The sequence below is a fragment of the Nocardia panacis genome, from assembly GCF_003598715.1.
Classification (GTDB): domain Bacteria; phylum Actinomycetota; class Actinomycetes; order Mycobacteriales; family Mycobacteriaceae; genus Nocardia; species Nocardia panacis.
Genome location: NZ_QZFU01000023.1, coordinates 1 through 55,719 on the forward strand (window position 1 = coordinate 1; position 55,719 = coordinate 55,719).

Below are 55,719 nucleotides of genomic sequence, written 5' to 3' on the forward strand. Positions count from 1 at the left end.
GGTGGCACGGTTTTCTTGGTCGTTAACCTCTCTACCAGGAGTTCCGCTGTTCCGCGTCACGACATACCAACCACCACAGCAAGATCCACTTGCACTGCGCTCATCCGCGCTAACTGCGCGGCATTGGCTCTATAGGTCGTCGCGTTTGCGGGCGAGGAATGCGCGCTCAATGTCGTTGCCCGCAAGCAGAATCGCTTCGTCATAGGCGGCTCGAGCCTGATCCGCGTGGCCGAGTTGGGCGAGGAAGTGGGCGCGGGCGGCAGGCAGATACTCGTATGCCAGGAGCTGTGGGTGCTCGGTGAGACTGTCGAGAGCGGCCAGGGCGGGTGCGGGGCCTTCGGCATAGCCGAGGGCGACGGCGCGGTTGAGCGAGACCACGGGAGAGGGCCAGACCTTGGCCAATTCGTCGTAGAGGCCGACGATCTGGCGCCAGTCGGTGACATCGTGGTCGGCGGCCTCGGCATGCACGGCGGCGATCGCGGCCTGCAGCGCGTACTTTCCGGGGTCGCGCAGCGAGTCCCGTACGAGCGCCAGGCCCTCGACGATCAGTTCGCGGTCCCAGTTGGCACGGTCCTGGTCCGCCAGCGCGACCATCGCGCCGTCGGCGTCGAGTCTGGCGTCCCGGCGAGACTCGGTGAGCAGCAGCAACGCGAGCAGGCCGGAGACCTCGGCGAAGTCGGGGACCAGCCCGCGAAGCATACGGGCCAGATCGATGGCGCGGTCGGTGAGTTCGCGGCGTGCCAGCTCCGCGCCGCAGGGCGCGGTATGCCCGGTGGTGAACAGCAGATGCACGACGGCCAGCACCGCGCTGATCCGTTCGGGCAGCTCGGCGGGCGCGGGCACCCGGTAGGAGATGCGGGCGGTAGCGATCTTCTTCTTGGCCCGAGTGATTCGCGCCGCCATGGTGGCTTCGGAAACCAGGAACGCGCGGGCGACCTCGGCGGTGGACAACCCGCACACCAGGCGCAAAGTGAGCGCGACCTGTGCCTGCGGCGCGAGCGCCGGATGACAGCAGGTGCAGATCAGCCGCAACCGGTCATCGGCGATGCGCGGATCGCCCGCGGCCACGGCTCGCTCGGCGATATCGTCGGCGCGGTCCTCGACAATCAGCAACGGCAACGCCCTGCGTCGCGTGGCGTCGCGCCGCAAGAGATCCAGCGCGCGGTTGCGCGCCACGGTGGTGAGCCAACCACCCGGCCGCGCGGGAACCCCCTCGCGCGCCCAAACCGTCAGCGCCCTGGCGTAGGCATCCTGCACGCACTCTTCGGCCACGTCGATGTCGCGGGTGACGCGCACCGTCGCGGCGAGCACAAAGGCCCACTCGCGCCGATGCGCCTCGGACACCGCGGCGGAGATATCAGCCGACAGCACCGGAAACCGCCCGGATCGGGCGGACCTCCACGCCCCCGGCGGCCATGGGCACCTGCTTGGCCAGCGCGAGCGCCGCGTCCAGGTCCGCCGCCTCGATCAGGTAGTAGCCGCCGAGTTGCTCCTTGGTCTCGGCGAACGGTCCGTCGGTGACCATGAATCCGCCCGCGCCGTCAGGGCGGACGCTGGTCGCCGTGGTGGTGGGTTCGAGCGCGTTACCCCCCTGCAACGCCGAACCATTGGCGGCGATGAAGGCTCGATGTGCCCGACTCACCTCGGCGGCTGGTGGTTCACCGGCCTGTTGTTCGTCCTGGTAGAACAGCAGCAGGTACTGCGTCATGATCCCGTTCCCTTTCTACGGATCGGCCCATCGGACCTCCCGATCAATCCGACGCGCCGGACCGGCGCGAATCGACCGCGGTCGGAATATTCGATTCGCACGCGGTTCATCGTCCCCGACGACACCGCACCTCGCAGGGCGGCGAGGTAGCGGCGCCGGGTTCGCTACCTCGCCGCGACGGGGCTGTTGTGGTAGGCGGCGACCAACCACCTGTCGTCACGCTTCACCAAAACCCAGGTCGCATGGACGAATCGACCGGCAGGCACCTCGGTTTCGCCGGCGAACAAGATGCCTGCCTTGCTGATGGCGATCGCGCAATCCGCACCGAGGAGCCGGATGTCCTGGATCTCGTCGGTCACCGACGAGTTTTCGAGGTAGGTGGCGAAACTCTCCGTCATGCCCAGCCGGATCTCTTCCCTGTTCCGCCGATAGGTCCCCGGCATGATCACGGTGGCTTCTTCGGCGTAGTCCGCGACAAAAGCATCCGCGTCACCGGCTGCCCATGCTTTGTACTGGTCGGCCAAGATCTGCTCGATGGCCGCCGCGTCCTCGGTTCGGGTGATGGTCATGGCATTCCTTTGCATTGTCGGGCCGGCCCAATCATTTCGACCGGCTATCCCACCGACGTGCGACCATCCCCCGAATCGACAATGCTCGTTATCGCCCGCACGCTCGTCCACCCGCATCCGCGCAAGCACCAAACCGGAGATCAGGTAGCTCACCGCATCCGCCAGCACGGCGGCCGCCGAACCCGCCACTTTGATCAGCAGTCCGGCCATCGCCTGTCCGGCGACCTGCGCCACCGACGAGGACTGTTCGAGTCGGGCATTCGCCCGCGTCAACAACTCCGGTGGCACCAGACTAGGCAGAAACGATTGGTGCGCCGCGTCATACAGCACCGAGGCGGCCCCGAAGACGAAGACGACCGCGATGAGCAACCACATCCTCAGCGCATGCGCGTACGCCGCCAACGGAATCAACGCGAGCAGCCCGGCCCGCGAGATATCCGCCGCCACCAGCAGCACCGGTTTGCGCCGATACCGATCGACCAGCACTCCCGCGAACAATCCGAACAGCAAGTACGGCAACCACTGCGCCGCCCGCAGCATCCCCAACTCGAACGCCGAGGCGCCCAGTACAAGCACCGCCAACACCTGTAGCGCCTGCGCCGTGATGTAGGTGCCGAACATCGAGACACTATCGGCGAACCAGAATCGCGCGAACCGCGGCAGCCGCAGCAGCGGAAACCTCTCCCGCACTTCGGCGTCCACCTCGCCTCCCTCGTATCACCCTGCCCATCAGAGTAATTCGATCCGCACGGATTCTTGGGAAGCTTGGTCATAGAACCACTCGGTCGCGTCCCGATGGACGCGACCGAGCCAGGGACTACTGGGCCGACCCGCTGGGCGGCGGCGCGGCCGCCTCCTCCTGCGAGCAGACGTAGAGGTTGTTGTCCACCGTCGCCCAGGTCTCACTGCGACCGATGAACTTGCAGCGGTCGATATCGGACTTGAAGTAGCGGTTCGGATTGCGCGGATCGCACTTGTCGACGGCGGTGATCTTTCCCTGATCCGAGCTGTATTGAACGCAATCCGGCGCCAATTCGCGATCCTGTGCGGCGGCGACGCCCGCGCAGGCCAACAACACCGGCCCCGCGACGAGCAGACCGACGATGGTCCTGTTCAACATGAGAACTCCTCTCGCAGCGACTTTCCCGGCCGCGGCCGGGTCGACCAATAACCCGAGGAGTGTGGCAGCCGCGTGGGCGGCGACGCAAAATTGCCCCCACCCTTGGCTGGCTGCTTGTTGGTGCGTCCGGATCGGGTTGCGCGGCAAGCGCGTCACCGCGGCGACGTGAGCACCTCGCGCAACCTGCGGTGGAAGGCGATCGGATCCTCGGCGAATCCGCCGTGCCCGCCCGGAAAGCGAGTCGGGGTCAGGCCGAGGCCCCCGGTGAGCGCGCGCGAGGTGCGGTCGCACAGTTGCCCTGTCGATGCGTCGCCGATACCCACGAGCAGGCGGGTCGGCGCGGTCCGCAGTCGGTCGAAATCGGGTCGCCAGTCCACGGTGCACGGCATTTCGTGGTGGTAGAAGTACTTCTCGCTCGCCAGTTCGGCCGGGGTGCGGTCCGGTGCGTACATCTGCCGCATCATCTCCTCCGGAATGGCCATTCCGGTCAGCGCCATGAACTTTCGGCCGCCCGCCAACGGACCTTCGGCGTCGTAGGTGGCGATGATCTCCTTGGTCGTCGCCAACTGCTCGGTCCGGTCGTCGAGCAGTTGCAGCAGCGGCGGCTCGTGCGCGATCACGGTGGTGGCGAGGTTCGCGTCGGCCTCGACCAGCGCGAGCGCGGTGACGGCGCCGCCGCTGGAGCCGAGGACGACGGCCGGGCCGAGACGCAGGTGGGTGATGAGGCGGGCCAGGTCGTCGGCGCGGCGCTGCGGGGTGGAGTCCTGCGTGGGATCGGCGACGACGCTGCGCCCGTGCCCGCGCGGATCGAGGGTGAGCACGGTGTGGTCGACCGCCAGCAGGTCCGCCAGGGCGGCGAACGGTTCGGCCGTCATCGGCGCGCCCACCAGCGCGATCAACGGGCCGGATCCGCGCAGTTCGTAGTACAGGCGAGCCCCTGGCACCTCGAGAACGTCGCTCTCGATGGGAGCGGCGGAGGTTTCGGTCATCGGATCTCCTCGTGGAGTGGATTTGACGATGCGTTGTGATGACCGGACGGGCGTCCGGAATTCATCGGTGTGTGCCGCGCACTTGTGAACCTATGATTATTAGGATAGAAACTATCTTGCTTAATCAGGCGTGGAATCGCCTGTCCCCTACCCGGAGTCATCACCATGAGCACGCCAACCCCCGCGCACCTGCGCGTTCCCGGCGCGACCCTCTATCACGAGGTGCGCGGCAGCGGCCCGATCCTGCTGCTCCTCCCCGGCAGCGGCGGCGACGCGGCCGGATTCGACCCGATCGCCGATCGACTGGCCGAGCACTACACCGTCATCGCCACCGAGGCGCGCGGCTACTCGCGCAGCACCCTCGACGGTCCCCCGACCGATCAGCGGATCGACGTCCTCGCCGACGACGCCCTGCGCCTGCTCGAGAACTACACTCCCGCAGGCGAATCCGCCTCGGTCGTGGGCATCAGCGGCGGCGCGGTCGTCGGCCTGGAACTGCTCACCCGCCATCCGGACCGCCTCCGCCGCCTGGTCGCCTTCGAACCGCCCATGTTCGCCGCACTGCCCGACGCCGCGCGGCAGCGCGCCATGATCGAGGAGGTGTACCAACTGTTCCGCACCGAAGGAGTGGCCGCGGCGGGAGCGCGCTTCCTCGAAGCCATCGGCGGCACCATGACCGCACCGCCCGATCCGGCGACGCTGCCGCCCCGCGGCCGCGAGATGCTCGGCCGCTTCCTCGTCAACGCGCCGCTGATGTACGAGCACGAACTGCGCCGGATCACCGGCTACCGACCCGACCGCGCGGCCCTGTCCTCGGCCGCCGACCGTCTCGTGCTCGCCATCGGGCGCGACTCGCGCCCGCACCTGCCCGCGCGACCGGCGCTGACCCTGGCCGCCGACCTCGGTCTGCCGGTCACCGAATTTCCGGGCGGGCACAGCGGAATGCGCGACGCGCCCGCGGACTTCGCCACGACACTGCTCGCAGCGCTCACGACTCCATGAGGTGCGGCTGCCCGGCTCGATAGCGCTCGCGGTCCAGATCCTTGAGCGCGTCGAAGGCGGGCAACTCCCACAGCGGGAATATCGCCGCGCGCGAACCGGAATCGCCCGCGGCGTCCAGGATGGCGTTGGCGGCGCGGCGGCCCGCCTCGTTCGCGCCCTCCATGGTCGCGAGATCGATATTGGTGCGCAGATGATCCCCGCACAGGAACAGGTTGGGGATCTCGGTCGCGGCGTCCGGACGATGCCGGTAGGTGCCCGCGACATTCACCAGAAGCGGTGTGGCATTGGCGATTCCCGCCGCGCCCCAGGTAATGCCGGGATCGAGATGCCAGCCGAGCAGATCCTCGTCCCGGATGATCGGCGCGCCGGAACGATTCAACCCGTCGCGCAACTGCGCCCACACCTCGCGGGCGATCTCCTCGCGCGTGCACTGTTTGGCCGTTTTGCCGAAAAGCGCGCCGGGCGCGTCCCATTCGGAGATGTCCACCGAAAGACATTCGCGCACACGGCCGTCGCCGTATTCGGCGGCGATATCGGCCTCCCACGACCTGGATTGGAAGATTCCGGTGACGGCCCACGGCGAACCCGCGACGGCGATGTGCGCTGCGGGCAACTCCGATGGGCGGGCCAGGTAGTACTGGATGCCGACCATCCAGTCCTCGCGCAGATGCCGCAGTCCTTCGAGCGTGGGCGCGGCGCGCAACAGCGGCGCGTCCAGCAAGGGCATCAGCCGATCCACCGGCAGTGCCGCCACGTACCAGTCGGCCACTGCCGCGTCCCCACCGGTGAGCCGCGCGGACTCTATTCTCCCGGAACGGATTTCGAATCCGCCCAAACCCCGCCCCAGGACGAACTCGACGCCGCGCGCCGACAGGTAGGCCACCCACGGATCGATCCACGCCTCATTGGTGGGCCGATTCAGCACCCGATCCACTCCCCCGGTGATCAGGTTCGAGCGATACTGCGGGATCGCGCCGGTCTGCGCGGTCAGCAGGGCCACCGCGGTCTGCCCGATCGTACGCGCCGAGGCCAGTTCGCTCTTGGCCGCCACGGTCACCCGCACCAGCGCCTGCGCGAGATATCGCCGATAGGCGGGCGACTTCCCTTCGGCGCGAATGAATTCCAGCCAGGACTGATTCTCCCACTGCCCGATCCGCCGCTCCTGACAACTGGTCGCCATGACCGCGAGCCTGCTCAGGAAGAACGTCATCTCCTCGGCCGGGATATCGACGCCGAGTTTCAGCCCGGTGGCGACCGCGTTCTGAAAGTTCCGCACGGTGACCAGCGGATCGTCGGCGACGGCGAAACTCGACAGCGCGCCGGGCACGATCACCGGCGCGTAGCCGGGATCGTCGAAGGCGAGCACCAGGTCGCGCACCACCACCAGGTGGTCGTCGAGCACATTTCCCCCGCGTGCGGTCGGTATGCGACTCATCGTCTCGGGCACATGCTGGTACGTGCCGGGGAAGAAGCGAAACCCGTGCTCTCCCGGCAGGTCTCGCCGACCGCCCGCACCCGTCCCCGGCACCGGGATGCTGCGCGCCTTCCCGCCGAGGAACTCCGGTTCGTAGACCGTGACCCGGAAGCCGCGCTCGATCAACTCGTGCGCGGCCGCCAATCCGGCCATGCCACCACCGAAGATCGCCACGGCACGCTCGGAATCCGTTGCGCGCGCACCGGATCCGAGGGCGGCCGTGGCCGTCAACGCCGCCGCCGTCCCGAGAACGGCCCGCCGGGAGACTACCGAGCTGTCGATGCGCCGAATCTACCTCGCGAACCGAATTTCCCGGCGCGAAACCTCGCTATCCACCGGATAACTGTGCGCTCCAAGGTTTTCCGCCGCTGCCGCCACGGATGGGGATGGACCAGGATACCGGCATATGCACGTTTTCGTTGACATGGTCCTGGACGCGTATCTGGAGTCGGTCGATGCGCAGGCGCCCGGACTGGTCGAAGGTCTCTACCTGGGTGGATCGGTGGCCTTCGACGACTTCCGACCGCGCGCGAGCGATATCGACTTCCTCGCGGTGACCGCGCGACCCCTCGACGGTGCCGAACTGACCGCACTCGCGGACGTGCACGAACGACTACAACGCCGCTTCCGCCGACCCTGCCTCGACGGGGTCTACCTCACCTGGTCCGACCTCGCCGCCGGTCCGACGGCCGCTGCCGAGCGCCCGGTCTGCTACGGCGGCCGCCTCGAATACGAGCGCCCGTCCTCGGTCACTCCGATGCTCTGGCACACCGTCGCCCGCCACGGCATCGCCCGACGCGGACCCGAACCCGGCCGGATCGATATCTGGACCGACTCCGACGCGCTCGTGCGCTGGTGCGCGCGCAATCTCGACGAGTTCTGGGCGCGCGGACTCGACGCCGCGCTCGCCCATCCGCTCGGCCGCCCCGGACTGTGTCTGCTGACCGATATGGGGATCGGCTGGCTGGTCACCGGCATGGCACGACACCATCGGATCATCAGCACCGGTGAGGTCATCTCCAAACAGGACGCCACCAGGCAGGCGCTGCACGCATTTCCGGGTCGATGGCGGCGAATCATCAAGGAGGCGTTGCGCATTCACGCGGGCAGCGCTGGGCGGTCACTGTACAGCGGTCGACTCGCCCGCCGGCGCGACGCTTTGGCCTTCGGCCGCATGATCCTCGAGCGCGCCCACCACACCGGAGAAAGTCGAACTCCGCGCACGCTGATGACCGGCCGACGGGACGGGTGAATTCGGTGGCCATCACGGATATTCGCGCCTTCTCCCACCTCAACGAATTCGAGATCGAGGCATTCGGCCGCGAACTCGACCAGATCCGCACCGATATCGAACGGTCGCTCGGCGCGCGCGACGCCGACTACATCCGCCGCGTCATCCGGACCCAGCGCGGAGTCGAGATCGCCGCACGACTCGTCCTCGGGGTAGCGCGCCGCCGAGCACCACGCCTGGCCGGCACCCTCCTGCTCGCGACGGCCAAGATCCTCGAGATGATGGAACTGGGCCACAACATCACCCACGGCCAATGGGATTGGATGAACGACCCCGAAATCCACTCCACCACTTGGGAATGGGATTTCGCAGGCCCCTCCGCGCACTGGAAGCACGCCCACAACTACGTCCACCACACCTACACCAATGTGTACGGCATGGACGACGACCTCGGCTTCGTCATCCTGCGCACCACCCGCGACGAACCGTGGCGGCCGATACATTTGGCGCAACCCGTGGTGGGCCTGATCCTGGCCGCGAGTTTCGAATGGGCCATCGCCGTGCACGACTGGTCCGCCGAACGCCGCCACCTGGGCATCCCCCGCACCCAATTGCGCTCGAAACCGACCGGGGAATTGGTCGGCAAATTCACCCGCCAGATCGGCAAGGACCTCCTGCTCTACCCGGCGCTGAGCGGCCGGCGATTCCGAAAGACGCTGGCGGCCAACGCCTCCGCCCTGCTGCTGCGCAACCTGTGGTCCTACCTGGTGATCATGTGTGGTCACTTCCCCGACGGCGCGGAGAAGTTCACCACCGAACACCTGCGGGCGGAGACCCGCGCCGAATGGTATCTGCGGCAGCTGCTCGGCTCCGCGAATTTCACCGCAGGTCCGACGATGGCACTGATGAGCGGCAACCTCTGCTACCAGATCGAACACCACCTGTTCCCGGATCTCCCCAGCAACCGCCTCCCCGAGATCGCCACCCGCGTCCGCGCCCTCTGCGACAAATACGACCTCCCCTACACCACCGCCCCGCTGCTCACCCAGTTCGCCCTCACCTACCGCACCATCTGCAAACTCGCCCTCCCCGACCACCTCCTCCAGCGCACCTCCGACGACGCCCCCGAAACCCGCTCCGAACGAAAGTTCCTGGGAGCCGACCCAACCCCCGGTGGTCTGCGCACCGCCCTCGCGGCCGGTCGAAAGCGGCGCACGCTCTTTCGTGTGCTCGGCTCGCAGAACCGCCGGACAGATCCGTCCGGCGCGGGCGACAATTCGCGGCCCTGACGCGCGAGCGCGCTCCTCGCCCGGAGTTCCGCGAGCGGATGTCCGGCGCCAGGTCTTCGACCAGAGGTATCCGTGAGGCGGATCACCGATCTCCATGCCATACTGTTTGGTATGGTGGCTCCATACCAAACAGTATGGCATGGAGGAATCGTGGCGAGTAGACGCGATTGGCTGGACGCGGGGCTGGAGATCCTGTGCGACCTGGGCGCACCGGGACTGACGATCGACCAGTTGACCGGAAGGCTCGGGCTGAGCAAAGGGTCGTTCTATCACCACTTTCAGGGGATCGGCGAGTTCAAGACGGCGCTGCTGGCACACTTCGAGGCGGAGCGGACGACCCGATATATCGACCTGGTCGCCGCAGAACCCGACCTGCCCGCGGCGGCCAAACTGCGGCGCACGCTCGAGGTGATCCTCACCGACGGCAACTCCCCCGATGTGGAGGTCGCCGTGCGCGCCTGGGCACTGCAGGATCCGCAGGCACGCGCCGTTCAGGAACGGGTGGACCGCACCAGAATCGACTACGTCGGCGCCCTCTGCCGCGAAATGACCGGCAGCGCGGCGGAATCCGAGGAGATCGCCCGAATGCTCTACGTGGTGATCGTCGGATCGCGCCAGATCGTCCCACCCGTCGACATTCCCGAGCTGCGCCGCATGTGCGAGCTGACCCTCGGGCTCGCTACCACCGGGAGTATCCGATGACCGAAACGTTGAATGTGCCGGAGTTGCGGGACCTGCTCACCGGCGCCGACCACGTCGATATCAAGACCGCCGAGGCCGACCTGACGCTCGACGAATTCCTCGCGGGGATGGTCGGCGGCGACCAAGGTCCCCTGCTGCGCCTGCTCTTCCGGGCCAGAGGTGTCCTGGCCCGCGCGCTGCGCCTGCAGCATCAGAACATTCCGTTCGAATCGAAGGTGCGCCCCGACGAGATCTCCTACACCCCCGGCACGAAGATCTGGATTTTCACCGTCGTCGACGGTGAACCCGACCGCTTCCTCCTGATGGAGGCCGCCGACACCCACCTCAGCGGCTGCCTGGCCGTGACCGTCGAACCGGGCCGCACCGCCCGCCACCGCTTCCAGGTCGCGACCATCGTGGCATACCGCCATTGGACCGGTCCGCTGTACTTCAACCTGATCCGCCCCTTCCATCACCTGGTAGTGGCGGCGATGGTCCGGCGGGCCGCGCGCTACACGCCGTAGGCCGTCAAACCCGTTGCGCGAGCGCCCCTTCCATTCGACGCCCGCCGGGCCGGATACGGCAGGCGGCGCGCGGACCGTGGCCGTGGATCCCTGGCTCTCAGATCGAATCGATGGCCGCCAGTCGGATCTGCCGATCCACCGCCAACTCGACCAGGAATCCGTCCGACGGGAAGGCCGCCACCGCGATCTCCCCGGCCCGCAACCGATTCCCGGCGAAGGAGCGCTGCCCGACAATGATCGACTCCGCCCGCGCGAACTCGAGCGCGGGCGGATCGGTCAGCGGCTCACCCGTGAGATCGGTGGCGGTGCCCGGCACCGGCCGGGCCGTGACGATCTGATCGAAACTGGGCCTGCGCGCGATCCGATGCGCCAGATACAGCCTGCCCGCCTGTCCGAAGCACAGGTGGGTCGCGACCGGATCCGGCGGCGCGTCCAGCGCGGCGAAATACACGACCGTCCGCACTCGCGCCTCGACCTCGCAGGCGATCGGCAGCCCGCCGCGCATCAGCGTGCCCCGGAATCGAGTGCGCGGCCGCGCCGCGCGCGGATCGAGTTCGGACAGCGTGAACAATTCCGGCAGGAAGGTGTGCGCGTCGCGACCGAAGGCACGATCATCGGCCAAGGCGCGGGTTCCGCGCTCGTCGAGGGCGACCTCGAGCAGGATCTGGAAATCGTGCGGGGCGCGGAACGCGGGCCGATGCGCCAGATAGCAGACCGTGCCGGAACCGAAGACCGTCATGGCACGCTCGCCGAATCTCTCGCGTCGTTCCCCTGCCCCCCGAACGCAACCCCGGTGTCGGATATGCAGGCCGTTCATCGGAGACTCCTTTCCTCCGTAGCTGCCTGTCACACCAGGATGCGCCCGAAACGGGCGGGTGCCGCGAGTGCCGCACTACTCGATTCGGGCAGATCGGGCTACTCGCCGAAAAACGGTCGCGACGGGCTCTTTCATTGCGCGGGACGCCGCCACGGCAGCATGGCGCCCGGCATGCCGACCCCGTCGCGGGCGGCGGTCATCGCCAACACCTCGAGCGCGCCGAGCACGATCATGCATACCCCCGCCACCAGCCCCAATTGCGTCAATGAATCGACCTCGAGCAGGATCACCGCGATACCCAGGGCCATGGTGAACAATCCGAACAGCTCGTGTTTGCCCGCCCGCGGAATATTCTCCGACCAGGCGGCCACGGTGGCATGACCGATACCACGGGTGAGCCAGCCCAACCCCAACCAGATATCCAGCAGCAGCACCGAATTCACCTCGCGCAGGCACAGCACCGACATGGCCGCCGACAGCACGCCGCTGGCGAACACCTCGATCCGCAGCGGCCAGGCGATGCGCGCCACCGCGCCGACGATCATCTGCACGGTGCCGCTGAGCAGCAGATACAGGCCGGTGAGCAGTTCGGCGATGGCGACGGACTTATTCGGCCACGCCGCGAAGATCACCCCGAGGGCGATGGAGCAGACACCCGTCACCAGGATGGCCTGTCGTGCGCCCGCACCCAGCGCGGGCACGGTTGTGTCCTCCTCGTCAGCGGGCATAGCTACATCGTATGGCCGGATCACGCCAATAGCCTGTGATTTGCTGCTCATCGCGCCTCACGCGGCGGGACCGCCCAGACCCTGCCAATCGGGACGGCCGGCGTTGGCGCGGTCGAGTGCGGTGCGAAAATTGGCCGGAATGTCGGCTTCGAGCGCGGCCAGTCGCTCCGCCACCGAGGGCAGGCGCGCCGCCGGGCACAGCCGCAGCAGATCCGAATACAGTGCGCGCAATCGCCGCACCACCTGAAGCGAAGACGCGCCGTAGTAACGGATTTCATCCACCGCGAGCGCCAGATAGTCGACCCAATCGGAGTTGCGCAGCACCAACCGCACCACCTCGTTCTCATCGCGCACCACGGTGACCCCGAGATCGCGGCCCGCCAGATCCAGCAGCAGCGCGCCGATATGGTCGAGCGCCTGGGTGGCAGTCGTCGGATCATTGATCGCCGGGGACAGCGCCTTGATCGCCATATCGACCATCACCCGCAGCGCGAACGCCGGATCGGCGTCCACCACCCGCTCGATACCGAACACCACGTGCCGCCGCAGTCGGCGCGCATCGATATCGGAACCGCCGTGCACCGCGAACAGCGGCGCATCCGGCAGCACGTAGTCGCCGATGGCGGGCAGCAGCGTGATCCGCACCCCGGCGGCCGCCGCCAACGCGGCGACCGGCTCGGTATCGATACCCAACAGCACCCCGCCGCGACCGACGCAGCGGATCACCCGATCCGGATTATCGGCATCGGGTGCCGGATCGCGCTGCGTGCCGAACGGATCCGGATGCACATGCGCGGCCGTGCGCATCCCGACCCGACCCACGTAGTCGAGCGATTTCACCAATCGCAGGAAGTTCACCACCCTGGTCAGCAGCGCGAAGAACAGCACGACACTGGCCAGCGCCAACCCCACCGCCACGATCGACGACAGCACCGGCTGGTAGTCCTCGACCCGCGCGCCGAGCCGCACCGAGATCAGCAGCGAATAGGTGAAGGTCGCCATGAAGGTGCCCAGCGCGGCCCCCAGCACCCAGTCCTGGGTGAGCCGCGGAGCCCACCGCGCCGACATCGACGCCGTGCCGAACTGGATCACCAGCAACACCACGCTGAAGACGAAACCGGAGAACGTGATCGTGCCCGAAGCCACCGAGGACAGCACCGTCGCCATCACCCCGGCGTCGAAAGTGCCCAGGACCGGCACCCGCGCGAACTCCTCCGCCAGCGCCCGATCCAACGCGGGCACCGCCCAGGCCAGCAACAAGGCCCCCGCCACGATCGCGGCCGGAATCCGCCACACCCGCCGATGTCGGTACTGCCATCGCACCCTGTTGATCACACCGCACCCTTGTCGCTCGACCGTTGCTGAAACATTGCCCACGTTAGCCGGTCAGGGCGCGCAGCGGCGAAACACCGCACACCGCAGCGCAAGTCGCAGGTGGCCAGAAGTTCGATGGCGACGTTCGGGTGCGGTGGCGCGGGGAGTTGCGCCCGCGCGACTCCCGCCGGTCGGGTTTGCCTCGAAATACCCTGTGCGGCAGGGAGTTTTTCATTCCTGGATGGACCATCCCGCTCCGAACGGGCAGAATCGCCGAACGGCCCGTGACTACGCGTTCCACCACCGTCCGCACACCTCGATAAAGGAGCTCCCTTGACCATGTCCGTGCGATTCGTACCCCACACAGCGCTCGCGCGAGAAGAGGTCGAAAAGCTTGCGGAACAGTTCGATTGGGAGCTCTACTCGACGAAGGCGATCGCCGGGAACTCCCCTTCTCAGCAGATCTGGCTGACACCCGACCGCGGTGCGGCCGTGTACTGGATCGAGGACGATCTACTCCAAGTCGACTACATCATGATCGCGGGTCCGGACCGGGGATCGACCGTCGAACTCGTTCGCGAGCGAATCGGCGTGCACGACAACGCAACCATGGCGGAGTTGTTCGACAGCACCCGCGACGGCGTCGCCGTCATGAATGCGCTGCGCATGCTCTGCGTGCACTGCTCCGGCCCCTTCGATCCGGAGATGTTCGCGCTGTTCCGTTGGGCGATGAACGATCCGGAGCCGCTCGTCCGTCGGATCGCCGTCTTCTGCGCGGGCCGGGTCGACTGGGAGGAGTTGGATCCCCTGTTCGCCTTCCTCCAGGAGCACGACCCGGAAGAGGAGGTCCGCGACGAGGCGCGCAGGACCATCGCCGAGCGCAACCGCGTGGAGAGTGCGAAAGCCTGAAACTGTCTACGGCCCCGGATGCCCGGTGATCAGGTCGGGTAGGGGCCGGTCCCCGACCGCGACCAGGCCGCCGAACTCGAACGCCTGCCGGTAGGGTCGACCCCTCAACGAATATTGGCTTCTGCCAACAACAATGGAGGTTTGCGGATGCGGCTCGGTACCCTGCGCGACGTAGAGCACGGCCTGCCACCAGAGCTACGCCTCGATGAGGAAGCAGGCGAGGGTTTCGCCTATTTCTTCAATGGCGCCACCGCAGTGGCCTGCCCGCCGGATCTGCACTGGCTGGTAGTGTGCGCCGCTGCGGAGGCCCATCACAACGGCGGGGATATCGTGGTGTGGGGCACCAGCACCGAGGTCGGTTCCACGATGTTGCAGGACGGCGGCGACTTCTTCGACGACGCATTCGATGTGCAGCTGTCCCCCGACAGCGGCGTTGCGGCCGCCTGGAAGGAAGGTGTGCTGTATGCCTGGCGTGTGCCCGAGGGCAAACCGCTGTGGCAGGCGGAGATCGGCACCACCAGGGACCCTTTCGAGTATGACGATGACGATGACTCGGATGTCGAACCGGAGGACGAGCTCGCCCGGATCGGGTTCAGTGGAGACGGCCGCAGGATCGCGGCGAGTTCGGTGGTCGATGGCGTGCACGTCATCGACGCCGCCACCGGTGCGGTCGTATTCGCCTCCGGCGCCGGATCTTTCGGCCCCGTAGCGCTCGATCACCACGGCGAACGGCTGGCGCACGCGGCATCATCGGGCGAAATCATTGTGCGCGAAGTGAATTCCGGTGCGATCGTGCTCCGATACGACACGGGGCTGGCGGTGGTGAACGCGCTGACCTACGCGCCGGATGGAGCCGGTCTACTTGTGGCAGGCGGCCGCCGACCAGGTGAATCCGTTGGGGCGACAGCGACTGTCGAAGCAGCACCGACGGCCATCGTGCTCGATATCGGCGGCGATGCGGTGATCGGCGCGCGGCAGATACAGCCGGTCGGGCTGCCCGCTTCGATATCCGCGGCGTCGGTGGTCGCGGCAGGCTGCACTCGGGTGATCTGGGCCGACCACGGGCCGATGATCTTCGCGGCGAGCGATCACGGCGCCGCGCTGTTCGATGGCGACGGCCGTATCCTTTGGACAGGGCCATCACTGACGATCGGCAACTTCACCGCCGACGGACGGACCCTCGTCCTCATCAACCAGTCAGTCGACCTCGACGCGACCATCGACGCAATTCTCATCGACGACCTGCGCTGATCCACCTGCCTTGCGTGACCAGGTGCGGATTCGATGCCGAGGCGTTGAATCCGCACGCGTGACCGGCCGGCGCTCAGCGGTCGGTGTGCGCGGTTATGGTGGCCGGCGTGGATGAGTTGCGGGTGGATGTCGCGGGTGTGGTCGCGATGGTCGAGGCGGTGGTGGAGTTCGAGTGGACCTGGGCGGTGGCCGATGTCGACCGGCTCTGCGGGTACCTGGGGTGGGAGGAGCCTGGTCGGTTCGGGCGCACTGAGACACAGTGGTGGTCGCGCACCGATCTGGCGGTGGAGGATTCGGTCGCGACCTTCCGGATCGTGGGTGACCGGTTGGACGCGGTAACTGTCTCGGTCAGCGAGAGTGGCTATGGTAGTTCGGAATTCGGTGCGTCTGCGGTTGCCGAGCTGGCTATCGCGTTGGAGCAGATCTGGGATGAGCCGACCGACGAATGGATTTCGGCCCGCCACGGCCCCGGATGGCATTTCGGGAATGTGGCTGTCGGGATATGCCACGGTGCCACGATCGAGGTGATGGTGGTCAACCCGCTCCAACACGACTACTTCTCCGAACTGCGGCGTTGGCGTGGGGATCTCGCACAAAGGATCGATGCGCCGGATTCGCGGTTTCCCGAGGTGGTTTCCGAGCTGGTCCGCGCGGACTTCGGTGCCTGGTCGCGGGAGACGGTCCAGGCGGTGTGCGAGGGCTTCTCCTGCGCGGCACCGAAGGTCACCGAGACGACCGACGCCGCGCGCGAATCGTTCGGCTACGGCGAGGTCGGAGCACTGACCTTGACCACACAATTGTCCGAACCGGCGGCGGACACCGTATTCCGCGCGGCGCTGGCCCGCTGCCGGGCCGCGCTGGGCGACCCGGACCTGATCGGCGGCGGTCAGGGAGGGTTCGTCACATGGGTAGGACCGGAACACCTCGCGGTGATGACCCGCGAAAAGTACCGCCAGGGGCGTGGACTCGACCTACGCGCGGACGTCACGATCGAATTGTGTCTCAAACCGACGGTGCCGACCCTGCGCAGCCTGGCCGAAGGCAGTGAGTCGGAAGACATGTGGGAGGAGCAGGATGCAATCAGTCGCGAGTCGAACTACGACAGTAGTCACGGTGACGTTGTGCTCGTTGAGCGCTGGCATTACCGGCCCGACCCCGACCGTTCACTACCGCCCCGGCTGGCGAATGCGGCAACGCCCATATGGGCCGCGGACGACATGAACGAACTTGCGCACAACCTGCACCTGCTGTTCGAGTCGTTCGCCGACGACCTCCGGAACCTCCCCGACATCCCCGAAATCGGCTGGGCGATCGGCATCTACGACGAGCCGGGGCCGCTCGCGCACGGCTGGTTCACCGCGATCTCGTGCGATATGGACACATTCGACAGCAAGGGGAGCCATGCCCGGCCACTCCTGCCCGAAGGCGCCGACGGTCGGGCCATAGTCGCCGAGACCCTCGCTGCCCTGCACGCCAGAGGCAGCGTGTCGCCGAGGGAACTGTGGTGCGAGGCATGGGTTCCCGGACACCCGAACACCCTCACGGGCATCCGTTTCGGACTCCGCGGCGACCGCCCCCCACCCTGGGAACGAGGCCCGGCCGAAACGCACTGAGCCGTTCCCATCGTTGGGAGTCCGGTCTTGTGGGTGGCTAGGGTGGCCGCGACGCGTTTACGGCGAAGGGGGCTATGTGGCCGGGTTGATCGAACAGGCCGAGAAGCTGGCGCGAGAGTTCGCGGCGCGCGGCGCGACTGCGGGAACGTTGGAGATGCACCACAACACGGTGGGCGGCTGCGGCGCACGAGCGCACGGCTCGATCGGCGCGCTGATGCTGCTGCGAGGGTGGCCTGATACCGCAGCGATCTCGGCGGCGGTGCGTGCTGAACTGGGCGTGCACACCAACGCGGACGACATGGTGCAGATGCGGCTGCGAGTGCGGGGCGACAGCTACGAGTTCCAGTACCGCTGCCAGTCGCGGCATCACTGGAACGAATTCGGGTGGGAGTCCGCTCGACAGGTGATCCGTGACCCCGCTTACCGATATCCCGGCCATGCTATTCCGGCCCCGGTCACCGACGCCGCCCTCGACGACCAGCCCACCGATCCGGAGTTGGTCGCCACCGTGACCGACCTGGTTCGCGAGTACGTGGAACTGCGCACTCGGCAAGAGGGCCACGCGCCGCGGCTGGGCACCGGGAACACCGAAGGGGAGATCGCCGCAGCCGAGGCGCGGATCGGTTTCCGGCTGCCGGAGGATCTGCGTGCGCTCTATCGGGTAGTGGGCTATGAGGGCGACGACCGGGGTTTGCTGACGTTCACCGCGCTGCTGCCATTGGCTACCGTCGCCGCGGCCCACCTCAACGACGACGCCGAGACGGCGGATCTCGATTACGGTGCGGGCACCGTCGGAGCCTGGAGCGACTCGCTGTTCGCCACCAGCGGTCGCATTGTGCTCGAATCCTGGCCCCATGGCGTGGTGCGCCGAATCTCGCGCAGCCCGAAATGGGTGATCATCGGCACCAGCGATCGCGATGTGACCGCCGTCGATCTCGACCCTGGTCCAATCGGCTTGTCCGGGCAGGTGATCACGTTCGAACCCGATGGGTACGGCTCCGCCTCCCGACAGGACGACTCGGTTCTCGCAGTGCTGCGGCGGACAGTCCAGTCCCTGCGCATGGGCGAGCCGGCGTTCGAGTACTACGACGCCGACCATCCGTTGAGTCACGCGCTCCTGCGCGGTGTGGGTGAATCGGTCGCGGAGCTTCCCGGTGCGATCGCCGTGCAGGGGCTCACGGTCAACGGCCGTGACTCGTTCGATGCCGCGGAACTGGCGGCGCTGCCCCTGCTTCGGGAGCTGCGAGTGCGCGGTGTCGGATCGGTGCGGTTGTCCGTGCCGCACACGGTTCCGCTGGAACAACTGGACCTCACCGCGCCGCGCATCGACGTGGAGCCGCTGGTGGGTCACCCGACCCTGTGGGACCTGACCCTCGCCGGAGCGACCGAACCGGTGCGCATCGGCCCGTTGGCGACACTGCCGTCACTGCAACGCCTGGACATCTCGGAGATCGAGGTCTCGGACCTCGAGGCGGTCGCCGCGCTGCCAACCTTACGGGTGTTGGTGGCCACCAATCGGCAGTGGCAGCTACTGCGCGACCGGGACGCGATGCCCGCCGGACTGGCCGCGGCGGAGCTGGTGGGCGACGCCGCTTTCGACGACGAAATCACCTGGGCCGCAGGTCTCGGCGTCGACCCCATCACCGCTTCACTGCCGGTCGTGCGCGGCACGCTCTGACGATGCTCTCGCAGTAGGCATTTCGGCGAGCGCGGAGGCGTGCAGCATCGTGTACCCCGCACGGGCAGCATGATCGGCGCGGTCGCTGCCGACGCCGAGGCGATGGCGCGATTCGGTGAGCTGGTCCGCCGCGTCTGGGCGCGATGGCCGCCGACCACGACCAGGTCGGGCCGATTTCGCCTGTACACCGCCATCATGTACTGGCAGGTGCTCGGCCATATTGCGGCCGGGCGGGTACCCGACCCGCACTACTACCAGAAGGCGGTCGCCGCGCTCACCCACGCCTGGACCGCACCGCAGGCCGCGCCCGGCCTGATCGACCGGCTGACCGAGATCATCACCGCCACCACGGGAGAACACCGATGACCCACGCACCCCTCGACCCCACCGCCGCCCGTCTGGCCGCAGACCTCGGCGTGGACGTGACAATCGACCGGATCCTGCGGGCGACCGACAAGTCATTGCTGGTCGAGGGCGACTATCGGGGCCGACGCGCGGTGATCAAAGCCTGCCGCACCGACGAACCGTTCTGGCGCGACAAGATCACCCACGAGATCGGCATCTACCGGGCCTTCACCGCGTGTCCACCGCCGGTACGGGTGCCCGAACTGATCCACGCCGAGACCGGAGTCATGGTGCTCGAGTACATCCCCGGCCAGGTAGTGGATACCGAGCGATACCCCACCCGCCCCCTCGACCCGACCGCGCTGAACACGATACTTACCACTGTCGTTAATTTCGGAACATGGAACCCGCCACCGAAAACTCTTGCGCCCGTATTCGATTACCCCGACCGGGTGCGGCGATACCACCGCGCCGGGTTCTTCGACGACCACGACCGCGCGGCGCTGCACCGGCTGATCGACGCGGCCGGGCCGTTCGACGCGGTCGCCCACGGTGACCCACTGCCGGGGAACCTGCTGCTGGCCGCCCCCGGCGACTGCGTCCCGCTCGATTTCGAGTTCACCGGACTGTTCGCCGCGGGATTCGACCTAGCGATGCTGCACACACTCCTGGGAGCCACCCCGGGCTTGCAGGCCGGTATCGAGGCGATCGTGGCCCGATCGGGCATCGAAGCCCCGTTCCTGCTCAACCAAGCAGTGGTGCTCTCGCGTGAGGTGCGCGTGCATACCGAACTCGCGGCAGGCGAGTTCCGTGAGCGCAGGCTGGCGCTGCTGCGCCCGCAATGGAACGCGATGCTCGACCAACTCCACGATCGGTAGAACCGCCATGCACATCGCCATTGTCCACCGCGACCTGCACTCGATCGGGCGCGGCGGCATCTGCACCCGCTGGCCCGGACACGGCCCGAGTGTGGCATGCGGTGGACGCTGGTGCGGCACAACGACACCGCCCACCTCGACACGATGTGATCGACACCCGAACCAGCCTCGAACCAACGGGCAGCGCCTGCAGCCCACCGTCGCCGAGACCTGTTGCGCAGGGGCCGAGGCAACAGTATGCATTCAAGCCTCGAGCACAGGTCCGTTGCCTTTCAGCGCCGAGCCGAGCGCGGTGATCTCCTGCTGCTTTATCTCGACCATCTGGTGTATGGCGACAATCGCCTGCCGGACTGCTTGTTTGGCTTCTTCGGGCGCTTCATCGCGGTGCGCGAGTACGAGGACGGAGGAGGGATCGACGTCGACCGCAGTGCTCAGGCTGAACTCGGCGGCGGTGGTGGCCACATTGTCGACGCCGTCCGCGATCTGTCGGCCTGCCGCTGCTGCTTCACGGATGTTGATCTGCCGCACGATATAGGTGGTCAGCAGCCTCCCGCTGTCGACGGCGAACTGATCACCGGCTTCGCCGCGCCATTTCTTGACCAACCTGCGCCTGGTGTTTTCGAATTCATCGCGGACGCCGTTCAGTAAATCCGCTTGGGTACGCACAAAGTCCACGAGATAGTGGATTTCTACGGGCACGCAGTCGAGTTGGTACAAATCCTCGATCGGATTCGACTGTGCGCCAACCGTCTCTCCTGCGGCCGCCAACCTGACCACCTGGTCCGACATAGCGGCATCTCTCAGGACTGTGTGTCTGAAGTCCACCTGGAATCCCTCGCCTAGTTGTGCGGCTCGCGCTCAGATAGTCCGCCAAAATCGGTCTGCCGACTGTCCCTCTTTGCTCCGATACATGTCTGCGGCCCGCTCCAGATTCTCGGCCATATTTTGAGTTTTGGCGCCCAGATCCTCGACGTCTCGAGAAAGGGTGGTGATAATCTGGTCCCACTTCGCCGAGATGTTATTCGCCGCAGGTGAGTTTCCGAATATGCGGTCGGCACCCGCTCGCTCGGTGAGCCCGCGTTTGAGATCATCGCCGATGTGAAAGTCGAGGACCGCCATCTTCCGCATCACTTTGGCGGCCCGGTCGAGTTCGTCCGGATCCACATCTATCGTTCGCCGTCTGCCTGGCATACCCCGTTGCCTCCCAGTTCGCAGTCCCAATCATGGCCCGGACAAGGTGGGCGATGGGTCGAAACGGCGGCGGACGACACTTCGAAGCCGCTGTCTCCCTGGGCCGTTGCCGATGTGGCGGTGTTCGTGGTGGACACTCGCGGCCATTCGACCCGGCGTGAAAACGGTGGCCGGGTGGCGTCGAGACCAGTAGGGTGCCGATCATGGCGTGCCGCATCTCAGAACTGATCATCCCCGCCCGCGATCCGGGCCGCCTGGCGGAATTCTGGTGTGCCGCACTGGACTTCATCGTGCTCGAGACCGACGACGAGGGTGCGGTGGAGATCGGGCCGCGGGAAGGTTTCGGCGGACCGCAACCGACCCTGGTCATCGTCCCCGCCACCGAGCCCAAAACGGCCCAGTTGCGCATTCACTTCGATGTCAATGCCACCGACCGCGACCAGGCCGCCGAACTCGAACGCCTGCTGAGCCTCGGAGCGCAGCCTGCGGATATCGGCCAAACCGGCACCGAGGGTTGGCACGTCCTGACCGATCCGGAAGGCAATGAATTCTGCCTGCTCAGACAGCGTCTGAGTTGAGCGTGGGCTCAGTGTTTGCTCCGATTGTCGAGCGGGCTATCGGCCGCGACCAATAGTGCGGCGAAAGCGAGCGGAGCCACTGTCTGATAGCCGATCCACAACTCGCCTGCCAAGTGGTTGTTCTGTCGCGCAAGTAGCAGGGCGACCAGTGTCGCCACCACCCAACCGCTGTCGTAGGCGATCATGAGCCGTATGTAGGTGCGTGCTGGGCGGTTTCGGATGTATCCGAGCTCGGTTCCTCCGCCGATCAGCAGGGTCGCCCCGCAGATGATCATCACCCAGGGCGCAACTCCGAGCCGGTCCCCCAGCGATCCGGAACCGAGGGTGTAGGCGCAGGCAAGCAGGACCTTGAACGCGCCGTCGGCGAGAATTCCCGCGGTGATCGGTGTGCGAGTCATGCGATGCTCGCTGGTGATTCGTGGGCGGTGCCATCGTGTCGGGGCATGATGGTCGCGCCCGCTTCGCGGTCATCGCGGGTGGTGGATCCGAGGACAACCGTGATGGCCAGGACGAAGGCGACCAGGGCGCACCCGGTTCGGGTGAAGTGGAAAAGTTCCCAGCGCCGCAGGATTTCGGCGTAGTCGGCGGGTGGGGTGCTCACCGCCCAGCGTTTGATCTGCTGGTTGATCGGCACATTCCCGAAGCGGGTCACCAGGAACGAGGTGAACGCCAGTATCGAGGCGCTCGCGGCGGCTCGCCGCCGCCATCGCGTCGACCGCACGGCGAGCAGCAGGGTGCTCAGCACCGTCAGGCCCATCAGCGACTGCATGACCGGCCCGTTTACCCGCATCAGCGCGGTGTGGAAGGTGAACCGAACATCAAGGGGCACTTCACGAAACGCGTACAGCACGTTCACCGCGCCGTATCCGAACGCGCCCGCCAGCAGGCCGGGGAACAACAGCGCGGCTCCCCGGATGAATCTCGACCGCATCGACACTCCAATCGGCATATCGCAACAGTGAGTTGCGATATCGTCAGCATGCCCGCCTGTCGCCAATATCGCAACAAGGAGTTGCAATGAGTCCGTCCGCGCCGCTCGGCCGTGGACCGAAGGTCCGCTCCGCCGTACTCGCCGCGACCGTCGACGAACTGAGTGAACGGGGCTATGCCGCGTTCACGATCGAGAACGTCGCCCAGCGCACCGGCGTGCACAAAACCACCGTCTACCGACGCTGGCCCGATCGCGACACCCTCATCGCCGAAGCGCTCGCCGACAGTGTCGCCGCGAAAATCCCCATCCCCGATACGGGTTCGATCGAAGAGGATCTGCGCGCGCTGGCACGCAGCCTGGTCGCCTGGGCCACCGGCGCCGCGGGCCGCGCCGTCCTGGCCGTACTGGTCTCCACCGCCGCGGGACTGCCCGCGCCGCCCAACTCGGCTCGACACGTCTTCCGGGACCGGATCCGCCAGACGCTTCCGGTTGTGACACGAGCGGTCGCCCGAGGCGAACTTCCCGAAGGCACCGATCCGGCCGAGACGATCAAAGCGCTTGTGGCGCCCATATATTTCCGCGTCCTGATCACCGGCGAGCCGGTGGACGACGGCACCGCCGACACGGCCGCGGCACTCGCGCTCGCCGGGGCGCGCGCCCGCCTGTTCACCCGAAACGTCTCGGGTCGACCGGAAAGCCACTAATCAGCGGCAGGCACGACCCATGCGACGTGATCGGCGCAGGTCGCGGGCGTCAGCCTTCCGGGTGTCCGTCGTAGACGCGGATTTTGTATTCGGTGGTCTCCAGAGCCAGACCGAGCTCACGGATCTGCCGGGTGATTCGGTCTCGCTGGTCGAGCATGATGCGGCGGCGTTCCGGGATGGTGCTCGGCCCCTGCTCGACGAGCAGGATGTAGCGCCTGAGGTCGGTCATGGTCATGCCGGACAGGCGCATCCGGGTGAGGAAGACGAGGCGGCGCAGATCGAACGCGGAGTACTCGCGGTACCCGGAGGCGTTGCGAGCGGGCCGCACGAGTCCCTCCTGCTCGTAATACCGGAGGGTGTGTGTAGACAGCCCGACAAGCCGGGCGGCCTCGGCGACACTCTTGGGCCGCGCCGAGGCCTCGATCGTGGCGTCGTCGAGCAGTTCGTGCAGTGCATCGATCGCCGACGAGGTTGGCCCGGCGCCTGCAGCGAGTATGCGTTCGATCAGCGCTTCGGTGGCCATGGCCCACAGCGTACGGCGATCAGAACGCGCGCACTGCGGGCGGCATGCCGGGGAAGTCGGCCGACTCGCTCACGGAGGCCCATTTCTCGACGTCGTCGAGTGCGTCACGGTAGACGCGGGTGAGATTGCGAACCGCCTCGGCGCCGAGCGGGAGCCGCAGCGGCGCGTCCGGGGTATCGAGCATGTCGCGGATCACCAGGGCGGCGCGTGTCGGGTCGCCCTCCTGGATTCCGTCGGCCTCGGCCATGTTCGCGCGCACGGCGCCGATGGCCTCGTCGTAGATCGAGCTGCGCCGCGCCGCGTTGAGCACGTCAGCGGCGTTGAACGCGGTGCGGAAGCGACTGGGTTCGACGATGAGGACGCGGATGCCGAACGGCGCGAGCTCGCCCGCGAGCGCCTCCGACCAGCCCTCGAGTGCGAACTTGCCTGCCGAGTAGCTGCCGACGGCGGGGAAGGACATCCGCCCACCCTGGCTGCTCATCTGCACGATCGCACCCGAGCGACGCTCCCGCAGGTGGGGCAACACAGCACGCACGAAGGCGGCCGGGCCGAACAGGTGCTGCTCGAGCATGGCCCGCAGCTCGGCATCCGTGATCTCTTCGGCGGCGCCCACCTGCCCGGCGCCCGCATTGTTGACGAGCACGTCGACGCCCCCGAACACCTCCAGCGCACGCTGCACGACCGCGGCCGCTCCCGCCGTGTCGCGCACATCGTGCTCGATGGCGAGGAACCGATCCCCGTATCGCGCCTCGAGCCCGTCGAACCGGTCGGCCCGTCGTGCGGTCCCGATCACCTGCTCGCCTGCCGCGAGTGCCGCCTCGGCGAGCGCCAGGCCGAGGCCCGAACTCGCGCCCGTGATGATCCATGTCTTGGTCTCATTCGTTGTGGTCATGGCCCCGACGCTAAAGCTTCGAGTGCGCTTGAAAGCAAGCCGCGCGGGCTCGGAAGGCAACGAGCTGCCCGCGATCCGGCTTGACTAATTTTTCAGTCAGGATCTAGTGTTGCAGATAGCCAGTCAGTCGCCCCACGATGATGGGATGCGGCCATAGTCGGAAGCGGGCCGCTGGCGTCCGAAGCGCCGCGAGAGTTCGTCGCGCATTCCCCTAGGGCAGAGGAGCACGAGATGAGGCGGCGCACGTTCGTACAGGCCTCGATGGCGACGATGGGCACCCTGTTGCTGGCCGGTTGCACGGACAAGGATCTACCGTTCGGCGGCAAAGGTTCCGCCGGTACGCATGATGACGGGAGAAAGTGGATGATGCCCGACGAGGGTCGGCCGCACGCGCGGACCTGGATGGCTTTCGGTGCCGGTGAACGCATCTGGGGTCCCGAACTCGTGCCGGAGGTGCAACGCAACCTGGCCGCCATCGCCACCGCGATCGCCCGCTTCGAACCGGTATCCATGCTGGTGCGCCCGGAGGAGATGGGGCTGGCGCGCAACCTGATGGGCGGCGCGAACGTCGAGTTGATCGCGGCGGAGATCGATGATCTGTGGATGCGCGACACCAGCGCGGTATTCGTCGGGGGCAATGGTGCACGCGCCGCGGTCGACTTCAACTTCAACGGATGGGGCGGCAAGCAGCAGCATCGTCGCGACGGTCAGGTCGCCCGGATCGTCGCCGAGCGAGCCGGGGTCGAACGACTGCGCACCGATCTGGTGCTCGAGGGCGGCGGTATCGAGGTCGACGGCGCGGGCACCGCGATAATCACCGAGAGTTGCGTGCTCAACAGGAATCGCAACCCTGGCTGGAAGAAACACGATGTCGAAGAGGAACTCGCCTATCTGCTCGGCCTCTCGAAAGTGATCTGGCTGCCCGGCATCGCGGGCAAAGACATCACCGACGGCCACACCGACTTCTATGCCCGTTTCGCCGCCCCCGGCATCGTGGTCGCGGGGCTGGACAACGACCCGGACTCCTTCGACTACGACGTCACCCGCCGCCACCTCGACATCCTGCACCAGGCCACCGACGCGGACGGCCGTCCGCTGCGGATCGAGGTGCTCGAAGGCCCGTCCACGGTGCGCGAGACTTTCGCCGAGGACGACTTCGCCGCAGGCTACATCAACTTCTACGTCTGCAATGGCGCGGTCATCGCGCCCGAATTCGGCGATGCCCGCACGGACGCGGCCGCCCGCGACACCCTGCGACGGTTGTTCCCGGACCGCGAGGTCGTTCAGCTCAATATCGACGGCATCGCCGCCGGTGGCGGCGGAATCCACTGCACCACGCAGCAGGAACCGGCCGCCTGATCCCGTTATGCACCCGACCCGTGCGGCAGGTCCGCGACATCGTGGGACGCACCCGCCTCTACTGTGAGGACCCGTGTCAGAGCGTCGAACCCAAATCCTCGCGGCCGCCGTCCGTGTCATCGCCATGGATGGTGTCCGCGGCCTGCGCGTCGAGAAACTAGCCGCCGCGGCGGGAGTATCGACCGCGCTGATCTACTACCACTTCAAAGACCGCGCAGGCGTCCTGCGCGCCGCCCTCGAGCACATCAATGATCGTGCCGTGTCCTACACCGACCACGCCTGCACCGAGGACGACCCGCGCACGCAGCTCGAGAAGATGCTGCTCCTCGAACTGCAGAACACCGACGAGGTCCGGGAAAACAGCATCGCCTGGGGCGAGTTGCGCGCCAGCGCGGTCTTCAACCCCGACCTGCGCACCCCACTGCGCACCGCCACGGATTCCTGGAACACCGATATCGAAACCTTGATCCGCGATGCGCAAGCCGACGGCGTCCTCGCCGCGAGCCTGGATGCCGGCGCCATCGCCGAACGCCTGACCGCCCTGGTCGAAGGACTCAGCGAACGCTGGCACAGTGAGACGATCACCCTCGACCGTGCCCGTGCCCTGCTCATCGACGCGATAGGACTCGAACTCGGCCGCGTATCCGGCGCACGCTGAAACTCCTACCGAACCAATCGCTTTCCGAGCCGGGTGGAGTACCCCTTGCCCGCCCTCGTCGACGCGGATCTGCACATGGTGATGTGGTGTGCGCATTGCGCGATCTATGGTGCCGTGTGCTGGGCTGCGGTGTATATCGAGGGAGTTGAACCCTCCTGCACTGCCCTCCGTGCAACCAGAGAAAGGGGCCGAATGACCGTCGGCCCCAGCGGTCCGTGCACGCCTCCGCGACGACTACCTGCTCCACCCGGACTCAGTCCAGCAGGTCCACCTCCCAGTTGGCGCGCTGAACGCTGACCTCCAGTTCGCGCAACTCCCGCGCCACGGCGTCGGCTCGGGCGCGCAACTCGGCGACGGGAAGCGCGGTGAGCATGCGCAATTCGGAACGAAGCTGGCGAGCGTAGCCCCGGTGACCCGCGGCGGCATCGGCGGCGGCGGTCAATACCGAATGCCGCAGGCGCAACGCGTCACGACGGGCGAGCGCGTCGGTCAGGACGACACCGGAGTCGACGCGGGCGGCCGCGTTGGTGCGATTGATCCGCGCCATCAGCGCTTCCAACTCGTCCAGAGTGGATTCCGCCTCGTGCAGCAGAGCGGCCGCGTCCTCGGCTGGTTCCTCGCCCTCCTGGTAGCGGGCGCTCGCCTGGATCCGTTCACTCACCTGCCCGATCCGACGCGTCGCGGCCGCGCGCAACGAAAGTGCCTCTGCCAGCTTCAAATCCGAACCTCCCCGTATATCGCAGGGACCCATCATCGGCCACGACCGCGACGGGTCGCAAACGATTTATCGACGCGGGCGCCATGATCGCGCGCCGCGCCGACGGAGCCTCGAGTGCTGTGTGATCGTCAGCGCCAGTGCAGATCTCCGATCAACGCGCTCTCCGCACCCCCATCGGCGAAGATGACCTGACCGGTCACGAAGCGGTTGTCCGCGCCGGCGAGCCAGCAGATCAGTTCGCCGACCCACTCCGGTCGCCCCGGAAATCCGCCGAACGGTTGCGGCGCCGCGGCTTCCACTGCGGCGCGTGTCTGCTCGTTCGCGAAAATCCATGCGGCCGCAGGGGTGTCGACCACGCCGGAGGCGACGGCGTTGAGCGCGATGCCCGCTCCCGCCCAGTCGGGTGTCGCGGCGACCTTGCGGACCCAGCGATTCAGCGCACGCTTGGCGATGCCGTAGCCGCCGGTAAGGCCACCGAGGGACGGGTCGGCGGCGAGGTAGGCGACGGCAGCGGCTTCGTCGCCGTCGAGACATGCTCGCACCACCCGCTCGTCCGCGGGCGCCAGCGACGAGGTCGAGGACACGACCACCGCCCTGGGTGCGCTGCTCTGCGCCAGCAGCGGCCGCAGTCCCTCCAATGTCGAGACGGCGCCGAAGTAGTTCGTCTCGAGGAGGCCGGTTCTCCCGCCGCCCGCGATGGCGAGCACCGCGTCGATGGGGCCACGCTCGGTGACCTGGTCGACCAGCGATTGCCGCCCTTCGGGTGTGGACAGATCCGCCTGGATCTCGGCCTCGTCGAGGTCGCAACCGATGACCTCGGCACCGCGCTCGCGCAGTATTTTCGCGGTCGCGGCGCCGATGCCGGATGCGGAGCCGGTGACGACGTACTTGCGTCCGGCAACTCCTGCGTATGTCATTTTCTCGTCCTTCAGGCTCGTGTCAGCGCACTCGTCGCGTGGTCGAACAGTTCGACCAGTTCATTTCCGCATTGGTCGGGGTCCAGGCCGGTCGAAAGCAACGGGACCATGCTGTCGATGGAGGCTCGCAACGCCGCGGCCATGACCTTCGCATCGAAAGGTCGGAACGCTCCGGTTCGCTGCCCCTGCTCGAACAGGCGGGCCAGCCCGTTCAGTGATTCGACGTGGTGCCGCTCCCAGACACCGTGATCTCCATTGAGGAGGATCTGCTGGAGCGCCCGTACCTGCGGCAGGTGGTCGGCGATGAACTCCACGTTCGCTCGGATGACGGTGGCGAGCAGTTCGCGGGCACCGGTAGCGGTCTCGAACGCGGACCGCACCGAAGTCTCGGCGTCGGTGGCGATCTGATCGGCGACCGCGGCGAACAGGTCATCTTTGCTGGAGAAGTGGTAGGTGATCAGCCGCTTGCTGCTGAGCCCCGCCTCCTTGCAGATGGCTTCGAGCGTGGTGGCCTGGTAGCCGATTTCTCCCAGCAACGTGATCGCGGCACCGGTGATCTGCTTTTTCCGAGCGACGGTCGCTGTCTGATGGGCGGTCGTCATCACCGCACCGATTCGCCCGCCACAGGGCCTACCGCCGGTGGACGGTGTCGATGATCGCGACCATTCCCGAAGATTTTATTATCCACGTGGATAATGTTATCCGCTCGGATAAGTTCGGCGCTACCCGGAGGGACAAGTTCGCGAAGACCGGGTGCGAGTGCGACTTCAGAGGAAAGTGGAGGTCGACCTCCCCTGGTCGCCCGTGTCGTAGGCGGTATGCGCGCGGGAGATTTCGTCGCTGTGTCGACTGGCCCAATCGGTCAGCGACAGCAGCGTTTGCGTCAGTTCCAGCGCCATTGGTGTACACGCGTATTCGACCCGAGGTGGAACGACCGGATACACGGTGCGCACCAACAGTCCCTCGCGTTCGAGTTTGCGGAGATTAAGGGTGAGCATGCGGCGACTGATACCCGCGATACCGCGTTCCAATTCACTGAATCGCACCGGCCCCCTGGCCGCGGCGATCAAGATGCCGATGGCCCATTTCCCCGCGACCCGGTCGAGTATCGCCATCACCGTACACGCTGGATTGGCTGTCTGGTCCGTCACAGGAATCGGGTCCGTCGCGGTCTCGAGCGGCAATGTCACCTCCGTGTAACTGCGGGACATGAATGTGCCTCCTTCCGTCTACCTCGATAGTTACAGACCATGAGCCCAGTAACAAGTCGTAACTATGAAAGGGAGGGGAGCTGATGTCAGTCCATCCACGGACCGCACCGACGACGCTCGGAACCCGCTCGCTCGCGCTGGCCGTCATCTGCGCCGGTCAGTTGATGATGATCCTCGACGGCACGATCGTGAATGTCGCACTGCCCGCGATCCAGGAAAGCCTGGGGTTGTCCTCGTCGAACCTCGGATGGGTGGTCAACGCGTATCTGATTCCCTTCGGGGGCTTGCTGCTGCTGTCCGGTCGACTCGGTGATCTGTTCGGCCGCAAAGGCGTATTCCTCACCGGCGTCACGATCTTCACCGCGGCATCACTGGCCTGCGGGCTCGCGTCGAATACGGCGACACTGCTCACCGCCCGGTTCGCCCAGGGTGCGGGTGCCGCCATCGCCTCGTCGGTGACGTTGGGCATGGTCGTCACGATGTACACCGACTCGCGGCAGCGGGCGAAGGCGATCGGTGTCTACAGCTTCGTCCAGTCCGCAGGCGGCACGCTGGGTCTGCTGTTCGGCGGGGTATTGGCCCAGACGATCGGCTGGCACTGGATCTTTCTGGTGAACCTCCCGATCGGGATCCTGACGGTGATCGCGGCAAGCCGTGTGCTGCGCACCGATACCGCCACCCGCGACGACCGGGCAGTCGACGGATTCGGCGCGGCCCTCATCACCCTGTCAATGATGGCGGGTGTGTACGCCATCGCCGAGACATCCCGATACGGTTTCGGATCGATCCGCACAACCGGAGTCGGTCTCATGGCTATCGGACTACTGGTCTGCTTCGTCATCCGGCAGGCGAAGGTTCGCGATCCGCTGCTCCCTTTTCGAATGTTCGCCATCCGGAACGTATCCGGCGCGTTGGCGACCCATACCCTCATGATCGCAGGCATTTTCAGCTTCCAGTTTCTCGCCGTGCTCTATATGCAGAACGTCCTCGGATTCGATCAGGTGCGGACGGGTCTGGGCGTGGTCCCGGTATCGGTGCTGATCGGCGCCATGTCATTGCTCGTCGCGCCGCGCCTCATCGCGAGATTCACGGGCCGGGTGGTGCTACTCGTCGCGCTGGCCTCGATCGCGGCGGGTCTGGCCACGCTGAGCCGGATCTCGGCTGCCGGTACCTACCTGACCGATGTCTTCCCGGCGACCCTGCTGTTGGGCGTCGGCTTCGGCTTGGCAATGCCCGCCCTGGCCGGGCTGGCGATGTCGGCGGCGACACCACAGGACTCGGGTCTGGCGTCGGGCATGTTCAATACGGTGCAGCAGATCGGCAGTTCCCTGGGGTTGGCGATCCTGTCCACGCTGGCAGCCTCGCACACCGACGCGCTGCGGGCACGGGGCGCCACATCCGTCGCGGCGCTCACCGGCGGCTATCAACTCGCCTTCGGTGTGGCCGCCTGCTTCGTAGTGGTTGCCTGGATCGTCGCCGCGACGGTAATCCGCACACCCCGCGTCAGCCCTGTCGCTCCGTAATGGCCGGTTGGGGCGCGCGGGTACTGACCGGTCGAAGCTGCCGATCAGTACCCGCGTCGCCACCTCGATTCCTACCGTTGCGGCGGTGCGGGAGTTCGGATTTCGGCGAGGTGCTGGTCGAGTTGACGTTCGGCGCGTTCGGCGCGGGTCAGGGTCTGGGTGCGCGCCTCTTCGACGGCGCGCAGGCGGTGTTCGGCCTCGGCGACGGCGCGGTCGAGAACGGCGGCGGCTTCGGCACGGGCCGCGGCCAGGTCGGACGCGGCGGTGCGGCGGGTGTCGGCGAGTTCCGTGCGGGCCGCGGCGAGTTCGGTGCGGGTGGCGTCGAGTTCGGTTCTGGCGCGCCGCCATTCGCCGCGCGCCTCGTTGGCGGCCTCGATGCGTTCGAGGACGGCCTGTTCGGCGCGTTCGGTGGCGCGGTCGGCGTCGGCGGCGCGTTGCACGGCCAGATCGCGTTCGGCCTTGGCGGTCGCCGCGAGGGCGGCCGCCTCGCGCTGCGCGTGCGCGATCTCCCCCGCGGCGCGACGCTCGGTCTGCTCGGTCGCCTCTTCCGAGGCGCGGCGGATACGGTCGACCTCCTCGGCGGTTTCGCGACGGACGGCGCGAACCTGCTCCTCGGCGGCGCTGCGCGCGGCGAACACCTCATCGGCAGCCTGCCGGGTGACGCGCTCGACCTCGCCCATGGCATCGTCGCGGGCCGCCTGCGCCGCCGCGACGAGACCTTCCGCGGCTTCGGCCGCCGCGGCGGCGTCATCGGCGGCGGCCTCCGCCGCGATCCGAGCGTCCTCCGCCTCGCGTCGGGCTCGTTCCGCCGCGACGGTCGCGACCTCGGCCTCCGCGATCCGCCGCGCCGCATCGGCCTGCACCGCCTGGACCTGCGCCTCGACCACCGCCGGATCGGCCAGCGTCGACAGCTCCGCGACCGCCGCGTTCAAGGTCCCACCCAACTGTTCGGCGAGTCCCCGGAACTGAACTAGCAGCTCATCGGCCCGCAACCGTGCCACGGTCACCGGCCCGCGAGTCGTCACAGTGACGGAACTTTCCGCACCCTCCGATTCCTGCTGCTGCAACCGCTGCCGCTCCCGCCAGGCCCGCCATCGCGTGTGCTCGGCCCGGTCGCAGTATTCCGAAGGTCGCCCCGGACCGCCCGCGCGAGTAATCGGTCGCGTACATCCGGGATAGCCGCATACATCCGCCATCCGAAAATCGTAGCGTTGTTTCCGTCGCAGCCAACGAATCAACACGCTACGTAATCCCCTGCGCCCCTTCCGAATCCAAATCCCCAGGTCGCTGTTCTGACCACCGATAAGTGAACGTTATCGGCGGTCAGAACCCGCAGCCGCGCTCGATGACCTTCTCGGAGTTACGTTTTCGTTTGGTCACCTCAAACCAAACGTAATTGCTACGAAAGCCGGTGCAAACTGGGCACCTGATCACGCTCTCTTAATGCGGCGGCAAGTCGTAGCGCGGAACGGTGAGCGATGTTGACCTACGGCTGATTTCATGTCGACGTGACCGGTGAGGGTGGCTACGCGAGTTCGCGCGGCGTGGCCGAGCCGGGAGCGGCGCCGGCGAGTCCGATCGACGAAGTGGTGCGCCCCCAGGGGGTAAACCACGACCTCACCGCCGGCGGTGCGATGACACCCGGGCCGCGGAGTCCAGCGCGAGCCCGTCACCGGCCTGCTCCCCCGGTGAGCCGGATTCCGCAGGCCGGTGACGCAGGGTCAGTTCTTCAGGAACTCCAGGACTCGCGCGTTGTAGTCGGCAGGCTTCTCGGCGGGGACGAGGTGCCCGGCGCCCTCGATGAAGGCCGTTCGAGAGCCTTCGGACAGCAGGCTGCCGATGGCGTCGAGGCCGGCCTGGTCGAGGACGACGCTGGTGTCCTTGGTGCCGTGCAGGTACAGCGTGGGCTGCTGTGGCAGCGGCCCCCACAGTGCGCCCTGCTCGGCCTGCCACTCCGGGGTGCCCATGATCTTGGCTCCGAAGTTCTGCCGGTACAGGTCCAGTGCCGCCCGCAGACGCTCGGAGTCGCCGAGGGCGCTGCGGGCAGCCAGGAAGTCCTCCGTGGCGTCGTAGTCGGGTGCCGTCCACCTGTTCTGCATGAGCTGGAACATGTAGGCCATGTCGTCGGCCTCCAGGATCTGGCCTGCCATATCCATCTGGAAGAACCAGAAGTGGTTGAGCGCCTCGATACCCTCGTAGGTTCCGGCGTATCCGCCGAAGAACTGCAGCGGCGGTACGTCGCTGACGATCACCTTGGACCACCGCTCCGGGGCCGCCACCGCCGCGCCCCAGGTGGTGCCGCCGCCCCAATCGTGACCGATGATGACCGCGTCGCCGTCCCCGCTCAGCTCCTCGTGCAGGGCATTGGCGTCGGCGACCAGGTCGGCGATCAGCATCCGGCCGTCGGCAGGCAACGCGGTCGGCGCGAAGCCCCGCATGTTCGGGGCCACGGCCCGATACCCGGCCGCGGCCAGTTCCGGGATCAGGTGCCGCCAAGTGGCCGCTCCCGACTCGGGGAAACCGTGCAGGAGCAGCGCCAGCGGACCCTCCCCCTCCTCGACGTAGGAGAAGTCGATCCCGTTGGCTGTCACTCGTCCATGTTTCATTTCCGTGCTCCTCAGTTTCAACGTCACGGAACGTTCCGTCACGTTGAAAACGTTAGACCCGAATGCCGACCCTGTCAAAACGAAACGTTGCGTAACTTCTGAGGTAGGCTCCGGACATGGAAGCGACTGCCCCCACCCCGCCCGACCCGGCCCGGCGTAGCCTCCGCGCCCGCCGCGCGATCCTGGATGCCACCTCCCAGCTGATCGCCGAGAAGGGGTATGCGGACGTCACCATCGAGGCCATCGCCGCCCGCGCAGGCGTAGGCAAGCCGACCATCTACCGCTGGTGGCCATCCAAGGCCATGGTGACCATCGACCTGCTCATCGAGATCGCCGAGCAGACCACCGGCTACGCCGACACCGGCGACTTGGCCGCTGACCTCCGCACCCAGATGCAGGGCCTCATCGCCGCGATTCACCCCCCGCGCACTTCGCCCCTGGCCGGAGTGATCGCCGAAGGACTGCACAACCCCGACGTCGCCCGCCAGCTCCGGAACCTCCTGCTGGAACCGCAGCTCGAGCTGTTCAAAGACCGGCTGCGCCGCGCCCAGCAGCACGGGCAATTATCTCGCGACGCCGACCCCGATGTCGCTCTCTACCTGCTGTACGGCCCACTGCACTACCGCCTGCTCTACGACCTGGGCATGCCGGACGCTCGCGAACTCGACGCCCTCATCGCACGCGCCCTGAACGCGATGAATGGCCCTGCGGAACTACGGCCGGCCCCCGGCTCCGCGTGATCACACGAAGGAGTGTCACCGGATCCGATGTCGGTGTAGGAGATGAGCGAATCAAGTCTCCAGCCAGGGAACCGGTCGCCGACATCCTGTTAGGTCGTGTCGGCTGTGCGGGTGCGGGTGGCGGTCGGTGTCTCGCCGGTGTGTCTGCGGTAGACGCGTCGGAAGGCCGCCGGATCGGCGTAACCCACCGCTCCCGCGATCACGTCGACGGGTTCGCGCGTGGTCGTGAGCAGGGAGGCCGCCTGCGCGACCCGGAGGCGATGAACGTACTGGGTGGGTGAGACGCCGGCACGGTCGCGGATGCGGCGGGCCAGAGTGCGCGCGGAAACCGCTGCGACACCGGCCAATTCGTCCAGCGATAGTTGCCGGTGCAGATTGGCGTGCACGTGCTGTTGCACGGCGCGCAGCACCGGGTCGGAGGCCCGTAGATGCTCGAGCACCATGTAGCGCGACTGCGACATGCGGGCATCCAGCACCAGATAGCGGGCCACCTGCTCGGCCAGCGCACCACCGCCGAGGCGGGCGACCAACGCCAGCAGCAGATCCGTGTGGGCGAAAGCCGCACCGGCGGTGAGTATCGCGCCGCTGTCGACCACCATGCGATCGCAGTGCACGGTGACATCCGGGAAGCGGCGGGCCAACAGCGGCGCCAGCCACCAGGCGGTGGTGGCGGCCCGGCCCGACAACAGCCCCGAGGCCGCGAGCACGAAGACAGCCGAACAGGAGGCAGCGACCGTGGCGCCGGAATCAGCGGCACGCCGGATGATTTCCACGGCCTGCATGGTCTGGGATCGGGTCAGCAGTTCCTCGACACGCGCTTCACTCGACGCGGACGGCCCCGGCACCACCAGAACGTCGCCGGGTTCGAACTCCGCCGCGCCGAGCGGGGTTTCGATATCGACGCTGATCAGCCGCCCACCGCTGGATCGGACCGGCAGTCCATCGAGTGATGCGACCCGCTGCCGCAGCCGCCCGCCCGTCGTGTCACCGGCGATCCCGGCTGCCGTGTCGACGATGTCGATACCGAGGCCGAGTGCCCCTTCGAGCGCACCGTCCAGCGCGAGGTGGGTAATCATGTGGCGAGACTAGACCGAAGAGTGGCGATCTTGCCAATGGCGGTGTGCTGACCCGCTGCGGCAGGGTTTGGGGGGTGCAGCAATCTCTCCCTCAGGATTCTCTCGACGACGACCTCGCCGATTTCGCGCCCCGTTCGATCACGCTCGACGGAGTAGCCCGCACGGTGTACGTCAGCGGCACCGGACCGGCGGTCATCGTCATGGCGGAAATGCCCGGCATCAGTCCCGATGTGGCTCGCTTCGCCCGCTGGGTGCGCGACGCCGGGCTCACCGTCTACCTGCCGTCACTGTTCGGCCGCGACGGTGCCTATCCGGAGGCGGAGGCCGGTATGGAAGTCTTCAAACGAGCCTGTGTCAGCGCGGAATTTCGTGCCTTCGGCGCGGGCAAGTCCAGCCCGATCGCGGTGTGGCTGCGGGCGCTGGCAGCCCTGGCCCATCGCGAATGCGGCGGTCCCGGCGTCGGCGCACTGGGTATGTGCTTCACCGGGAATTTCGCGCTCACCATGATGCTCGAGCCCGCGATGCTGGCGCCGGTGCTGTGCCAACCGTCGCTGCCAGTGGATGAGCCTGGCGGACTGGAGATTTCGCCCGGCGAGCTCGCGGCCGTGCGGGAGCGACTCGATCGCGATGATCTCGTGGTGCGCGCCTATCGCTTCGAGGGCGACCGCTTCTGCACCGCGCAGCGTTTCGCCGCCTACGCCGCAGCGCTGGGTCCCCGTTTCGAGCCGCGAGTGCTGCCCGCCGAAGCGGCGAATCCCACTCCGCCGCCGTTCTTCTCGCAGATCGTCGGCTGCCCGCACAGTGTGGTCACCGCGCATCTGGTCGATGCACCAGGGGAGCCGACCGCCGCGGCCCGCGACGAGATCCTGGCCTTTCTCGTCGATCGGCTGACTGCGGAGGTCCCGTTGCAGTGACATAGCGTCGACTCGTGCGGTAGATGCGTCGGAAAGCCGCCGGCAATCTCGCCTCCCGCCGCGGGAATCCTCGGGTCGTTCGACAGGCTCGGCCTGCCCTGATCCGAGAATGACACAAGCGTGTTGAGTGCATCGGGGAGAATCGTCACGCCAGGTGAACCGGGCTGAATCCTGTTGGTGTGCCGGTGATTTCATGTCGGCGTTTCGGCGAGGGCGCGGACCCCGATTCCCCGGAGTGCCTCCGTCACCGTTGGACGGCGGGTGCGGTTCGGTCCCCGACGCCGCGGTCTATCTCCTCGAACAGTTCCGCCGCTCGGGTCGCGGATTTCTCGGCGAAGCGGCCGGTGCTGAGCAGTCCGAGCAGCAGGATGCAGATGCCAAGACCCGCGAGCATCCACCATATGCTGCGGGCGGTCGCGGTGAATGCCGCGCCGCCGTGGGTCAGGGCGGGTCCGAGGAGCGTTCCGGAGATCGCGACGCCGAGGGTGGTGCCGGTCTGGCGTCCGACCGACGCGAGGGAGGCGGCGACGCCGGTCATGGAGGGGGGCATTCCGGCGACCGCGGTGTTGGTGATCGGCGGGTTGACCGCGGTGAGGAAGATCCCGAACAGCAGGTAAATCGCCAACACCATCGGTAGCGGGGTGGTCGGTTCCAGTCGGAGGGAGGCGATGGCGCCCAGGCTCAATGCGGTTCCGGCGAGCAGCAGCGGCAGGCGTGGTCCTCGTGCGCCGACCAGTCGGCCGATACGTCGCGAGAACGCGACGACCAGCAGCCCGACCGGGAGCAGGCACAGCCCCGTGCCGAGGGCGGACAAGCCGCGGACGTTCTGGAGGTACTGGGTCGTGACGAACAGGAACGCGCCGAATCCGCACAGTGCGAACAGCGCGATCAGAATCGCCGAGATGAACGGCACACTGCGGAACAGGCGCAGATCCAGCAGCGGATCTTCGCGCCGCGACTCGTATGCCAGGAGGACCGGCACGGCGAGCACGGCGGCGGCGAACAGCGCGAGGATGACCGGCGAGGTCCAGCCCAGTGATCGGGATTCGATGATCGCGTAAACGACGCTGCCCAGCAGCAGGACCACCAGGATCTGACCTACGGGGTCGAATCTGCGTGCTCGGGGTGCGCGGGACTCGGGCACGAACAGTGCGGTGCATACGATGGCGACCGCGACGATCGGGATGTTGATCCAGAAGACCGAATGCCAGCCGAGCCCGTCGACCAGTGCGCCGCCGAGTATCGGCCCCATCGTCAGCGCCAATCCCGACATGGAGCCGAAAACGCCGATGGCTTTGGCCCGCGCGGCGGGCTCGGGAAAGGCGGTCGCGACGATCGCCATGGCCACGGGGTTGAGCATGGTGCCGCCGATCCCCTGCACTGCCCTCGCCGCGATCAGCCACCCCATCGTTGGTGCCAAGCCGCACAGCAGCGAACCGAGCCCGAACACCGCCAGCCCGATCTGGAAGATGCGGCGGCGCCCGAATCTGTCGGCGGCGGATCCGGCCGCCACCAGGAACCCGGCCAGCACCAGGGTGTAGGCGTCGACCGTCCATTGGAGACCGGAGAGAGAGGCATGCAGGTCGTGCCGAATCGACGGCAACGCGACATTGACGATGGAGATGTCCATCACCACCACGAAGATGCTCGCGCAGCAGATCGCCAGCACCACCAGTCGGTGTCGGGCGCTCGGTAGTTCAGGAGAGTGTTCGGGCATGCCGCAACGCTAGAATTTAGAGCGTGCTCGAAGTCAAACCGCAGTCGCCCGAGCCCTGCCGTGAGCCGGGGGTGAGCATCGCCGAGGCCGCCCGCCGCACCGGGGTCAGCGTGCACACCCTGCGCTATTACGAGCGCGCCTGCCTGGTCGTCGCCCCTGTCGACCGCACCCGCAGCGGTCGGCGGCGCTACGGCGAGCTGGATCTGGAATGGATCAATATTTGCACTCGGCTGCGCGCGACCGGCATGCCGATCAAGGTCATTCGTCGCTACGCCGAACTCGTCTCGGCCGGACGAGGAAACGAAACCGAACGTCTGGCCCTGATGGAGTCGCACCGAGCCGAGGTGGTCGCGAAACTCACCGAGATTCAGCAGAACCTGAAGCTCATCGACCACAAGATCGACGTCTACCGCAGTCGCGTCACCGCAGGCGACGCCGACCGGCTATGGGCGCCGCTACGCGATGATCACGCGAATATCCCGGAAGGAATGGACCGCCACCCGGGTTGAGCAGCCGCCGGTCAGGGCGGCCCTGCCGGGATTGATTCGGTTGGATGCTTCCGAGGCGGACACCGACGAGAGGTTGCCGGTCACCGCGCGCAGCGCGCCCAGCAGTGTGGCGACACCGCGAACAGCACCGTGTGCCCGATATCCACCGAAGCCGACTTCGGTCACGCGGATCATGCCTGAGCTAGGCGAAACTGTTGGCGAATGGCACCCGTCGGGTCCCTGAGATATCAATTACCCACCCCTGGGACTACAGTTGTGATTGCTTCCGAATGGGCTGTACTAGCGTGCGGGAGTCGAGACGCTTGCGACAGTCCGGATTTCAGCAACATTCGAAGGGAAACTCATGGGAAACCTGCTGCGTGCGTTGGCGCTCGCCGGATTGGGAACGATCGCCGTCAGCTCTTGCAGCACCGTCCAGCCAACCCACATCGAGGACAGCGCCACCTTGACGCAGCAGATCTCCTCGATTCGGTTGGATATGGAGGCGGGCGGCGTCAACGTCGAGGGTCGTGCGGACGCGGGTCCGGTCGCGTTGAAGCGGAACTTCAGCTACCACGGTGCGAAACCGTCCGATGTCACCTATCGGGTGGAGAACGGGCAGTTGGTGCTCGGCGGTTGCGGCACGGACTGCGCGGTGACCTACACGCTGACGGTTCCGGTGAACCTGCCGGTGAGCGGCTCGACCACCACCGGCGCGATCACGCTCTCGCGGGTCGGCAGCGTGGATGTGTCCACCCACGACGGCCACGTACAACTGGACAACGTCGCCGGTCCGGTGAAAGCCGAGACCTCCAACGGCCGGATCCAGGGGCAGGCGATCAATGGGTCCAAGGTCGAGGCGAAAACCAGCAATGGCAGCATCGATCTGACCCTGGCGGTGGCGCAGGACGTGCGGGCCACAACCTCCAACGGGTCGGTCACTCTCGCCGTACCGAATGGCAACTATCAGGTGTCGGCCGAAACCACGAACGGCCGCAAGAATATTGATGTCCCCAACACCCCGGCAGGCCAGTATCACCTCGATATTCGGACCTCGAATGGTCAGATCACAGTCAAACCCGCCTGATTCGGGCGACAGCCCTTGACCATGACGCAGGGTCAACCTCGCACCATGGGTGCATGAGTAGCGAGGTTGACCGGTTCATGGTTCATCGCGATGGTGTCGCGATAGCGGTTTCGCGCGGTGGGCGGGGAATGCCGCTGGTGCTGTGTCCGGGTTTGGTTTCGACGCAGGCCGAGTTGTACGAACTCATCGGGCTTTTGCGCCGCGACTTCGATGTGGTGAGTCTCGACCTCAGGGGGCATGGTTTGTCGGCGGCGGCCGCGCAGTACTCCTTCACCGCATTCCTCGACGATTTCGTCACTGTGATGACGGAGGTGGCGTCACGCCACCCGTGCTCGTCGGCCACTCCTACGGCGCGGACCTGATCGTGCACTATGCCGCCGAGAATCCGGACGCCGTCCGCGAACTCGTTCTCCTCGATGGGGCCAATCCGATACCGGCGCCGTTCATCACCAGGGCGGATCTGCCGGAATTCCTCGAGTTGTGGGAAAGTTCGTCGACATCGGGTCGGGTTGGATTGTCCGGACGCCAAATCCTCGAGCTCAACCTCGAATTGGATGTGCTCAGGTCCGGAATCGACCTCGATATCGATGTGGTCGGCCCCGGCCTGATCGACCGGTATCGCCGGATCGATATTCCGATCAGCATGATCATGTCGACCTCGATGGCAGGTCACGGTCGTGCGGGGCGGACCGCACGGCACAATCGACTCTGGCATGCGGGGGTCGAGCGACTGGTCCGCGAGCGGCCACAGACGGCCACGACCTGGCTGGATGCCACGCACGCACTGGTCGTCACCCATGCCCGGCAGATCGCCCGAATGATCGCGAGTTCGGTCCGATGCTGACCATCGGCGAATTGGCGTCGCACGCGGGTGTGACGGTGCGCGCGGTGCGGCACTATCACGCGAATGGTCTGCTCCCCGAGCCGGAACGCGACCATTCCGGCTATCGCTGGTACCAGGCGGCCGCCGTGGTCGACCTGATCAAGATCCGGACCCTCGCCGAGGCGGGCGTGCCACTGGCGCGGGAACTGCTCCGCGCCGACTCCGCGGCCATCGCGCAGATCGACGAGCGGCTGCGGGCACAGATCCGACAGCGGGAGCGGCATCGGGAGCGGATCGCCCGCCTCGCGTCCGGCGATCACCTGATCCTGCCGCCGGAAGTCGTCGAATTTCTCGATCGGCTACGGGAATTCGGGGTCGATGAGCGAATCATTCAGGTGGAACGCGATGGTTGGATTCCCTTGGTCGCGCATGCTCCGGAACTGGCCGCGAAATTGATGGCGCGCAAGCGGGCGCAACTCTGCGACGGACCGCTCATCGACTTCTATCGCACCGCAGGGCGGGCCTTCGACCGGGTCGGCGGTGATCCGATTCTGGTCGGGCTCGCCGACGAGTTGTCCGCGTAACTCACGCGCCTGGCCGATGAGCGGGGCCGCAGAATACGTTGGCGGCGATATCGAATCGGCGTTGGTCGAGTTGATCGATACGCTGGCCTTCGACAGCGCGCCGCAGGCACGTCGGCTCGTCGAATTGTTGAGTGCGCGCGGGTGGACAGGGTGGACGGAACTTCGGCGTACGGGAACCATCGCGCTCTGAGTGGGACATGGCCGCCACCATAGTGGTTGCAAATTGAAACCACCCTTGCTACGGTCCTTGCGGTTTTAATTTGCAACCACAGATGTGGAGACCATCGTGATCCAGGACTCGGAAACCTTCGCCGGAACCTTCCCCTTCCCACCCCATTTCACCGACGCACCCGGCTTCCGAATGCACTACGTCGACGAAGGACCCGCGGGTGGCGAAGTCGTGCTGTGTCTACACGGCGAACCGACCTGGGGCTATCTGTTTCGCGACCTGATCCCGGCGCTGAGCGCGACACACCGGGTGGTCGTTCCCGACCACATGGGTTTCGGTAAAAGCGAGACGCCCGGCGAGCGCACCTACTGGCTGCAGGACCACATCGACAACCTCGAGCGGTTCGTCCTGGCCCTGGACCTCACCGACATCACCCTCGTCATGCACGACTTCGGCGGCCCCGTCGGGATGGGTCTGGCCGCCCGGCATCCCGATCGCATCGCGCGGGTCGTTACCACCAACGGCCCGACACCGTTCGGTCAGCCCAACCTGCTCGACCGCATCACCGCGAACGCGGGCAGCGCGCCGTGGTTCCGGTGGATCGCCGAAGCCCATGCCGGCGGCAGCCTCGAGCCGATACTGGAACGGCTCGGCTACAACATCCTGAGCACCTTGAAACTCAACGGTTTCGAGAACAACGCGATCATCACCGACCCTTGGCTCGCGGCCTACGCCGCACCCTTCGCGACACCCGCCGACTGCCTCGGCGCCATCGGCTGGGCCAAAGGATTCGCCACCGAGGCTCACCGGTTCGAGACACCCGACGCGTCGGCCGAGCGATCGATCCGCAGCAAACCCGCGCTCGCGATCTGGGGCGAAGCCGACCGCACGCTCCAGGCCGAACACTTCTTGCCACTGTTCACCGCGATCTTTCCCGCAGCGTCCATCGAGCGCTTGCCGGGCGTGGGTCACTACTGTCTCGAAGACGCTCCGGCCGCTGTCGCACAGTTGATCGCCGATTTCCTTCGACGAACGTAACGACGCGTCACCTTCGGGGTGTGGCCGTTTCGATATTCCAGGTCACCGCTTCGTCGGTGAGGAAGTCGAGGAACGAGAGAGGGTCGAACGTTTGCGCGGGCGTGAGGGTCCCGTGCGGTTGGTGGCCCGCGACCCAGACGACGGGCGGCTTCGGTCGGCGATGTCGCATTCCTACCCGCACCGTGACCACGGCCTCGAGAGTGTGGGCGATCCGAACAGCGTGTGACGGTCGCGCGGCAGCTTGATTAATACATGCGGCCGTATGTATTCTTTGTCTGTCGGTATTCGACAGAAGAGCTACCAGAGGATCACCATGGACACCCACCGCATGTTCGAGCTGGCCCAAGCGTTGGCTGTCGCCAAGAGCAGGCAGGACCTCCCCGCGGCGCTGCGGCTGCTGCATCCGGACATGATGCTGGAAAGCCCGGCATTCGGGACCACGGCTCGCGGTTCGGCGGCGAACGAGCGGGCGCTGGCGCGATTCTTCGCGTCCTTCCCGGACTATCAGGTCGAACTGGCAGGCCACGCCGACAACGGCGAGACGCTGGTCTGCTGGGGCGCTGCTCGGATGACCATGACCGGCAACAGATTCGGCGTCACCCCGAACGGCATGCGCGCGGAGGTGCCGGTATTCATCGCATTCACATTCGCGGACGACCTGATCGCCAGTGAACGGTTTTTCTTCGACCTTTCTGTTCTGTATACCCAGTCCGGGGTTTCCACCGATGCGGTGCGCCGCACCCTGTTCGGCGAGCTTGATCGAGCCCTGCGGTGACCGCCGATTCGCGCATCAGGTATGTCGAAACCACCGGCACCGCAGCACTTTTCGACATCGTAGTGGACCTGAACGTCCCATTGGGCTTCGGCGAGCACGGCCCGCTGGGTCGCCGTGTGCTCTACGGCGCCGCGGGCGGATCGTTCGAGGGTCCGCGGCTGCGGGGCGATGTGGTCGCGGGCGGCGGCGACTGGGCGCTGTTCCGCCCCAACGGCACCATGATGCTCGATGTCCGCCTGACGCTGCGCACCGACGATGACGAGTTGCTGTACATGACCTATCAGGGCCGCTGGGTGGTCCCCGCGGATGTCCGTGCCGAGATGGTCGACCCGACCACCCGACACCGAATCGACCCGGCGCGCTACTACTTCCGCACGAACCCGCTGTTCGAGACCGGATCCACCCGCTACGCCTGGCTCAACGACGTCGTCGCGATCGGAACGGGATACCTGGTGGACGGTGGCGTCGCCTACCACGTCGAGCGAGTGCTGTGAGCAGCGCACCGAGCGCGCCTGCGGCGCCGCGACTGTCGCTGCCGCGACGCTTGGCCGCCGAAGGATTGGGCACCGGATTCCTGCTCGCAGCCATCGTCGGTTCGGGCATCCTCGGCGAACGACTCGCGGACGGCAATATGGCCATCGCTTTGCTGGTGAACGCGTTGGCCACCGCGGCAGCGTTGTTCACGCTGATCGAATGGTTCGCCCCCGTGTCGGGCGCGCATTTCAATCCGGTGATCACCGCGGCCCTGACCGTTCGGGGTGATCTCTCCGCACGCACCGCCCTGGCCTATGTGCCCGCGCAGATGGGCGGTGCCGTCGGCGGCGTGGCCCTGGCGGAGTTGATGTTCGGCGAACCGGTTTGGTCATGGTCGACCCGCCCGCGGCACGGGGCGACGCAGTTGCTCGGCGAAGTGGTCTCGACATTCGGCCTGGTTGGTGTCGTATGGGTCTGCACGCGCACCCGCCCCACAGCGGTGGCAGGCATCGTCGCCGCCTACATTGGCGGCGGATTCTGGTTCACCCCAACAGACTTCGCCAATCCGGCGGTGACGATCGCCCGTGCGGCGACCGATACCTTCTCCGGCATCCGTCCGGCCGACGTGCCCGGATTCGTGCTCGCCGAAGTCGCCGGGGTCATCGTGGCTATCCTCGTATTCGGCTGGCTCCTGCCCGCCTCCCCGAGTACCGAGAGGCCGCCGCGTCGATGACCGAACACACCCCGTCCAACTCCGACCCGACCACCGATGGGCGGCGGCAGCGGGGGGCTCGGTCGCGGCAGATCATCACCCGGCACGCGGTGGATGTCGCGTCGCTGGACGGGCTCGGCGGGCTCAGTTTCGGACGTCTCGCCGAGGACCTCGATATCAGCAAAGCGGGAATTCAGACGCTGTTCGGCACCAAACAGCGTCTCCAGTTGAGCACTGTCGAAACCGCCAGGATGGTCTTCATCGACGCGGTCATACGCCCGGCGGAGGAGGCATCGGAAGGGGTCCCCCTGGTGCGTGCCCTCCTCGAACACTGGATCACCTACGTCGCGAAACCACTGTTTCCCGGCGGCTGCTTCTGGAACGCCAATCTCGCGGAGTTCGACAGCCACCCCGGACCGGTCCGCGACGCGCTGATGCGGCAGCGTCGCGACTGGCTCAACCTGCTGGCCGGGCAACTCGAACGCGCCGCGCTCCCGGAAACCGACCTGACCGTCTTCCAACTCGACGCCGCCCTCAACGCCACCAACACCGCGCTGCGGCTCGGCGAATCCGACGGTGTCGAGAAACTGCGCCGCGTAATCGACGGTCTCCTGCCCGAATCCATCCCCTAGTGTCGAGGCACTCGGCCTGCTGCGGGTGGTCGGTCCGGAGACGGCGCATCGAAGCCACCGCTGATATCGGCCTCCCGCAATGGTTTTCCCTGGATGGCCCGAAGACGTCCGGTCGCGACGATCCAGCAGGCCGCCAAGGCCAGCGGGATGGTCGCGACCAAGGTGATGGACATCGATGTCGAATCCGGCAGGACCTGACCGACCAGCAGGAACAAGACCATGTTGTTGCCCGCGTGGGCCAGACTGGCAGTCCAAATGCTGCCGGTGCTCTGGTACAGCCAGGCGAGGATCACCTCCTGAAACAGGATCGACACTGTCCACACCAGCAGACCCAGCAGGGGATTCCCGAATTCGACGTAGCCGAAGAAGGCGAGCGGGTAGTGCCAGACAGCCCAGATCAGTGCCGTCGCCCCGACCGACAGCAGTGGTCGGTCGGGGAACAGGCGCGGTCGAAGGTAGCCTGTCCACCCGAATTCCTCGCCCCAGTAGATCGGGATGAGCGGAATGACCATCGCCATCAATATGGGTGTGGTCACCCACGGGGTCATCGTCGTGCGCGAGCCTGCCGCCGCGGCGGCCGCGACTCCTGTCACGGCGAACAGCAGCGGGCCGAGCCATGCCATCAGAAAGTAGCGCCGGTTCTTCCGAAACCGTAGGGCGAGACCGGCATCGGCGAACCCCTCTTTCGTCACCCACCTGCGGACGACCACCGCGACCAGAGCCGGCGCCAATCCGAAGGGCAACTGTACCAACGGATTGACCAGAGAAAGCTGCAAAACCTCTGCGGCGCAGTACATCCAGGTCCAGGAAATCCCGAACGTCGCGATGAGGAATACCGCGACACCCTTTTTGTGTGCGATAGGCAAGTGAACTCCTGTTCGTGTGGCAAACGGACATGCCAACGTTAGGAATCGCGGGCCGCGCGTCCGAGCGGGCGAACACCCCTCTTTCCGGTAGTGCCTGCCACACCTCGCGAACCTGCCGAACGCGCGCACGCGGTACGCAGCCGTTCGCCGGGCACCCGCACGGGATATTTCATGGGATCTTTACGGAATCGATTGCGCAACAGTGATGGTCGACACAATAGGCTCTTGGACAAGCGACCGGAAGTTTGCTATAAATTTGCCGACGGGGTTGTGCAGGGCGGCCAACGACGTTCGCCGGTCATTGGATGTGCGCCGAGCGGATATGAAACGGCGACGACGCCGCAGCGGATAGTCGTGACGAGCACGCTGCGTGATCGGCACCGAGGCGGTGTCGAAGGTGAAGGGGGTTGTGGTGCGAGGGTTCAGGTGGACCAGGCGGGATTCGGCGCGGGAGCGCTCGACGCTGATGCGCGGCGCGGCCGTCTGGGTCGCGGTGCCTGTCGTTCTCTGTGCGATAGCGCCCACCGCGACCGCGTCGATACAGTCGTGCGCCCCCGAGATCTGCCCGACGCAAACCACTGCGACGCAGCATGATTCCGAGCACAGCGACACCCTCACCCCGACCAGTTGGCTACTGCTCGGCATGCTCGCGCTCGGCGGGGCGGGTGGGGTCGCGCTGGGGATGCGCGGTCAGCCGCGCCGCGCCGAGCACTACCAACTCACCCGCCCGGCCGATGCCCGTATCGAAGGACCCGCCGTCGTGGCGTCGCTGCGCACCAGCGGCCGCACCGCCGCGGCCGCTTTGATCGAACGGTATCTCGGCAACGACCTACCCGGCGGCTCCATGCCGACCGGTCCGGGATCCACATAGACGATCCGCGACGGCCACAGCCATTTTCGCGATATCCCCGGTCACGCCCGGCGGATCATCGCATCAGCGCCAGGATTTCGGGACGCGGCGGCGTGGCGGGTCAACGCCGCAGCCTGGCTGCCGCGGCCAGAATCGGGGTGCTCACCGTCGTGGCCGCGGCGCCGAGCGCGGTGTCGGTGGCCAGGATCCACCGGACGGTCTTCATCGCCATCGTGAGAACTTCGCTGCCACGCCGTCGCATACCGGCCTCGAAATCCCGGACGGCGTCGGTGAGGGCGGTGGCGCCGTTGGCGGCGGCGCTGATGTGCTCGACCAGGTCGGCGGCGTCGCGGATGGCCGCACCCGCCCCCATTCCGGCGGTGGGCGGTGTCGCGTGGACAGCGTCGCCGAGGGCGGTGATCCGACCCGCGGCCCACGGCGCGAGATCGTCCGCGCGGGTGGAGGCGGCGTTGAAGCGGAACCCGGCCAGGCTGTGCGGGTCGGCCCTGGCGATGACCTCGAGCGTGTGCTCGGCCCAGCGGCGCTCGCGGAACAGGCCGAGCAGCGCGGCCTGCAGCTCGCCGCCCCGCAGGTCACGCAGAGAATCGCGGACCGCGGATTCGGGGAACATGGCGCCCCAGATGTAGGTCGGGCCGGTGGTGATCGACATTCGCAGGTCGGGGGCGTCGAGCGCGGCGTTGCCGACCGGGTCGAGAAACCCGATATACAGCGCGGCCCCGCGCGGGCCGATCGCCGTCCCCGATCGTGGTTTAAGCCGCTGCCGCTCGCCGGGGCCGAGGTCGCGCAGGAGGGTGCGACCGCAGAATCCGATGATGCCCGCCGGACTGTTGGTCGGGCCGCCCGCCAGGTGGCGGGCGACCATCGAGTGGGCGCCGTCCGCGCCCACCACCAAATCGGCCGAGATCGGCGCCGCATCGGTGAACAGAACCTGCGGCGCGCCATGGTCGTCGTGACCGACGCCGGACGCGACGCGTCCCAGGTGCAGGTCATCGCCGACCGCTTCGGCCAGCAGTGTCCGCAGGGTGATCCGGTCGACGTCGATGCTGTCACTGCCACTCAGATCCGGTCCGTAACCGAGCAGCCTGCCGCGGCGGTCCCAGAACGCGTCCCGCTCGCGCAGCCGCAGCGCCGAACCCGAGGCCAGCAACCGCCGCATGATCTGCGGTTCCACCAGATCTGTCAGCGCCGACTGCGCCCGCTCATCCAGGGTGATGTGATAGCCGCCCGTCGCCGCTACATCGATGTCGCGGTCGAATACGGCGACCTCGAACCCCCGGCGACGCAGCCCCGCCCCCAACGCAAGCCCACCTATTCCCCCGCCTACCACGACTACCCGCATACCCGACCGTCCTCTCCGTCACTGCGTGTTCGAAACAGACCCCACCCTGACAGCAGTAGTGGACATCGAGCGGCCACTACCGAATCATGATGGGACGATGGCGAATACCTCCCATCGGGCGCTGCGACTGCTGTCCCTGCTCGGCACAGGCAGACTGTGGTCGCTGCGCGAACTCGCGACCCGGCTCGGGGCAGGCGAGCGCACCGTCCGCCGCGACATCGAAACCCTCCGCCGACTCGACTACCCGATCACCACCATCCACGGCCCCGACGGCGGCTACCGGCTGGGCGCCGGAAAGACCCTGCCGCCACTGCTGTTCGACCATGACCAAGCCCTCGCGATCGCGGTGGCCCTGCAAACCGCGCCCGGCACGATGTTCGGCCTCGGCGACGACGCCGCGCGGGCACTGGCCACGCTGCACCAGGTCATGCCGCCCGCGCTGCGGGCATCCATGGAATCCCTGCGCCTGACCCGGTTGCAGAACTACTGGGAGTTCCCCGCACCCCCGATCGACCCGGCAGCCCTCACCACCGTCGGCACCGCGGTGCGCCACCGGCGCCTACTCGTCACCGAGATGCTGCGTGCCGACGGCACCCGCCCCGAACCCGGTGACCCCGACTTCTTGCCCGCCCACCGCATCGAACCCCATCACCTGGTTGTCTGGGCCGCCCGGTGGTACCTGGTCGCCTACGATCGCACCGATCGCCAATGGCGCGTGCACCGCGTCGACCGACTGCACCCCCGCCCCACCACCCAGCACTTCTCCGCCCGCCCGCTGCCCGACGACAACCTCGCCCACTTCGTGATGAGCACCCACGACCGCGGCGACAGCCCCGCCGCCTGGCCACACACCGGCACCGCCCGGCTCGACCTGCCCGCTCACATCGTGGCCCGCTGGGCGCCGGGAGGTTCCGTCGTGGAATACCTCGACACCGAGCACTGCCGACTCACGCTCGGCGCCTGGTCCTGGGCGGGCATCGCGGGCATCCTCGCCACCTTCGACACCGGGATCACCGAACTCCACCCACCCGAACTCGTCGACGCATGCCGCCGCATCGCCCACAGATTGGCCGAAGGTGGCCACAGGCCGCCTGTTCAGCGGTAGTTCGCCAGGCCGTCCGACAATTCCTCCGCGTCGCCGTCCCGGTGGGCGGCGAGGGCCTGCTGCAAAGCGAAGGTGCCGCGGATCGCGGCGATGCGGGCGGTCATTTCGTCATCCGCCCAGCCACCCAATGCGCGTACCCGCCGCAGCATCGGATCGCCGTGGCCCGCGCCGAGGGCCGCGAGGTCCTCGGCCGGATCGCCGAGTGTGACTTCGTCCCAGTCGACCACACCGCTCAGGCGCGGAGATCCGTCGATGTTCTCCCACAGGACATTCTCGGGGCCGAGGTCGCCGTGCACCACGGCCGCGGTGCGGTGCGGAAGGTCTTCGACGGCAATGAGTTCCTGTTCGGCTCGTCGACGCCCTCCTGCGGAGATCAGTCCGAACAGTTCGGTGCGGACATCCGCCGCGAACCGCCGCCACCGGCCTTCCGGAGCGGGCAGGGCGGCGCGCACTCTGTCATCGGCGCCGGCTGTGACCAGACCGGTCAACAGTTCGACGTACTGGCCCGCGACCACATCGGCCGCACGGGGATCATCGAGCACCTCAGCCGCCAAAGGTGTTCCGGGAACACGGCTCAACACCAGGAACGGCGGTTCGCCGACGCGGTCCGCGCTGCCTTCCTCCAGCGGTTCCGGCGTACGGAATCCGAGGTCGAATCCGGCGAGGACACGCAGGACGGCCGCGCGCTGCGGGAGCCGGGCCGCGGCCGCTTCGGTGCGGGGCAGGCACACGACGCGATCCGAACCGAGCACCACCAGATGGAACTGTCCCTCCCGGACGGCCAGATGCTCCGGTTCGGTCTCCGGGAACAAGCGGCGCAACAGATCTCGATGCCGTAGCAGCGCCATCTCCAAGGCAAACCTCTCTCGTCGCCGATTCGTTCATCTCCCCGGCCGTATCGGGGCGTTGACCGACGCGACACCGAAGTCGCGTTCGTCGAGGTCGCGGAAACACGAAACCGCCGTGGACAGAACACTTTAGCGCTCAGGCTGCCGTCCGAAAGTACCCGTGCCGCTGCGCCCACTGCGCGACCTCGAAGTCCTGCGTATCGCACTGAAGGTCGCGGGCCAAACCACAGGCGCGGATTCGGGCATTTGGGATTCGGTGACCGGCGGCGCGGATGACGCGCTGCTGGAGGTTCAGGGTTTGATCCAGCAGGTCATGCTCGCGGCCTCGCAGGTCGCCTAGATCGGGTCGGACCGGCAGTTGGATGCCGCCACCCGCATCCTCACCGGCACCCGCAAGCAGCTGTATCAACTGCTCGCCGAGGGCGATTCGGCGGAGTAGGTGCCCGACCTTCGCGTGTTCCTGTCGTACGCTTGCGTTTTCGAATAGCGGACGGGAGCGCGGGAATGGTGGAGATCGCCGTGCCGGAGGCGGTCCGGACCGAATTGCGACGCGGGGTGCGCAGCGTACTGGTGGACGCGGTGGCGCTGCGCATGGTCCGCGACCGCTTCGACGCCGAGCAGGCGGGCGCGCTCGGACGGTATCTCGAGGCGTCGCAGTCGCCGAATACGTTGCGCGCCTACCGCACCGACTGGCTGGCCTGGTCGGCGTGGTGCGCGGCGGAGGGGCGGCAGGCATTGCCCGCCGACGCGCTCGATGTGGCGGTGTATCTGGCGGCGGCCGCCGACGCGCGCCGGGCCGACGGCGGGTGGGCGTTCAGTCCCGCGACGCTGGAACGCAAGTCGGCGGCGGTGTCGGCGGTGCACGCGGCCAACGGATTGCCCTCGCCGACCCGGTCGGATGTGGTGCGGTTGACACTGCGCGGTATCCGCCGCACCCGCCGGGCCGCGCCGCGTCGCAAACGTCCGGTCCTGCTGCACACCCTCGGTCAGTTGTTGGCGGGTCTGCCCGAACCGGGGTGGCCCACCGACCCGGCGCGCCGCCGCGACGCGCTGCTGCTGCTCATCGGATTCGCCGGCGCCCTGCGCCGCAGCGAACTCGCCGGACTACGGATCTCGGATGTGGAGGTCGGTCTCGACCACACCACCGGCGATCCGCTGCTGCTGGTCCGCCTGCCCTCCACCAAGACCGACCCCACCGGTGTCGCCGAACAGCGGGTGGCGCTGCCCTGCGGACGCCATCCGGCCACCTGCCCGGTCTGCGCCTTCGCCGACTGGCTGCGACTGCGCGAAATCCATGCCGCCACAGGCGAATCCGGCCTGCGGGCCTGGTTGACCGATACGCCGCCCCCGCTGCCGGACCGTCATCGATGCCACGGTTTCGTCCCGGCCGCCCCCACCGACGCGCCCCTCTTCCCCACCATCACCCGACACGGCACACTCGGCACCCGCGCCATGTCCGGCCGCGCGGTCGCCGAACTCGTCAAACGCTACGCGGCCCGCGCCGGCCTCGACCCCGACCTGTTCTCCGGCCACTCCTTGCGCGCGGGTTTCGCCACCCAGGCCGCCCTCGGCGGCGCCGCCGACCGCGAGATCATGCGCCAGGGCCGCTGGTCCAACCCCCGCACCGTCCACGGCTATATCCGCACCGCGAATCCGTTGGAAGACAACGCGGTCACCAAACTCGGCCTCTGAGCTTGGGCCGCTACCGGTGCAGCGCGGCCAAGGTGCCGAGCAGTATGAGCGGCACGCCGCCCAGACCGAGGGCAGCGAAGGCGAGCGGGCGGATGTGGACGCCCGCGGCGCGACAGCGTTCGGCCCACAGCAGGGTCGCCAATGACGCCCACATGGTGATGAGTGGGCCGGTGTTGGTTCCCACGAGAACGTCGAATAGTCGGGCGCTGCCCGAGCCGGAGGGGATGGTGGTCTCCATGGCCAGGTAGGCGGGCAGGTTGTTCACGAGGTTGCTCGACACCGCGGCGGTGACCGCGGTCGCCGGGCCTGCGTGGTCGGCAGCCAGGGCAAGAAGGTGTCCGAGGCCGTGGCGGGTGATCGCGGCCACCACGAGGAACAGGGCCTCGGTCGTCAGTACGAGTCGCCACGGCAGCAGCGACCACCGCAACCGGGTCCGCCCGCGCAGCGCGGACACGGTGACGGCGACGACGGCGGCGGTCGTGGCGGCCAGCCAGGGCACGATGCCGCCCGCGACGGCGACGGCGAAGCCGACACAGGCGAGCGCGCACACACCGAACGCGACCGGGTCGGCCGGGGTTTCGGGTTCCGGTATCGGGTAGCGGCCGGTCAACTGACGGCGGAACACCACAGCGAGGTAGCCGACGGTGAGCACGATGGCGACGAGCGCGGGCACGCTCATGTGCGCGGCGAATCGGATGGCCGAGAGGCGGGCGTGCTGCATCGCGAGCAGGTTGGTCAGGTTGGACACCGGCAGCAGCAGGCTGGCCGTGTTGGCCAGCCACACCACCAGCACAGCGAACGGCAGCGGTGGCAGGCCGAGCCTGCGCGTGGTGGCCAGCACCACGGGTGTCAGCAGCACGGCGGTGGTGTCCAGGCTCATGCCGATGGTGACCAGGGTGGCCAGGACAGCGACGAGAACGAACAACACCGCGACCCGCCCGCGCGCCCACCGCGCGCAGACCGCGGCCGCGGCGTCGAACACTCCGGCGGCCTCGGACAACTCGGCCAGGATCGTCACCGCCACCAGGAATCCCAGGATCGGCGCGGCGCGGGTGACGCCGATGTCGATGGCGTCACCGTCGGGCAGCCATCCCGTCGCGACGGCGAGTGTCGCGAGCCCGACCAGAACCATCCACATTCGGATCAGCATGCCAACGCGTGCCGTTCGGTTCAACGTGCGCCGGCCATGGCCGGCGAATACCGCACGGACGCAACACAACCTATTCGCCGGTCTGGGGCTGAAATTCGAGTCGCAGGATTTGAGATCTCTATCCCGTTGCGCGAATCGGCATTTCATGGCCTTTTCCGATGTTATTGCCCCACTGCCGACACCTTGACCTGGGCTGTCGGCAAACGAGACTGCAAATGCGCTAATCAGGATGGCCGATTTGATTTTTTACGATGAATATGGCCGAATTCGACGGACCGTAGTGTGCGCGGCGGAGCCGACCGGTGATCAGCCTCCGAAGACCCGCACCACGTCCGGGTCCCACCCCGGATCCACGGTCGCGGCGAACGCGATCCAGGCGTCGTGCATCCGGGTCGCGAGATCGGCCGGGGCCGGGTCGGGGCCGAGCAGGGCGGTGTCCCCGTGCAACCACGGTTTGTCGGCGATGTCGAACACGAATGGGAGTTCGACGGTGTGGGCGGCGCCGAGTCGACCGTCGAGGGCTTTCGAGCGGTACCCGAAGGAGTAGACGTGGGTGCGGCCACCCGAGATCCGCGCGTGGGCCTGCGCCATCCGCGCCGTTCCGGCCTCGAACAGGGCCTCCCCGAGCACCGCGGCGCGCAGTTCGCCCGGTGTCGCGTCCGGTCGCTCCGCGCGGTGTCGGGCGATGACGGTGCTCGGGTCGGCGTGCGCGCGGGCGGCGGCTGCGAAGGCATCGGCCTCAGTGGAGGCGTCCAGGTTGCCTTGCGGTACGAGATAGAGGCGCCCCTCTTCGGTGTTGGTGCCGATCAGCAGGTCGACGTCGGCGGCCGGGCCGTCGGCGAGACCGTCGGCGGGCTGGACCGGGAGGACCAGGCTGAACGGGCTGAGTCCGACCAGGGGGTCCATGGCGGTGCCGGTGCGCAGGTCGAGGCCGCTCAGCGCGGGCAGGATCGCCAGGAGTCGTTCGTCCGGGATCGCGGCGAACGCCTCGGCGGTCGGTTCGACGCCCAGCGCGGCGGCGGCCGCGGTGGTTACCCGACGTGCCTGTTCCGGTGTGAAAGCACCGGTGCCGCTGCCGCTTTGGATGATCGCCCGCCGGAACAGTCCTTTCGCCTCCGGTGTCGCGAGCAGGGCACCGGTGAGGGTGGCTCCCGCGGATTGGCCGAAAATCGTGACATTCGCCGAGTCGCCGCCGAACACCGGGATCGTGTCGCGTACCCAGCCGAGTGCCGCGATCACGTCGAGCAGCCCGCGGTTGGGCGCGGCGCCCGGCAGGTCGAGGAACCCCTGGATGCCGAGGCGGTAGTTCACGGTCACCAGGACGACGCCGTCGCGGGCGAAGGCACTGCCGTCGTAGAGCGCGGCGCGTGTCGAGCCGGTGACGAACCCGCCGCCGTGCACGAACACCATGACCGGCCGTGCGCCGCTGACGGCGGCCGGGGTGTGGATGTCGACGGTCAGATACTCCTCGCCCCGCACCCAGCCGGGTCCGAAGTACGGGATCATGTCGAGGCGGCCGAAGTCGCGGGCGGGTTGCGGGACGGTGGGCGAGGGCAGCGTGCCGTCGCGGACACCGCGCCAACCCCGGTGCGGTGCGGGTGGAGCGAATCGGGTCGCGCCGGTCGGGGCCGCCGCGTAGGGGATGGCGCGGTAGCGCTCACCGGATCCGTCGCGCAGGCCGCGCACGACGCCCGCAGGTGTTTCGACGACCGGGTTCGTGTGCATGGGGAATGTTTCCTTTCCGGTATCAGGCCATGCGGGAGAAACCCGCCCAGCCCTTGATCGCGAACTTCGACCCGTCGCGCTCGACCTCCACCGCGCCCGAGCCGCCGAAATGGGCGGGAAAGACGAGCGCGTTGCTTTCGGCGGCGCGGCCGAGCAGCCGGTGCCGGGTGGCCCTGGCCTCGGCGGGGTCCTCGCAGAAGCAGGAGTTGGTCCGCGGCTCCACGATCTGCAACGCGGTGTGCACCAGGTCCCCGACGAACAGCGCCCGATCGCCGCCCGACTCCAAGGTGAGCACGGACGAGCCCGGCGTGTGGCCGGGAGCCAGATCGAGCCGCAGATTCCTGTCGATCCGGTACGACCCGTCCCACAGGACGGTCTGCCCCGCCCGATGGACCGGCGCCACACTGTCCTCGAAAACGTTCTGGTTGCCGCGGCCCAGCACGGGTTTGTATCCGTTGGCCGGGTCCCAGAACTCGAAGTCCCGTCGCGTCATCAGATAGGTGGCGTTCGGGAAAGTCGGCACCCAGGTTCGGCCGTCGAGCCGGGTGTTCCAGCCGACATGGTCGATGTGCAGGTGGGTGTTGACCACGATGTCGACCTCCTCGGGCCGCACACCGGCTGCCGCGAGATTCTCGAGGTAGTTCGTGTCCAGGCGGCTCCACACCGGCGCGTAGGGCCGGTCCTTGTGGTTGCCAACGCCGGTGTCGACGAGGATCGTGCGCCCCTCGCTGCGGAGCAGCCAGGACTGGATCGCGGTGTGGCACTCGTCGGTCTCCGGATCCCAGAAGTCGGGAACCAACTCGCCGCGGTGCTCATCCCACGAACCACCGGGACTGTCCGGGAAGAACTGGTCCGGGGCCATCTCGACCGAGCCGTAGTACTCCTTGACGCGGGTGACGGTGACCTCGCCCAGTGTGATCTGCTGTGGGTCCTGATCCATGAGACCGAGTCTGTTCGCGCGAT

General features: G+C 67.3%; 62 protein-coding genes. 33 read left to right on the plus strand and 29 right to left on the minus strand.

Going from position 1 to position 55,719, the window contains the following annotated elements; genetic code table 11:
* Positions 1 to 129: 129 nt before the first annotated feature.
* The 5 genes from D5S18_RS18855 to D5S18_RS18875 form a co-directional block, all read right to left on the minus strand.
* Positions 130 to 1,371 (minus strand): RNA polymerase sigma factor, encoded by a 1,242-nt coding sequence (locus tag D5S18_RS18855; RefSeq protein ID WP_120042387.1) that lies wholly within the window; start codon positions 1,369 to 1,371, stop codon positions 130 to 132.
* The gene (locus D5S18_RS18860; RefSeq protein WP_120042388.1) at positions 1,358 to 1,708 is read right to left on the minus strand and encodes a YciI family protein; all 351 of its coding nucleotides are present in this window, start codon (positions 1,706 to 1,708) and stop codon (positions 1,358 to 1,360) included. The genes D5S18_RS18855 and D5S18_RS18860 overlap by 14 nt, the downstream gene beginning before the upstream one ends.
* Before the next feature lie 164 nt (positions 1,709 to 1,872).
* On the minus strand, positions 1,873 to 2,979 hold the full coding sequence (locus D5S18_RS18865) for an SgcJ/EcaC family oxidoreductase (RefSeq protein ID WP_120042389.1): 1,107 nt from the start codon (positions 2,977 to 2,979) through the stop codon (positions 1,873 to 1,875).
* 115 nt (positions 2,980 to 3,094) lie between these two features.
* On the minus strand, positions 3,095 to 3,397 hold the full coding sequence (locus D5S18_RS18870; protein WP_120042390.1) for a hypothetical protein: 303 nt from the start codon (positions 3,395 to 3,397) through the stop codon (positions 3,095 to 3,097).
* Positions 3,398 to 3,549: 152 nt separating this feature from the next.
* Positions 3,550 to 4,386 carry an alpha/beta fold hydrolase gene (locus tag D5S18_RS18875; RefSeq protein WP_120042391.1) on the minus strand — a complete coding sequence of 279 codons (837 nt, stop codon included), beginning with the start codon at positions 4,384 to 4,386 and terminating at the stop codon, positions 3,550 to 3,552.
* A gap of 165 nt (positions 4,387 to 4,551) precedes the next feature.
* On the opposite strand from D5S18_RS18875, the gene D5S18_RS18880 reads away from it, so the two are divergent.
* Entirely contained in the window at positions 4,552 to 5,388 is an 837-nt protein-coding gene (locus tag D5S18_RS18880; protein ID WP_120042392.1) for an alpha/beta fold hydrolase, read from the plus strand.
* Here D5S18_RS18880 and D5S18_RS18885 read toward each other — a convergent pair.
* Positions 5,375 to 7,093 carry a hydroxysqualene dehydroxylase gene (locus D5S18_RS18885; protein ID WP_239003869.1) on the minus strand — a complete coding sequence of 573 codons (1,719 nt, stop codon included), beginning with the start codon at positions 7,091 to 7,093 and terminating at the stop codon, positions 5,375 to 5,377. The two genes, D5S18_RS18880 and D5S18_RS18885, sit on opposite strands and share 14 nt — an antisense overlap.
* 175 nt (positions 7,094 to 7,268) lie before the next feature.
* Here D5S18_RS18885 and D5S18_RS18895 point away from each other — a divergent pair, with 175 nt between their 5' ends.
* From D5S18_RS18895 to D5S18_RS18910, 4 genes are all read left to right on the plus strand, one after another.
* The gene (locus tag D5S18_RS18895) at positions 7,269 to 8,114 is read left to right on the plus strand and encodes an aminoglycoside adenylyltransferase domain-containing protein (protein ID WP_120042395.1); all 846 of its coding nucleotides are present in this window, start codon (positions 7,269 to 7,271) and stop codon (positions 8,112 to 8,114) included.
* A gap of 5 nt (positions 8,115 to 8,119) precedes the next feature.
* On the plus strand, positions 8,120 to 9,382 hold the full coding sequence (locus D5S18_RS18900; RefSeq protein WP_120042848.1) for a fatty acid desaturase family protein: 1,263 nt from the start codon (positions 8,120 to 8,122) through the stop codon (positions 9,380 to 9,382).
* Positions 9,383 to 9,532: 150 nt separating this feature from the next.
* On the plus strand, positions 9,533 to 10,084 hold the full coding sequence (locus tag D5S18_RS18905; RefSeq protein WP_203236806.1) for a TetR/AcrR family transcriptional regulator: 552 nt from the start codon (positions 9,533 to 9,535) through the stop codon (positions 10,082 to 10,084).
* Positions 10,081 to 10,587, plus strand: coding sequence for a DUF2867 domain-containing protein (locus D5S18_RS18910; RefSeq protein ID WP_120042397.1), 507 nt, complete (start codon positions 10,081 to 10,083; stop codon positions 10,585 to 10,587). The genes D5S18_RS18905 and D5S18_RS18910 overlap by 4 nt, the downstream gene beginning before the upstream one ends.
* 97 nt (positions 10,588 to 10,684) lie before the next feature.
* Here D5S18_RS18910 and D5S18_RS18915 read toward each other — a convergent pair whose 3' ends face one another.
* From D5S18_RS18915 to D5S18_RS18925, 3 genes are all read right to left on the minus strand, one after another.
* Positions 10,685 to 11,326, minus strand: coding sequence for a hypothetical protein (locus D5S18_RS18915; RefSeq protein ID WP_120042398.1), 642 nt, complete (start codon positions 11,324 to 11,326; stop codon positions 10,685 to 10,687).
* A gap of 209 nt (positions 11,327 to 11,535) precedes the next feature.
* Positions 11,536 to 12,132: a DUF308 domain-containing protein gene (locus tag D5S18_RS18920; RefSeq protein ID WP_120042399.1), complete on the minus strand. Its 597-nt coding sequence runs from the start codon at positions 12,130 to 12,132 to the stop codon at positions 11,536 to 11,538.
* 57 nt (positions 12,133 to 12,189) lie between these two features.
* On the minus strand, positions 12,190 to 13,467 hold the full coding sequence (locus D5S18_RS18925; RefSeq protein WP_158607903.1) for a DUF2254 domain-containing protein: 1,278 nt from the start codon (positions 13,465 to 13,467) through the stop codon (positions 12,190 to 12,192).
* 318 nt (positions 13,468 to 13,785) lie between these two features.
* Here D5S18_RS18925 and D5S18_RS18930 point away from each other — a divergent pair, with 318 nt between their 5' ends.
* The 6 genes from D5S18_RS18930 (at position 13,786) to D5S18_RS18955 (ending at position 20,120) form a co-directional block, all read left to right on the plus strand.
* A complete protein-coding gene (locus D5S18_RS18930) occupies positions 13,786 to 14,355 on the plus strand; it encodes a HEAT repeat domain-containing protein (RefSeq protein WP_120042401.1) in 570 nt (189 codons plus the stop codon).
* A gap of 147 nt (positions 14,356 to 14,502) precedes the next feature.
* Positions 14,503 to 15,606 carry a WD40 repeat domain-containing protein gene (locus D5S18_RS18935; RefSeq protein ID WP_120042402.1) on the plus strand — a complete coding sequence of 368 codons (1,104 nt, stop codon included), beginning with the start codon at positions 14,503 to 14,505 and terminating at the stop codon, positions 15,604 to 15,606.
* 107 nt (positions 15,607 to 15,713) lie between these two features.
* The gene (locus tag D5S18_RS18940; protein WP_147404014.1) at positions 15,714 to 17,219 is read left to right on the plus strand and encodes a DUF6301 family protein; all 1,506 of its coding nucleotides are present in this window, start codon (positions 15,714 to 15,716) and stop codon (positions 17,217 to 17,219) included.
* 76 nt (positions 17,220 to 17,295) lie between these two features.
* Positions 17,296 to 18,897: an SMI1/KNR4 family protein gene (locus tag D5S18_RS18945; protein ID WP_120042404.1), complete on the plus strand. Its 1,602-nt coding sequence runs from the start codon at positions 17,296 to 17,298 to the stop codon at positions 18,895 to 18,897.
* 39 nt (positions 18,898 to 18,936) lie between these two features.
* Entirely contained in the window at positions 18,937 to 19,263 is a 327-nt protein-coding gene (locus tag D5S18_RS18950; RefSeq protein ID WP_147404015.1) for a hypothetical protein, read from the plus strand.
* Positions 19,260 to 20,120, plus strand: a complete 861-nt coding sequence (locus D5S18_RS18955; RefSeq protein WP_120042406.1) for a phosphotransferase — start codon at positions 19,260 to 19,262, stop codon at positions 20,118 to 20,120. Before D5S18_RS18950 ends, D5S18_RS18955 begins: the two co-directional genes overlap by 4 nt.
* A gap of 243 nt (positions 20,121 to 20,363) precedes the next feature.
* Here D5S18_RS18955 and D5S18_RS18960 read toward each other — a convergent pair whose 3' ends face one another.
* Both D5S18_RS18960 and D5S18_RS18965 read right to left on the minus strand, forming a co-directional pair.
* Positions 20,364 to 20,909: a WXG100-like domain-containing protein gene (locus tag D5S18_RS18960; RefSeq protein WP_120042407.1), complete on the minus strand. Its 546-nt coding sequence runs from the start codon at positions 20,907 to 20,909 to the stop codon at positions 20,364 to 20,366.
* A 69-nt stretch (positions 20,910 to 20,978) separates the two neighbouring features.
* The gene (locus D5S18_RS18965; protein ID WP_120042408.1) at positions 20,979 to 21,284 is read right to left on the minus strand and encodes a hypothetical protein; all 306 of its coding nucleotides are present in this window, start codon (positions 21,282 to 21,284) and stop codon (positions 20,979 to 20,981) included.
* 230 nt (positions 21,285 to 21,514) lie between these two features.
* Between D5S18_RS18965 and D5S18_RS18970 the strand changes: the two genes are divergently transcribed.
* Positions 21,515 to 21,889, plus strand: coding sequence for a VOC family protein (locus D5S18_RS18970; RefSeq protein WP_120042849.1), 375 nt, complete (start codon positions 21,515 to 21,517; stop codon positions 21,887 to 21,889).
* Between the two features lie 8 nt (positions 21,890 to 21,897).
* Here D5S18_RS18970 and D5S18_RS18975 read toward each other — a convergent pair whose 3' ends face one another.
* On the minus strand, positions 21,898 to 22,287 hold the full coding sequence (locus D5S18_RS18975; protein ID WP_120042409.1) for a hypothetical protein: 390 nt from the start codon (positions 22,285 to 22,287) through the stop codon (positions 21,898 to 21,900).
* Entirely contained in the window at positions 22,284 to 22,820 is a 537-nt protein-coding gene (locus D5S18_RS18980; protein WP_120042410.1) for an anthrone oxygenase family protein, read from the minus strand. Before D5S18_RS18980 ends, D5S18_RS18975 begins: the two co-directional genes overlap by 4 nt.
* Before the next feature lie 86 nt (positions 22,821 to 22,906).
* Here D5S18_RS18980 and D5S18_RS18985 point away from each other — a divergent pair, with 86 nt between their 5' ends.
* Positions 22,907 to 23,524: a TetR/AcrR family transcriptional regulator gene (locus D5S18_RS18985; RefSeq protein ID WP_120042411.1), complete on the plus strand. Its 618-nt coding sequence runs from the start codon at positions 22,907 to 22,909 to the stop codon at positions 23,522 to 23,524.
* Between the two features lie 49 nt (positions 23,525 to 23,573).
* Here the strand turns inward: D5S18_RS18985 and D5S18_RS18990 are convergent, their stop codons facing one another.
* Positions 23,574 to 24,047, minus strand: coding sequence for a MerR family transcriptional regulator (locus D5S18_RS18990; protein WP_120042412.1), 474 nt, complete (start codon positions 24,045 to 24,047; stop codon positions 23,574 to 23,576).
* A gap of 19 nt (positions 24,048 to 24,066) precedes the next feature.
* Positions 24,067 to 24,939, minus strand: a complete 873-nt coding sequence (locus D5S18_RS18995; protein ID WP_120042413.1) for an SDR family NAD(P)-dependent oxidoreductase — start codon at positions 24,937 to 24,939, stop codon at positions 24,067 to 24,069.
* A 231-nt stretch (positions 24,940 to 25,170) separates the two neighbouring features.
* Here D5S18_RS18995 and D5S18_RS19000 point away from each other — a divergent pair, with 231 nt between their 5' ends.
* Complete coding sequence (locus D5S18_RS19000; RefSeq protein ID WP_120042414.1) at positions 25,171 to 26,298, plus strand: agmatine deiminase family protein; 1,128 nt, start codon at positions 25,171 to 25,173, stop codon at positions 26,296 to 26,298.
* A gap of 73 nt (positions 26,299 to 26,371) precedes the next feature.
* On the plus strand, positions 26,372 to 26,956 hold the full coding sequence (locus D5S18_RS19005; protein WP_120042415.1) for a TetR/AcrR family transcriptional regulator: 585 nt from the start codon (positions 26,372 to 26,374) through the stop codon (positions 26,954 to 26,956).
* Between the two features lie 253 nt (positions 26,957 to 27,209).
* On the opposite strand, the gene D5S18_RS19010 is transcribed toward D5S18_RS19005, so the two are convergent.
* The 4 genes from D5S18_RS19010 to D5S18_RS19025 form a co-directional block, all read right to left on the minus strand.
* Positions 27,210 to 27,674 (minus strand): DIP1984 family protein, encoded by a 465-nt coding sequence (locus D5S18_RS19010; RefSeq protein ID WP_120042850.1) that lies wholly within the window; start codon positions 27,672 to 27,674, stop codon positions 27,210 to 27,212.
* A 128-nt stretch (positions 27,675 to 27,802) separates the two neighbouring features.
* Entirely contained in the window at positions 27,803 to 28,591 is a 789-nt protein-coding gene (locus D5S18_RS19015; RefSeq protein WP_120042416.1) for an SDR family oxidoreductase, read from the minus strand.
* A gap of 11 nt (positions 28,592 to 28,602) precedes the next feature.
* The gene (locus D5S18_RS19020) at positions 28,603 to 29,193 is read right to left on the minus strand and encodes a TetR/AcrR family transcriptional regulator (RefSeq protein WP_120042417.1); all 591 of its coding nucleotides are present in this window, start codon (positions 29,191 to 29,193) and stop codon (positions 28,603 to 28,605) included.
* Between the two features lie 165 nt (positions 29,194 to 29,358).
* Positions 29,359 to 29,706, minus strand: coding sequence for a winged helix-turn-helix transcriptional regulator (locus D5S18_RS19025; RefSeq protein WP_203236807.1), 348 nt, complete (start codon positions 29,704 to 29,706; stop codon positions 29,359 to 29,361).
* A 179-nt stretch (positions 29,707 to 29,885) separates the two neighbouring features.
* Here D5S18_RS19025 and D5S18_RS19030 point away from each other — a divergent pair, with 179 nt between their 5' ends.
* Complete coding sequence (locus D5S18_RS19030) at positions 29,886 to 31,325, plus strand: MFS transporter (protein WP_203236808.1); 1,440 nt, start codon at positions 29,886 to 29,888, stop codon at positions 31,323 to 31,325.
* A gap of 71 nt (positions 31,326 to 31,396) precedes the next feature.
* Here D5S18_RS19030 and D5S18_RS19035 read toward each other — a convergent pair whose 3' ends face one another.
* Together D5S18_RS19035 and D5S18_RS19040 are read right to left on the minus strand one after the other, a co-directional pair.
* Positions 31,397 to 32,521, minus strand: a complete 1,125-nt coding sequence (locus D5S18_RS19035) for a coiled-coil domain-containing protein (protein ID WP_239003870.1) — start codon at positions 32,519 to 32,521, stop codon at positions 31,397 to 31,399.
* Positions 32,522 to 33,046: 525 nt separating this feature from the next.
* Positions 33,047 to 33,916, minus strand: coding sequence for an alpha/beta fold hydrolase (locus tag D5S18_RS19040; RefSeq protein ID WP_203236809.1), 870 nt, complete (start codon positions 33,914 to 33,916; stop codon positions 33,047 to 33,049).
* Between the two features lie 131 nt (positions 33,917 to 34,047).
* Between D5S18_RS19040 and D5S18_RS19045 the strand changes: the two genes are divergently transcribed.
* Positions 34,048 to 34,671, plus strand: a complete 624-nt coding sequence (locus D5S18_RS19045) for a TetR/AcrR family transcriptional regulator (protein WP_120042421.1) — start codon at positions 34,048 to 34,050, stop codon at positions 34,669 to 34,671.
* 89 nt (positions 34,672 to 34,760) lie between these two features.
* Here D5S18_RS19045 and D5S18_RS19050 read toward each other — a convergent pair whose 3' ends face one another.
* Positions 34,761 to 35,747, minus strand: coding sequence for a GlxA family transcriptional regulator (locus D5S18_RS19050; RefSeq protein WP_120042422.1), 987 nt, complete (start codon positions 35,745 to 35,747; stop codon positions 34,761 to 34,763).
* Between the two features lie 74 nt (positions 35,748 to 35,821).
* On the opposite strand from D5S18_RS19050, the gene D5S18_RS19055 reads away from it, so the two are divergent.
* A complete protein-coding gene (locus tag D5S18_RS19055) occupies positions 35,822 to 36,661 on the plus strand; it encodes a dienelactone hydrolase family protein (protein ID WP_120042852.1) in 840 nt (279 codons plus the stop codon).
* A gap of 244 nt (positions 36,662 to 36,905) precedes the next feature.
* On the opposite strand, the gene D5S18_RS19060 is transcribed toward D5S18_RS19055, so the two are convergent.
* Positions 36,906 to 38,378 (minus strand): MFS transporter, encoded by a 1,473-nt coding sequence (locus tag D5S18_RS19060; protein WP_120042423.1) that lies wholly within the window; start codon positions 38,376 to 38,378, stop codon positions 36,906 to 36,908.
* Positions 38,379 to 38,401: 23 nt separating this feature from the next.
* On the opposite strand from D5S18_RS19060, the gene D5S18_RS19065 reads away from it, so the two are divergent.
* The 11 genes from D5S18_RS19065 to D5S18_RS19115 all read left to right on the plus strand — a co-directional run bounded on the left by D5S18_RS19065 (position 38,402) and on the right by D5S18_RS19115 (position 45,160).
* Positions 38,402 to 38,887: a MerR family transcriptional regulator gene (locus tag D5S18_RS19065; RefSeq protein WP_120042424.1), complete on the plus strand. Its 486-nt coding sequence runs from the start codon at positions 38,402 to 38,404 to the stop codon at positions 38,885 to 38,887.
* 343 nt (positions 38,888 to 39,230) lie between these two features.
* Positions 39,231 to 39,953, plus strand: coding sequence for a DUF4097 family beta strand repeat-containing protein (locus D5S18_RS19075; RefSeq protein ID WP_120042426.1), 723 nt, complete (start codon positions 39,231 to 39,233; stop codon positions 39,951 to 39,953).
* A 53-nt stretch (positions 39,954 to 40,006) separates the two neighbouring features.
* Positions 40,007 to 40,315, plus strand: coding sequence for an alpha/beta fold hydrolase (locus D5S18_RS35780; RefSeq protein ID WP_239003871.1), 309 nt, complete (start codon positions 40,007 to 40,009; stop codon positions 40,313 to 40,315).
* A complete protein-coding gene (locus D5S18_RS19080; protein ID WP_239003872.1) occupies positions 40,282 to 40,797 on the plus strand; it encodes an alpha/beta fold hydrolase in 516 nt (171 codons plus the stop codon). The genes D5S18_RS35780 and D5S18_RS19080 overlap by 34 nt, the downstream gene beginning before the upstream one ends.
* On the plus strand, positions 40,791 to 41,360 hold the full coding sequence (locus D5S18_RS19085) for a MerR family transcriptional regulator (RefSeq protein ID WP_203236810.1): 570 nt from the start codon (positions 40,791 to 40,793) through the stop codon (positions 41,358 to 41,360). Before D5S18_RS19080 ends, D5S18_RS19085 begins: the two co-directional genes overlap by 7 nt.
* A 16-nt stretch (positions 41,361 to 41,376) precedes the next feature.
* On the plus strand, positions 41,377 to 41,550 hold the full coding sequence (locus D5S18_RS35380; protein ID WP_203236811.1) for a hypothetical protein: 174 nt from the start codon (positions 41,377 to 41,379) through the stop codon (positions 41,548 to 41,550).
* A 96-nt stretch (positions 41,551 to 41,646) separates the two neighbouring features.
* Complete coding sequence (locus tag D5S18_RS19090; RefSeq protein ID WP_120042853.1) at positions 41,647 to 42,567, plus strand: alpha/beta fold hydrolase; 921 nt, start codon at positions 41,647 to 41,649, stop codon at positions 42,565 to 42,567.
* Positions 42,568 to 42,880: 313 nt separating this feature from the next.
* A complete protein-coding gene (locus tag D5S18_RS19100) occupies positions 42,881 to 43,342 on the plus strand; it encodes an ester cyclase (protein ID WP_203236812.1) in 462 nt (153 codons plus the stop codon).
* On the plus strand, positions 43,339 to 43,836 hold the full coding sequence (locus tag D5S18_RS19105; RefSeq protein ID WP_120042428.1) for a DUF3237 domain-containing protein: 498 nt from the start codon (positions 43,339 to 43,341) through the stop codon (positions 43,834 to 43,836). Before D5S18_RS19100 ends, D5S18_RS19105 begins: the two co-directional genes overlap by 4 nt.
* Positions 43,833 to 44,549 (plus strand): aquaporin, encoded by a 717-nt coding sequence (locus D5S18_RS19110; RefSeq protein ID WP_203236813.1) that lies wholly within the window; start codon positions 43,833 to 43,835, stop codon positions 44,547 to 44,549. Before D5S18_RS19105 ends, D5S18_RS19110 begins: the two co-directional genes overlap by 4 nt.
* A complete protein-coding gene (locus D5S18_RS19115; RefSeq protein ID WP_120042429.1) occupies positions 44,546 to 45,160 on the plus strand; it encodes a TetR/AcrR family transcriptional regulator in 615 nt (204 codons plus the stop codon). The genes D5S18_RS19110 and D5S18_RS19115 overlap by 4 nt, the downstream gene beginning before the upstream one ends.
* Here D5S18_RS19115 and D5S18_RS19120 read toward each other — a convergent pair.
* The gene (locus D5S18_RS19120) at positions 45,157 to 46,026 is read right to left on the minus strand and encodes a CPBP family intramembrane glutamic endopeptidase (protein WP_203236814.1); all 870 of its coding nucleotides are present in this window, start codon (positions 46,024 to 46,026) and stop codon (positions 45,157 to 45,159) included. The genes D5S18_RS19115 and D5S18_RS19120 overlap by 4 nt on opposite strands.
* Positions 46,027 to 46,438: 412 nt before the next feature.
* Between D5S18_RS19120 and D5S18_RS19125 the strand changes: the two genes are divergently transcribed.
* Positions 46,439 to 46,897, plus strand: coding sequence for a hypothetical protein (locus D5S18_RS19125; protein WP_147404017.1), 459 nt, complete (start codon positions 46,439 to 46,441; stop codon positions 46,895 to 46,897).
* A gap of 100 nt (positions 46,898 to 46,997) precedes the next feature.
* Here D5S18_RS19125 and D5S18_RS19130 read toward each other — a convergent pair whose 3' ends face one another.
* Entirely contained in the window at positions 46,998 to 48,236 is a 1,239-nt protein-coding gene (locus tag D5S18_RS19130) for an FAD-dependent oxidoreductase (RefSeq protein ID WP_120042431.1), read from the minus strand.
* Between the two features lie 97 nt (positions 48,237 to 48,333).
* Here D5S18_RS19130 and D5S18_RS19135 point away from each other — a divergent pair, with 97 nt between their 5' ends.
* On the plus strand, positions 48,334 to 49,341 hold the full coding sequence (locus tag D5S18_RS19135; protein ID WP_120042857.1) for a helix-turn-helix transcriptional regulator: 1,008 nt from the start codon (positions 48,334 to 48,336) through the stop codon (positions 49,339 to 49,341).
* Here the strand turns inward: D5S18_RS19135 and D5S18_RS19140 are convergent.
* Entirely contained in the window at positions 49,332 to 50,189 is an 858-nt protein-coding gene (locus D5S18_RS19140) for a phosphotransferase family protein (RefSeq protein WP_120042432.1), read from the minus strand. The genes D5S18_RS19135 and D5S18_RS19140 overlap by 10 nt on opposite strands.
* A 160-nt stretch (positions 50,190 to 50,349) precedes the next feature.
* Between D5S18_RS19140 and D5S18_RS19145 the strand changes: the two genes are divergently transcribed.
* The gene (locus tag D5S18_RS19145; RefSeq protein WP_120042433.1) at positions 50,350 to 50,529 is read left to right on the plus strand and encodes a hypothetical protein; all 180 of its coding nucleotides are present in this window, start codon (positions 50,350 to 50,352) and stop codon (positions 50,527 to 50,529) included.
* 164 nt (positions 50,530 to 50,693) lie between these two features.
* Positions 50,694 to 51,881, plus strand: a complete 1,188-nt coding sequence (locus tag D5S18_RS19150) for a site-specific integrase (protein ID WP_120042434.1) — start codon at positions 50,694 to 50,696, stop codon at positions 51,879 to 51,881.
* Positions 51,882 to 51,891: 10 nt separating this feature from the next.
* Here the strand turns inward: D5S18_RS19150 and D5S18_RS19155 are convergent, their stop codons facing one another.
* From D5S18_RS19155 to D5S18_RS19165, 3 genes are all read right to left on the minus strand, one after another.
* Positions 51,892 to 53,019, minus strand: a complete 1,128-nt coding sequence (locus tag D5S18_RS19155) for an SLC13 family permease (RefSeq protein WP_120042858.1) — start codon at positions 53,017 to 53,019, stop codon at positions 51,892 to 51,894.
* Between the two features lie 318 nt (positions 53,020 to 53,337).
* A complete protein-coding gene (locus tag D5S18_RS19160; RefSeq protein WP_120042435.1) occupies positions 53,338 to 54,756 on the minus strand; it encodes a carboxylesterase/lipase family protein in 1,419 nt (472 codons plus the stop codon).
* Between the two features lie 22 nt (positions 54,757 to 54,778).
* Positions 54,779 to 55,696, minus strand: a complete 918-nt coding sequence (locus tag D5S18_RS19165; protein ID WP_120042436.1) for an MBL fold metallo-hydrolase — start codon at positions 55,694 to 55,696, stop codon at positions 54,779 to 54,781.
* Positions 55,697 to 55,719 lie beyond the last annotated feature (23 nt).

Coding starts and splice junctions, on each gene's coding strand:
- D5S18_RS19130 (WP_120042431.1), bottom strand. CDS start 48,236: ATGCGGGTAGTCGTGGTAGGCGGGGGAATAGGTGGGCTTGCGTTGGGG.
- D5S18_RS19025 (WP_203236807.1), bottom strand. CDS start 29,706: ATGGCGATACTCGACCGGGTCGCGGGGAAATGGGCCATCGGCATCTTG.
- D5S18_RS19115 (WP_120042429.1), top strand. CDS start 44,546: ATGACCGAACACACCCCGTCCAACTCCGACCCGACCACCGATGGGCGG.
- D5S18_RS19020 (WP_120042417.1), bottom strand. CDS start 29,193: ATGACGACCGCCCATCAGACAGCGACCGTCGCTCGGAAAAAGCAGATC.
- D5S18_RS18990 (WP_120042412.1), bottom strand. CDS start 24,047: ATGGCCACCGAAGCGCTGATCGAACGCATACTCGCTGCAGGCGCCGGG.
- D5S18_RS18880 (WP_120042392.1), top strand. CDS start 4,552: ATGAGCACGCCAACCCCCGCGCACCTGCGCGTTCCCGGCGCGACCCTC.
- D5S18_RS19000 (WP_120042414.1), top strand. CDS start 25,171: ATGAGGCGGCGCACGTTCGTACAGGCCTCGATGGCGACGATGGGCACC.
- D5S18_RS19035 (WP_239003870.1), bottom strand. CDS start 32,521: ATGGCGGATGTATGCGGCTATCCCGGATGTACGCGACCGATTACTCGC.
- D5S18_RS19015 (WP_120042416.1), bottom strand. CDS start 28,591: ATGACATACGCAGGAGTTGCCGGACGCAAGTACGTCGTCACCGGCTCC.
- D5S18_RS19100 (WP_203236812.1), top strand. CDS start 42,881: ATGGACACCCACCGCATGTTCGAGCTGGCCCAAGCGTTGGCTGTCGCC.
- D5S18_RS19150 (WP_120042434.1), top strand. CDS start 50,694: ATGGTGGAGATCGCCGTGCCGGAGGCGGTCCGGACCGAATTGCGACGC.
- D5S18_RS18980 (WP_120042410.1), bottom strand. CDS start 22,820: ATGCGGTCGAGATTCATCCGGGGAGCCGCGCTGTTGTTCCCCGGCCTG.
- D5S18_RS19060 (WP_120042423.1), bottom strand. CDS start 38,378: ATGCCCGAACACTCTCCTGAACTACCGAGCGCCCGACACCGACTGGTG.
- D5S18_RS19140 (WP_120042432.1), bottom strand. CDS start 50,189: ATGGCGCTGCTACGGCATCGAGATCTGTTGCGCCGCTTGTTCCCGGAG.
- D5S18_RS18870 (WP_120042390.1), bottom strand. CDS start 3,397: ATGTTGAACAGGACCATCGTCGGTCTGCTCGTCGCGGGGCCGGTGTTG.
- D5S18_RS19155 (WP_120042858.1), bottom strand. CDS start 53,019: ATGTGGATGGTTCTGGTCGGGCTCGCGACACTCGCCGTCGCGACGGGA.
- D5S18_RS19045 (WP_120042421.1), top strand. CDS start 34,048: ATGGAAGCGACTGCCCCCACCCCGCCCGACCCGGCCCGGCGTAGCCTC.
- D5S18_RS19165 (WP_120042436.1), bottom strand. CDS start 55,696: ATGGATCAGGACCCACAGCAGATCACACTGGGCGAGGTCACCGTCACC.
- D5S18_RS19160 (WP_120042435.1), bottom strand. CDS start 54,756: ATGCACACGAACCCGGTCGTCGAAACACCTGCGGGCGTCGTGCGCGGC.
- D5S18_RS18915 (WP_120042398.1), bottom strand. CDS start 11,326: ATGACGGTCTTCGGTTCCGGCACGGTCTGCTATCTGGCGCATCGGCCC.
- D5S18_RS19085 (WP_203236810.1), top strand. CDS start 40,791: ATGCTGACCATCGGCGAATTGGCGTCGCACGCGGGTGTGACGGTGCGC.
- D5S18_RS18985 (WP_120042411.1), top strand. CDS start 22,907: ATGAGTCCGTCCGCGCCGCTCGGCCGTGGACCGAAGGTCCGCTCCGCC.
- D5S18_RS18960 (WP_120042407.1), bottom strand. CDS start 20,909: ATGTCGGACCAGGTGGTCAGGTTGGCGGCCGCAGGAGAGACGGTTGGC.
- D5S18_RS19075 (WP_120042426.1), top strand. CDS start 39,231: ATGGGAAACCTGCTGCGTGCGTTGGCGCTCGCCGGATTGGGAACGATC.
- D5S18_RS18875 (WP_120042391.1), bottom strand. CDS start 4,386: ATGACCGAAACCTCCGCCGCTCCCATCGAGAGCGACGTTCTCGAGGTG.
- D5S18_RS35380 (WP_203236811.1), top strand. CDS start 41,377: ATGAGCGGGGCCGCAGAATACGTTGGCGGCGATATCGAATCGGCGTTG.
- D5S18_RS18935 (WP_120042402.1), top strand. CDS start 14,503: ATGCGGCTCGGTACCCTGCGCGACGTAGAGCACGGCCTGCCACCAGAG.
- D5S18_RS19135 (WP_120042857.1), top strand. CDS start 48,334: ATGGCGAATACCTCCCATCGGGCGCTGCGACTGCTGTCCCTGCTCGGC.
- D5S18_RS18955 (WP_120042406.1), top strand. CDS start 19,260: ATGACCCACGCACCCCTCGACCCCACCGCCGCCCGTCTGGCCGCAGAC.
- D5S18_RS18895 (WP_120042395.1), top strand. CDS start 7,269: ATGCACGTTTTCGTTGACATGGTCCTGGACGCGTATCTGGAGTCGGTC.
- D5S18_RS18975 (WP_120042409.1), bottom strand. CDS start 22,287: ATGACTCGCACACCGATCACCGCGGGAATTCTCGCCGACGGCGCGTTC.
- D5S18_RS18995 (WP_120042413.1), bottom strand. CDS start 24,939: ATGACCACAACGAATGAGACCAAGACATGGATCATCACGGGCGCGAGT.
- D5S18_RS18860 (WP_120042388.1), bottom strand. CDS start 1,708: ATGACGCAGTACCTGCTGCTGTTCTACCAGGACGAACAACAGGCCGGT.
- D5S18_RS18920 (WP_120042399.1), bottom strand. CDS start 12,132: ATGCCCGCTGACGAGGAGGACACAACCGTGCCCGCGCTGGGTGCGGGC.
- D5S18_RS18930 (WP_120042401.1), top strand. CDS start 13,786: ATGTCCGTGCGATTCGTACCCCACACAGCGCTCGCGCGAGAAGAGGTC.
- D5S18_RS19030 (WP_203236808.1), top strand. CDS start 29,886: ATGTCAGTCCATCCACGGACCGCACCGACGACGCTCGGAACCCGCTCG.
- D5S18_RS18970 (WP_120042849.1), top strand. CDS start 21,515: ATGGCGTGCCGCATCTCAGAACTGATCATCCCCGCCCGCGATCCGGGC.
- D5S18_RS19050 (WP_120042422.1), bottom strand. CDS start 35,747: ATGATTACCCACCTCGCGCTGGACGGTGCGCTCGAAGGGGCACTCGGC.
- D5S18_RS18910 (WP_120042397.1), top strand. CDS start 10,081: ATGACCGAAACGTTGAATGTGCCGGAGTTGCGGGACCTGCTCACCGGC.
- D5S18_RS35780 (WP_239003871.1), top strand. CDS start 40,007: ATGAGTAGCGAGGTTGACCGGTTCATGGTTCATCGCGATGGTGTCGCG.